Source organism: Pseudoalteromonas sp. SR44-5 (genome assembly GCF_014163675.1).
Classification (GTDB): Bacteria; Pseudomonadota; Gammaproteobacteria; order Enterobacterales; family Alteromonadaceae; genus Pseudoalteromonas; species Pseudoalteromonas rhizosphaerae.
Genome location: NZ_JACJDT010000039.1, coordinates 1 through 44,599, shown reverse-complemented (window position 1 = coordinate 44,599; position 44,599 = coordinate 1). Strand labels below are relative to the sequence as shown.

Below are 44,599 nucleotides of genomic sequence, written 5' to 3'. Positions count from 1 at the left end.
AAGCGGTAAGCGGTAAGCGGTAAGCGGTAAGCGGTAAGCGGTAAATAATCTCAATCATTTGCTTAGGTAGCAAATGATTGAGATAAAACATTAACCTTTAGTATTTGGTACAATTTGAACTTCCACGCGGCGGTTTTGCGCGCGGCCGTTGGCGCTGTCATTGCTGGCAATTGGGCGAGTTTCGCCGTAACCACGTGTACTAATACGCCCAGCTAGAATTTGCTGATTCACTAAGTAACCTTTCACACTCTGCGCACGCTGTTGCGATAACGTCATGTTGTAGCTATCTTTACCTGTGCTATCGGTATGGCCTTCAATACTTAAATAAGTTTTTTCGTACTTATTCATCACTTTAGCAATAGCATCAAGGGTGTTATGAAAGCCAGATGAAATATACGATTGATCGGTGGCAAAAGTTATATTAGCTGGCATCACTAAACGTAAGTTATCGCCTTCACGCACAACTTCAACACCGGAGCCGGCTAACTCATCACGAAAAGCCGCTTCTTGTTTATCCATATAGTCACCAACCGCAGCGCCGGCTAGCGCGCCAATAGCGGCACCAATGAAGATACGTTTATCATCATGATCTCCGGTTGCCTTACCAAGTACTGCGCCTGTAGCTGCACCAATACCAGCTCCCATTCCTGTGTTGGTAGTCTCACAACCCGTTAATAATAATCCAACAATAGTCGCTGTTAGTAATGGTTTGGTTAAAGTCATGGTATTTCCTTGGTTATTAATTCTTTCATTAACAGCTAGTATGCAAACATTGTAATGAACGAAATATGAAGAAGATGTTAAAAGCTCAGCGCTTGCTCGTTAAGAGGAGGAAGTTCATAGGGAGCAATTAATGTATTTAGCTGACCAGTGGCAGCCATTGTTTTCATTAGCGCATCAACCCGCTGCGCTAATGGGGTTACTGAAAACTGTTTACTTAAAGCGAGATAACCATAGATTATGTCATTAAAACGATACCGCATTTTAACTAGTTTATTGGCTGGCTGATTCAGCACACTCATAGCATGATCCGCGGTATCTTCAACGGCAATAACTAAATCTGCACGCCCTTTCAATAATAGGTTAATAGCTGTGCTTTCTGTTAAAACAGCTATTTTAGTCAGTTCATCGTCTTCATCAAAACGTTTAAAATGTACGGCACCTCGCATAATCGCAATTTTTTTACCATATAAATCGTCATAGTTGTTGATTTGTAATTGGCTATCTTCGCGTGCATAAAATACAAATGACGAGGTTAAAACCATATAAGGTGGGGTTACAAATTGCATTACTTGCTGACGCATAGGTGTGAGGATCAAACCTCCCATCGCATTAACTTCGTCTTGCTCTAACATTCTTACACAGCGTGAAAATGGGCAACCAACCAGCTCTAACTTAAAAGGAAGTTGCTTTTTCATCTCCCGAAAAATATCAACAATCGCGCCTGATACTTCACCATTTTGATTAATTTGGCTATACGGTGGTGCATGATCCACGGCTAACGATATTTTTTGCACAGCCGCATTAGGTTCATTTGCAGCATAGGCATAGTTTATAAAGGCAAAAATTATAAAAATATAAACAATAAATCGCATAACTACTTAACTTTAACAAAGCCTTTTTTACATTGTAGACAGGTACAAAGATTAAAAACCATAAAATTGTCACGAAATTTTGTCATACTAAGCTGTTACGGCAATAAGAAACGAGAGAATTCATGTTACTAGCTATTTTTAAGCAGTTTTTTTTACTTGGTTGCATGAGCTTTGGCGGGCCAGCTGCACATTTAGGTTATTTTAAACGTCATTTTGTTGATAACTTGCAATGGCTCAATGCTCAACGTTATGCACAACTAATCAGTCTTAGTCAGGCTCTGCCTGGACCTGGGTCTAGCCAAGTGGGTTTTGCCATTGGTGTGGAGCGAGCAGGCGTATTAGGCGGTATTGCTGCTTTTGTTGGCTTTACCTTACCTTCCTTTTTGATCATGGCTTTATTAGCGATTAGCGCCCACCAATTTGATGCTATTTACTTTGCAATAGTTGCCGGTTTAAAACTATTTGCCGTAGTAATTGTGGCCGATGCTACGCTGAGTATGGCAAAAAGCTTTTGTACTAGCTGGGTACTCAAAGCGCTTGCTATGTTAAGTACCTTAGTGCTGATCTTATTACCGAGCCTGAGCAGTCAAATATTGGTTCTATTAGCAGCCGCTGCTATTGGCGCAATATGGCCATTGCTTAATCTAGCTCAAAGTAATCAAACAGCAACTAAGCAGCGCACAGTTAACTGGCCTGCATTCATTCTATTTGCACTATTATTGCTAGTGAGCTTTGTCCCACTAGGTTCTCAATTTGCAGATTTTGCACCCTTTTATCAAGCTGGGGCTATGGTTTTTGGCGGCGGTCATGTGGTATTGCCGATACTTCAAGCTGGCTTACCAAGTTTAAACACTGAGCAATTTTTATCAGCTTACGCCAGCGCACAAGCGGTGCCTGGGCCAATGTTCACCATTGCTAGTTATTTAGGCGCAGAGCTTAATAGCGAGCAGCCGCTTGTTGGTGCGGTGATTGCAACCTTACTGATTTTTACTCCTGGTTTTTTATTAATGTTAGCATTTCAAAAAAGCTGGCTGCAATTATCCGAACGCCCCCGCTTTGCCAGCTGTATTGCCGCGCTTAATGCCGCTGTGGTGGGTTTTTTAGCGGCTGCATTGTATTCACCAATTTGGACATCCGCAGTTCACAACATTTGGCATATTGTGATTGTTGTTGCAGCTTTTGCATGGCTAAGGTTAGCAAAGCCACCTATTTGGTGGCTATTAATCGTATTTGTTAGCCTTGGCCTACTTCAGTATTATTTGCCACTTTAATGGTAGGTTTAATAGCGGTTGGGGTGATTGCTGCAGGACTAAATTGCCCCGAGACACTTTGATAAGCGCGTAGGTCAAAAATAGGTAATACCGCAAGTAGATGATCCATGATCTCTGCTTGCAGATGCTCGTACGATATCCAGCGCTTATCTTCACTAAAACAATAAAACTCTATCGGTAAGCCATGATTTAACGGTTGTAACTCCCGCACCATTAATGTCAGTGACGTGTTTATTTTACTGTGCTGCTTTAAATATCCTTCAGCATAACGACGAAATAACCCTAAATTTGATACCGGATCAGGTAAGGTATTCATCTTAATATATTCTTTTAACGCGATAGTTTGAGAAATCGTTTTAGTCAGCTCGTCATCAGCTAAACGAATGCTATTCATATCTATATTGAGTGAGCGCTTGATCCGACGACCTCCAGATTCTTGCATACCACGCCAGTTTTTAAATGAGCCGGCCACCAGCATATAAGTGGGGATAGTGGTGATAGTGTTATCCCAGTTTCGTACTTTTACGGTATTTAACCCAAGGTCAATTACTTCGCCGTCAGCACCATAGTTATCTACTTGGATCCAATCACCATAGGTTACTAAACGATTTGCTGCAATTTGAATGCTGGCTACAAAACCTAATATAGTGTCTTTGAATACTAACAAGGTCACCGCAGCAATTGCCCCGAAGCCTGAAAGAATATAGGTTGGCGATTTTTCCAGTACGATACTGACAATCAAAATCACACAAATCATAAAGGTAATAAGTTTTACTACTTGGATCAGCCCTTGAATCGGCACTTCGCGAGCAAACTCTAGTTGGTTATAAATGCCACCTGCAATACTTACTATGCTGCTGATGATAAAGCCAACATGAATAATTAATAAAGTTTGACCAATCGTCTTCAGCACTTCAGCAGCAAATTCAGTAACTGGATAAACACTATCAAATGTTGCTAAGAATAATACACAGCACAACATCCCGGCAAAACGACGGTTAAGTTTTGTCAGCATAGGCGCCAACAGCCCAATTCGCTCAGGAGAAAGTTTAGTCACCACCTTTTGAATACCTGGTAGCATTAAACGGCGGGTAAATAAATACACCACTAACAGCGAGAACACACCAATTGCAGTGGCTGTAAGAGAACTGAATAATACTGTGTCAGGCATACCCTGAAACCAAGGCTGCACAAATTGCTGTAAATGAGTTGGAGTCGTCATGATAATTCTAATTCCTTGCTGCGGGAGGCTCAATAACAGTCATTTTAGCTATATTGATTGTTGCTTAACACTGTAACAAACCCAAAACCAATACAAGCTTAACAGTACTGATTTGGGCCGTTACCTATTAGCATTTGCGACTATGACTTAAGTTTTTGCTCAAACTCGCTAAGCTGTTGTTCTTTCTCTTGCCATAAGCGATTTAATTCTGATTGAAAACGTACTCTAAATTCAGAATCTCCCGTGTAATCACCTATCAACTCTTGGCTTACCGGCATCACTTCTACATGAATATTAATTTGTTTTACTCGTCCACTGGCAAAATCCATAAAGGTAGGAATGCCCTCAGGATACTGAATAGTGACATTTACCACTTTAGAGATTTGCTCACCCATAGCTTGCATCACAAACGCCACCCCACCCGCTTTAGGTTTGAGTAAATGAGGAAACGGGCTATTTTGACGCGAATGTTTTTGCGCTGTAAAGCGAGTACCTTCAACGAAGTTAACCACACTCACCGGCATTTCTTTGAACTTTTCACAGGCTTTACGGGTTGTTTCTAAATCTTTACCACGTAATTTAGGATTCTTTTTTAATTGGCTTTTGCTGGTACGAGTCATAAAAGGGAAGTCAAGCGCCCACCAACATAGCCCCAAAACAGGAACGTATATCAATTCTTTTTTCAAAAAGAAGTTTAAAAATGGAATTTTACGATTAAACACACGCTGTAAAACTAAAATGTCCACCCAGCTCTGATGATTGGCAATCACTAAGTACCAGTCTTTTAGTTTGAGCTCTTCAAGGCCGGTAACACTTAGCTTGGTTGGTGTTAATAACTTTTGATTTAACGTATTAAACGTAACCCAAATAGAGGCGCACTGCTTAGCTGTCCAACTCATTAACTTTTGTAACGGTTTGATAGGGATAAGTTTAATTAGGCCACAAATAAAAATGGGAACAAACCAAATTAGTGTATTTATGGTGTAAAAGAAAATACTAAAAACACAACGGATCCAAGACATTACTACTTAATTCCTTTCATTAAAACTGTTCGGCAATTTAGAATGCAATACAAGAGTATCGCAATTAATCTTCAAAATATGTATACCCTTCAAGGCCCGCATTTAGCTCAGCTAAATACTGCTGCTTAATAGAGTCACTAATGTCGAGTTGCTGTACTGTGGTAGCAAAGTTATCCGAGAAAATATCGCTATCATAATCAACAAACTTTAATACATCCTTAACGCTATCACCCTTGATCGCATTGGTTAGTTGATAACCTTGTTCGGTGAGCTCTACATGGACTGAATCAGTATCACCAAATAAGTTATGTAGATCACCTAAAATCTCCTGGTAAGCTCCCACCATAAACATCGCAATGTGGTATTGTTGCCCAGGTACATATTGTGGAATAGGTAAGCTTGTTTCGATCCCTGCTCCCTCAACATATTCACGAATTTGCCCATCTGAGTCACAGGTAATATCTTGAATGATAGCGCGTTGCGTTAACGGCTTATCAAGGTTTTCAATCGGCATTACCGGGAATAATTGCTGGATCCCCCAGACATCAGGCAATGACTGAAACAATGAAAAATTCACAAATAATTTGTCGGCTAATTTTTCGTTTAAATCATCCAGTACTTCACGGTGAGCACGCGCATTGCTTAATGACGCTCGCACGCGATGCAAAATAGTAAAATACAGCTGCTCTATTTTCGCCCACTCCAACATACTTACTAAACCATGTACGTATTGGTCGTGCGCTTCACTAAATAAGTGCATTGCATCATGGTAAATTTCTAATGCCATACGCGGGTTTAAACGCTGTAAACATTGCCACATTTCATCTAACACTAACGCACTATTTGGCTCAGGTGCACTAGGGTTGCTGTGATTTGGTGCTTGCTCAACATCAATCACATCGGTGATCAACACTGCGTGGTGAGCAGTTAACGCACGGCCTGATTCAGTAATAATAGCCGGATGCGCTAAGTCATGCTGTTCGCACACTTCAGCAAACGCATTCACCACATTACGAGCATATTCCTCTACTGTGTAGTTCATTGAACAGGCACTGCGCGAGCCAGAACCTTCGTAATCAACGCCTAAACCACCACCTACATCAACGGTATTTAATGGCACACCTAACTGGCTTAATTCTGCAAAGTGGCGTGAACATTCACGTAAAGCACGATGAATATCGCGAATATTGGCAATTTGTGAGCCTATATGAAAATGCACCATTTGCATTAAATGCAACTTATTGTGTTTTTTGAGTACTTCAACGGCCGTTAATACTTGCCCAGCTGTTAAGCCAAATTTACCTTTTTCGCCACCGGTATTTTGCCACTTCCCTTTACCCACTGAGTTTAAACGGATGCGAATACCAATGGCAGGCTCGATGCCTAGCTCTTCAATCTCGGCTAATAACGTTGTTAACTCAGATAGCTTTTCAACTACGATTTTAACTTTATGGCCCATCGCTTGGCCAATACATGCTAAACGTAAAAACTCACTGTCTTTGTATCCATTACAAACAATAGTGATCGGTTGTTTTGCCACACCTAAAATCGCCATTAACTCAGGTTTTGAACCGGCTTCTAAACCGACTAAGCCGCTCGGGTGCGCCAATAACTTACTTACTACTGAACGCTGCTGATTTACTTTGATCGGATATACGCAAGTATATTGACCTTGGTAGGCACGGGCATTGCGCGCGCTACTAAATGCGCTGGTCATAGTATCTACACGATTTTGCAAGATATCGGTAAAGCGTACTAATACTGGTAACGTTAAACCCTGCTTTTTAAATTGTTCCGTTAACTCGGTTAATGAAATAGCGGCTTTCGTTTGATCGCCATCTGGGAAAGCAACCAGCTCACCTTGGCTATTAATATCAAAGTAACCATCGCTCCAATGAGCAACGTTATATGTAGAGCGTGCTGTATCTAAACCCCAAGTCATGGCAAATTCTTCTATAGTTAACAAGTTTCGCGGAATCACGCATTTTAGTACGTCATAACTCTCTACGCTAACAAAAAATGACCTTTAAGCCAAAGCTAAGATAAAATATATTCGCTATACTGATAAAATTTCATTGAGCAAAACGCCAAGCACTGGCAGAATTGCCCCTTTTTCATACTCAACTCAAAAGTGTAACTAGCGACATGGCAAATTTAGATCAAAGTAAATGGTTTACAGAAATCAGTGAACGTGACGGCAGTGCGTTTTCTATGCGCATCAACAAAAAGCTAGAAGAACAGCAATCGCCTTTTCAAAAAGTCGAAATGTACGAGACAACAGACTTCGGTAATCTAATGATTATTGACGGTTGTACTATGGTAACTAGCCGTGAAAACTTTTTTTACCATGAAATGATCAGCCACCCTGCACTACTTGCACACCCAAACCCAAAAAATGTAGTTATTATTGGTGGTGGTGACTGCGGCACTTTACGTGAGGTACTCAAGCACCCGGGCGTTGAGTCTGTTACACAAATCGATATCGATGAAGTAGTGACGCAAATGTCACTTAAATACTTCCCTGAGTTATGTGAAGCAAACCAAGATCCTCGCGCTACAGTAATGTTTGACGACGGTATTAAATACATGCGTGAAGCTGCAGCAGAATCAATCGATATCGTGATTGTTGATGGCACTGATCCAGTCGGTCCAGGTGAAGGTTTGTTTAACCATGCCTTTTACACGAGCTGTTTAAATGCACTACGCCCTGGCGGCATTATGGTACAACAAAGTGAATCACCGCTTATGCATATGCCATTACTGGTTGAAATGCGCGATGCGATGACTGATGTAGGCTTTAACGACTTACAAACACTGCCATTCCCACAACCTATTTACCCAAGTGGCTTATGGTCAGTAACACTTGCTCGTAAAGATGAAGCATTCGCTGGTTTTAGAGAAGACGCAGCAGCAGAGCTTGCGCAAACTACAGAGTATTACAATAATGGTATTCACCATGGCGCATTAGCAACACCAAACTTTATGAAGCGCGCTTTCGAAAAAAAGTAAACGTTATACCAATCGTTTTAAGTTACTGACCATTTATAGCGACAGAAAAATACAGTGGTAACAAGGCAGAGATTTTGACATGTAGTTGTTCTCGGCAATTGCTCCTGCATTGCTCTACCTCTAGCATCCATGCAGTCGTACATGAAAAATTACTAACGCAGTTAGCGCTTTATTTAGCGCGCTAGAATGGTTAAATATTTAAGTCGATTGGTATTAGATACTAACAACGCAAAAAAGGGTTCTATCGAACCCTTTTTTATTGCCTACAGCAAACAATTAAACTTTAAAGCGCTGCAATAGGCGGTTTAATTCATCGGTTAATTGATTCATTCTTACCGCGACTTCTTCGGTTGAACGTGCCAGCTCGCCACCTTGCATGGTTTGCTCGTTCAATGACGATAAATTATGACTTATTTCTTCCGCTACTGCGGTTTGCTCATCGGTAGCTTGGGCTGTTTGCATAGCCATATCATTCACTTTTACTGATGACTCTTGCATCGCATTAAGCACATCATTGGTTTGCGTAAACGAGGCTACGGCTTCATCTGCAAAGCGTTTGCCACCATTAATTGCCGTTAAAGACTGCTCGACACTATTGGCAAACTGCTCAACCATTTTTTGAATATCGTTGGTACTTTCTTGAGTGCGCGTTGCCAAGGTGCGTACTTCATCGGCAACCACCGCAAACCCCCGCCCTTGTTCGCCAGCTCGCGCCGCTTCGATAGCAGCATTAAGCGCAAGTAAATTAGTTTGCTCCGCAATCGCGCGGATCACCTCTAGCACTTTAGCTATATTATCAGAGCTTTGTTGCAGTTCGGTTGATTTGTTACTGGCATGTTCCATATTTTCAGATAGCGCGACTATTTTATCACTCGAATTAGCCACAGCCGTTAAACCTTGCTTAGCCAGGTGCTGTGAGTTATCGGCTTCTTTTGATGACTGCTGCGCCACATTAGCTACTTCGCGACTAGCAACACTCATTTGATGAACCGCACTGACAATTGATTCAGATGCTTGGCTGAGTTTTTGAGTGATCTGATTATTTTGATTTGCGAACTGGCTTAAATCAGTTCCTAAATGGTTAAGCTCATTAGATTGGCCTAAAATATCACGGATCAATTGCTGCAAATTATCTAAAAAGCGATTAAATGCCGTTGCCAGCTCGGCAAATTCATCTTGGCTTTTTACCACAATACGCTCTGTTAAATTACCATCACCAGAGGCAATATCATTAATTCTCGCAGTCACGTAATGCATTTGCTTCGTTAACTGACGTGGGATCATATAACTGAACCAAGCTGAAATGGCTAACAGCACCACCACCATAGTCAGTAAAAACAGTTTCGTTGTGGTTATCTTCTCTAGCAGCTTTTGTTTTTCTTGTTTAGACGTCAACTCAGCTTGTTCACCTGCTTTATCTAAAATATCGCGCAGCGCTGCAAACTCAGTATTGGCCTGCTGATTTTTTTGCTTGTTTTGTGGGTCATTGATATACGCGTTTGATGCTGATAACCATTTTTTAAAGGCACTATCAAAGCCAGTAAACTGCGCCGTTACTTGCGGGTAGGCTGATAAAAAATGTAAATATTGATTAAAACGATCGGTCACTTGCTGTGCGTTTTCTTGATGATCTTGCAACTCTTCGGCATTACCTATCTTATTGGTTACTAAGTGCAATTCAGCTACTTTGGCTTGATAGAGATCACGGTCACCATTAACCACTACTGAAATAGCATTTAGAAATCGCTCAGATTGCGCTTCTAATGCATCTTTTTGTAAGTTAATTAAGTGGGTATAGCCTGCTATCAGTACTATTATCGCAATCCCAAGTAACACAATTGGCAGCGAGCTCTTGATTCGAATACTCTGTAAGTTCATTTTTCACCTTTGCATAAAATACAACATCAGCCACAACTTAATATAGTTCAAACTATCTGAATTACCATTAAAAGCGCCACTGAACATTTAAGCTAATTTGTTGCTGTGATAGGTTTTTGGGATTATTCATCGCCATGCGATTATCTGCTTGGCTATGTAATGCTGAGCCCTCAATCCCTAGTTGCCACTGCGGCGTTAATTGATAGCGCCAGGTCGCGGTTATACCTTCACCTTCACTGGCATTAGGATCAAATTGCCAGTCGTCATGATCGGTTACCTCAAAATAATCATAACGCATTGAAATACGATGCTTGGCCATTTTATGACTTACTAATATAAAGTGACTATAGAAGCTATTATTTACACCGCGTTTAGCACCCATAGCGGTAGTGCCCGACATCATTTGCGCAATTAAGCGCGTATTCGCAGTAAATTTATATAGCCACGCGACGCTGCTAAAACGAGTATCCCATGCATATTGCCCAGTACTTCTATTTAGTGCTGCAGGGTCGCCATTATTATCGTAATAATAAAAACGAAATTGTGATTTTTTTAAATAATCCCAGTGAATTCCTGCATAATAACCAAAGCGCCCATCAACCTCCTCAAAGGGCAAGACCTGATTTGCCTGATACTGAAGTTCGGTGCTATTAAATGAAGCGATTGGCGCAAACGCAATACTTTCATTAAAGGTCGTTTGGCGGTCATGCACTGCAAAGCCACGCCAAGCTAATAATGTGCCTGCAGGATCATTACCTTTAAATGTAGCGCCAACCAATGCAAAGCTATGGGTACTGTTAAAGCTGCGCCCTGGCCGCTTGATAGTGGCCTCAACCCCAACGGTACGTACCTCTTCACCTATCCATGAATTTATTGCTGAGTTAGTGTAATTATATGGTGAAAGCCAGCCCATATCTGGATTTTCTAATGATAATAACGGGTAAAAACCACCTACCCGCAGATGCCATTTATAGTTACTCGCTGTTAGCGGCTTATATTGCAAATATGCTTGGCTAAAACCTAAAGTCGGCTGCGGATCTTGATAAGCATTAATAACCCCATGTGCTGACCAAGCGGTGGTTAAATCAGTCCTAAAATCAACGACTCCCTGAGAAAGCACAATGCCATCATTGTCACTATCGTATCGGTATAGCCCTACGCTACCTTGTTGCCAACTTACGTATTGATCACCCTGAACTGCACTTAGTTGCACTAAGCCCTTTACTTGTGCAAAAGCATTGCACGTTAATGTTAGCCCCACTACACCTAGGTAAAAGCAAGCTTTATTCATAGTCGTCAAATTCATCAACACCCACCGCAACACGAGAAATAATCGCCTGTTTTATTTGATAAACAACCGGCGCACTAGTTAGTGCAATGGCTTTGCTTTCAGTTTTGCTGATGTCACTAAATTCGGAGTGCCAAATATTTAGTGTAAAATCTCCGGCCTCAAGCGCCAGCTCAATTTGTCCTTTATCATTGGTCATTGCGTAATACGGACTATCAACCACCACAATATACCCCAACATCCAATCATGAATATTACAGCCTAATTCAACTACGCCCGTTTGCTCAAAACTGATCGGATCCTGTGGTTGCTCTCGGTATAGCTTTAGCTCAAACGATTTAGCTTTGGAAAACGAATACACGTGGTGCATGATTGAATCTGCATTTGGAAACTCAACTTGAGCATTTTGCGGTACCACCAACACATGGGGAATAAACTGCCGGTCTTTTTGAGTCATTATAAAGGGTGTAGTTGGCGCGGGGAATTCAACACTTTTATCCGCAGGCGTTAACCAGACGACGGCATTAGCGAGCGGTTTTTGCTGTTGATCATTAATGGTGATAATACCAGCGTAACTATTAAAAACCATTAAACACAATGAAAGAATGAAGGTCTGCTTTAACATTTTAATATCTTCTTATTTAACTTCATTCATTATAAACCAATTAGATTAATCTTTTGTTAATTATATTCTGTTAAAAATATCTCGTTAATTATTTTTCAATATTTAACCTAAGCTAACTAATGAGCTGAATACGTATGCAGTCATCTCGTAATCTAGGCCCTTGCGCTTTATGCTAAATGCTTCAATTAGGTTACACCTCAAGGAACAGCTATGCGATTACCTTTGCTACTTCTGCTTGGACTTTCAAGTGCTTGTTTTGCTAAAGACGCGACGATTCAATCCCCGAACGGAAATATAACAATAACCATTTCGGATCAGCAAGCTACACCAAGTTATAAAATCAGCTTTAACGGCAAAGATGTTATTGAAAATTCAGCTCTTGGCTTCGAATTTAAACAACAAGCCGCCTTTGCTGAAGGTTTTACAATCACCGACGTTAACAACTCCCAACATAACAGCCAATGGCAGCAACCTTGGGGTGAACGCCAAACTATTATAGATAAACATAATGAGCTCGCGGTTACGTTTAAAAAGCCAGCGCCACAAGGCGGCACTTACACGGTTCGTTTTCGAGCTTTTAATGATGGCGTCGGTTTTCGTTACGAAGTACCTAAACAAGCTGGATTTGAAAATATTGAAATCACTAAGGAGCTAACCGAATTTGCAATTAGTGGTGCGGATAAAGCCACCGCATGGTGGATCCCAGCTCGTGGTTGGAACCGTTATGAATATGTTTATAACACCACTCCACTGCAACAAGCTGCTCTTGCGCATACTCCATTTACCTTTAAAAACGCTGATGGCGTCCATGTGAGCATTCACGAAGCTGCATTAGTTGATTATGCAGGGATGGTGCTCAATCAACGTCGCCCAGGGACTTTACAAGCCGACTTAACGCCTTGGTCTGATGGTGTTGCGGTTAAAAAACATGGCGCATTTAATACTCCGTGGCGCACCATTCAAATTGGTGACAAAGCCGTTGATTTGATCAACTCAGATATTATTTTAAACCTCAACGAACCAAATAAACTCGGTGATGTATCGTGGGTTAAACCAGGTAAATATGTCGGTATTTGGTGGGGCATGCATATCAATGAGAACACTTGGGGCAGCGGTGAAAAGCACGGTGCGACCACCAAAGAAACCAAGCGCTACATGGATTTTGCAGCTAAATACGGTTTTGATGGGGTACTCGTCGAAGGCTGGAATATTGGCTGGGATGGCGACTGGTTCTTCAATGGTGATGTTTTTAGTTTTACCAAACCTTACCCTGACTTTGATATTGCAGAGCTAACTCGCTATGGCAAAGAAAAAGGCGTACAGCTGATTGGCCACCACGAAACGTCTGGCAACGTAACCAACTACCGCAACCAGATGGAAGACGCCTACGCACTGTACGAAAAATCTAACGTTAGCCAAGTAAAAACAGGTTACGTAGCAGATGGCGGCAACATCAAACGCATTGATGAAAACGGCATTGCTCGCCATGAGTGGCACGATGGCCAATTTATGGTTAATGAATACCTACACAGCGTGCAACTGGCTGCAAAACATAAAATCAGTATTAACACCCATGAACCGATAAAAGACACAGGTCTGCGCCGTACTTATCCGAACTGGATAGCCCGCGAAGGTGCTCGCGGCCAAGAGTTTAATGCATGGGGCACACCGCCAAATCCACCAGAGCATATTCCAATGCTCGCCTTTACCCGTATGTTAGCTGGGCCAATGGACTTTACACCCGGCATTTTTGATATGAGTTTTAATGGATTAGGTGGTGATACAAATCGTCCACAAACCACACTTGCGAAACAACTCGCGTTATATGTCGTAATGTATAGTCCAATCCAAATGGCCGCTGATCTTCCGCGTAACTATTTAGCCAAACCGGACGCATTTAAATTTATTCAAGACGTACCAACAGATTGGCAACAAAGTATCGCACTAGCGGGTGAGGTTGGCGATTACGTGGTGTTTGCTCGCAAAGAGCGTAAGCGTGATAACTACTCTGGTAACGACTGGTTTTTAGGAGCAGTAACCGATGAGCAAGCTCGCAGCATAGAGATAAAACTCGACTTCTTAGAGCAAGGTAAAAAGTTTGAGGCACAAATTTATCGTGATGGTAATAATGCGCAGTGGAAAAACAACCCATACGATTTAAAAATCGAAAAGCGCATAGTCACAGCTGCTGATAAGTTAACGCTTAAACTTGCCACCAGCGGCGGCACAGCAATTAGATTTAAAGCTTTATAATAGCGCGAAGTCGATAGTGAAAATAGGAGGCGCGAGTTTCTCTCGCGTCTTCTTTTTGATAAACAATCGGCAAATAAAGAACCTCCAATTCATAATGTTAACGTATGAGTTAGCCCTTAAAATAATTGTTCAATGCTACAGTTCATGACCTCATTAAACTGTTGGCATCATCATTACTGCAACCAAAAGCAACTATGCTTATATTGATGGCGCTGTTGTATCACCCCCTGAAAATACCTAACACATCCTATAAATAGCACGTGAAATACCGTGTAATAGTTTTATTTCCATTATTGCTCTACTTTTACAGATTAAAAAGTTAGTTAATTAGTAACAGTAGGAATACCAAGCATGGCTGTGAGGCATATATTTAATAATTTTGAAAAATTACGCAGCACTAATAAACAACTAAATGTGCAGTCAGCTCAATAATAGTGAACTTGCTTAAAAGGACTTTTAGAGCTAATACCTCTAGAGCCGCTTCAATACTATAAGGAATATAATAATGGCTAAGAAACCCAAAAATCGCAGTATTAAAACGCTAGCAACTGCTAATAATGTGCCGTGTTGGTCAAATGACAAAGATGTTGAATTAGCCTGCCAGCGGTTAACTGAAATGTTTGTTGGCCTTGGTCAAGTGCTGCGTATAGACAAAGGTCAACAGCCAGCACAACGAGCTGTATTTAGAAAGCAACATGGCATCGCTTACGGCCACTTTATTATCAATCCAGATATAGACCCACAATTTAAAATTGGCATTTTTGCAGGCAAAGAATACGAATGTGCAGTGCGCTTTTCAAGTGATACGTTAGCATCATCACCAGATTTACACAGCACATTAGGATTGGCAGTGAAGCTCTTTGGAGTAGATGGGCCAAAGCTGATTGGCGAAGGTGATACCGCAGATTTTATTTTTCAAAACATGGATCGATTTTTCACCAAAAATGCGCAACAGATGTGCCAATTCACCACTGCAGGCGTGATCGATAAAAACTATGATGCCTATTTAAATAATCCAAAACACATACAAACAGCCAATATTTTACAGGCTATGCAAAAAGTTGAAGCAAGCTGTTTAAGCGCTAATTATTGGGCAATATTACCGTTCAAATTAGGCGAACGACAGATTGTAAAATATCGCTTAGTGCCTGAAGGCAGTGAACTTGGCGCACCAAGTGTCGATAATAATTACCTCGCTTTAGATTTGCAGCGACGTTTACGTCAAGGCAGTGCAACATTTCGCTTTGAAGTACAATTAAGAACAAACCCAAAAACAATGCCACTTGATGATGCACAAGCCGTATGGAGCTGTGAAGAAAGCCCATACGTATGTATTGCGCGGCTGCATTTAGCACAACAAAATATTACCGCGATTGGTCAAGCTGAGCTTGGTAATAACTTAGCGTTTAATATTTGGCGTACTTTAGCCGCCCATGAGCCTCTAGGTAGCATTGCATTGGCTCGAAAGTCAGCCTATGCGGCCAGTGCTCATGCCCGACATACAGCCAACGGTCAGCAGCTACAAGAGCCTAAACAGTTAAGTGAATTTAAGCCACAGCAAGATCAAGATACTGACTCTGAGTGTATTGTTTATGCCGGTATTTATCCGCCTATTGGTGTAATGCGCGTGGGTAATAGTAAAAAAGGCTACTTTATTGGCCCGCAACAACCGCAGCCCATAGCTCATACTGATGAATACAGTTACCGAGATAAAACAGGTGCATTAAAGCGCCAAGCAGCTGAGTTTAGAATTTACGGTTTTAATGCCGCTGGTAAAGCGATAAAAGAACTAACCCTCGATAATGCAGACATTACTTGGCATGCTGAATTAGCAAATCAAAAAGCCTGCTGGTACGAATTTCAAATTGCTTTAGATATTCCAGAAGCCGCAGATGCGCCGCCATCGTTACTGCGTAATAACAATGTAGCCGATCGTAGCAAGCTGTTAATCAAAGGGGGCAAACACAGTATAAGCGGCAAAAACGTAAAATCTAAGCATGAGTTTATTGGCCAATTTATGGATCAGGATGTGTATTTAGGAGAAATGCGCAGTGATCAATACGGTCGCTTACTCATGCTCGGTGGTCATGGCGTGTCACGCAACGTAAACGGCGATATAGCCATTACCTTTGCAAATAATGAAGGCTGGTATGATGACACCTCAGATGGCCCAATTACAGCAGAGGTTGTATATCAGGGGATATCGCTAAGAGTAGAACCCGCTTGGGTTATTTGCGCGCCACCGGATTATGCACCGATGCAAAAATCAGTACGCACCATGTGGGATTTAATGCGCGATGTTGCTGTAGATGCTGGTATGCTGGCAAGACCACAGCGACCTTCCTTTAGTAACGACATTCAACCCATATTTGACCGAATGACGGATTTACAATGGGTTAATGACGGATTTGCTGGCGCATTTGGCTGGGGGGGTCAGTTTAATTACACCACCAATGAATGGCTAGAAAAGCTTAGCGATCCCTCTCCTGCCTATCAGGAATTACGCCGTACACTGTCTAATAACTTTCGTCGTTTTGATGTTCCCGGTGCGCAAGCTCCACAACTCTGGCCTTGGCTGTATGGCGACGCGATTAGCATTCCTCCCACGGGCTCAGTGCGCCAGCATGCAACGCTATCAAATTTGCAGTTGAGCTTTTTAGAGCAATGGGTGAAAGGTGATTTTATTAATGATTACACTCCTCAATCAGCTTGTCCGGCACATGCAAATGTAACCGCGTTAGATGATTATCCAATTGCTGAGCAGCCAGAACTACTTACTCGCGGCGCGATGGAGTTTTGCCTTGCTGATGCATTTCACCCGGGCTGTGAAATGACTTGGCCAATGCGAACTGCAGGCATGTATATGTCGGCATTTCGACTCAAACACGCCCAAGCGGACTTACAAAGCGACCGTTACTATTATGGTCCTGTGATGAATAGCGACGTTTATACTCTCGCGCAAGGACCTTTATTTGGTGGTCAAGTAGCAGGCGGGATAACACGCTGGATGGCTATTCCTTGGCAAACTGATACCGCGAGCTGTAGAGATGGCTACAGCTCTGAGTACGATCCATTTTTACCGACATTTTGGCCTGCTCGAGTGCCAAATCAAATAATGAATCAGTTCCGCTATCAACAAGTGCTTGATACCTCATTACCTGACAGTACTCGTCAACAGGCTTTTGCTTATCGTACTGATTGGCTTGATGATTTACCTCTGCACGGTAATCCTGCCACATATACAAACCAAATCAATAGTATGATAGACAACTTTGCTGAACTTGCGATTGTACAACCGCATATCGGCGTAATAGGCGATGCACAATTTCCTAGCGCAATGCAGGTTGGTATATTGCCCAACAATCCACAAGATGAGGCACAAGTTAACTTAGCGAGTAAAGCGATACAGCATACAAAAGCGACTCTCTCGGCTGAGCATGCTTCACATCGTAGTCAAACCAACTTAGGTGTTACTGAAAAAGCGAGCCGCTTTCATCGCAACAAAGGACGCTAAAGCAATGCTGCAAGAGACCGAATTACAAACGGATGTTGTGATCATTGGTGCAGGTGTGGCAGGCTGTATCGCCGCACTTGCTTTATGTGATTCATATCAAGTTACTTTGATTGATAAGTCTGAGATGCCCGAAGAGCGAATTGGTGAATGCTTAGCACCTGCCGCACGGCGTATTTTACAACAGTTAGATTTGTTAACTGAATTTGAAAACCAACTGGTGGCCAACGTACTTACCCCACAGCATTTACACAATGCAGGATTGCAAATAAGTTGGGGCCAATCAACACCCTATGTTACTGATAATCTCAGTAACCCGGATGGTTTAGGTTGGCGCTTGGATCGTCAAGTATTTGAGAGTTTTTTACGCGAAAAAGCGCTGCAACGGGGTGTCCGCTGTATTTGGCCTGCCAAATTAGCACACAGCGAATACCAAGGGCAACGCTGGCAAATAACACTAACACAGTTACAACAAGAGCAAACAATCAACATTGCGAGTCAATTCGTAATTGATGCCACTGGCCGAGAGGCTCATTTTGCAAAAAAATACACCGCTCGCAAACAACATGACCGTCTAATATCTTGCTGGGCAACCGTTGCTAATACTATTGAAAATCAACTAGGCAGCATTTGTGCCACGCAAAACGGCTGGTGGTACAGTGCACCATTACCAAACCAACGTCGTGTTTTAGCATTTCAAACGGATCCGGATTTGCTGACCAAAGGCTTACAACGTGATACAAAGTTATTTACTCAACATGCGCAATGTTATGCCAATCAAGCGAAGATTCTCGATGTATGCCAACAGCCAATAACACTGCACGGTATCGTCAGCGCGAACTCCACTCGCTTAGAGTGTTTTGCAGGCCAACAATGGGCCGCTTTAGGTGATGCAGCACTGAGCTTTGACCCAATCTCATCGCAAGGAATTTTTAATGCGATGGCAAGTGCGATGCAACTTGCCGATCTGATGAAAAAACTCGAGATAGCCAATAAAATAGAACACGATAGCCAGCTACAATTTAAAAAACTATACCAGCAACAAATAGAACAGATTTGGCATCGTTATTTAGATCACAAACGCTATTTTTACGCTCAAGAGCAACGCTGGTCAAACAGTCCTTTTTGGCAGCGCAGACAGCAGCCGAGTAGTATAAAAGTATATAATAGTATATACAGCTAACTCACTTTGACTGGTAAATAAACCTCAGCATTTAAACCGCCTTCAGGGCGATTAACCAGTTTTACTTTACCACCATGCATATCAACTATGCGCTTAATGATCGCAAGCCCTAACCCACTACCTTCACTGCCTCGCGCAGCATCGCCTTGTTTAAAAGGTTCAAATACCGTTTCAAGTTCACTTTCAGGAATACCTGGGCCATGATCTTTTACAATCACCATAGCGTATTTTTTATCACGACTTAGCGCAGTTTCAACATCAATATCACCATCCGAATAACGAATCGCATTTTCAATCATGTTGGTAATAACTCGCTTGATTGCCACCATACTTAAAGGAATGTTACTAATACTAGGATTTTCGCTAAAAGTGATAGTGCGTTGATGTTTTTGTTCTGAATGCACCACTTCTGACACTATCGCGTTGAGATCTTCAAGCGCTAACTCCTCACGTTTGTGATGACGCAAATACTCAATAAACTGATCAATAATGGCATTCATGTCTTCAATATCGTAGATGATCCCTTCACGCAGATAATCTTCTTCATCCGACATCATTTCGGTAGCAAGGCGAATGCGCGTCAGCGGCGTACGTAAATCATGAGACACCCCAGCCATAAGTAGACGGCGATCGTTCTCAAGCGCTGCTATACCACGTGACATTTGATTAAATGCGCGGGTTACTTCGATGACTTCAGTTGAGCCGTGTTCCTCTAATTTTGTAGAAAAATCTCCAACCCCTACTTTTACCGCCGCTTGTTGCAGCGCTTTTAAAGGTCGATTCAAATGACGTGCGAACAGCCAACCACCGAGTACACTTAAAAAGCCGATACTAGATAAATAAAAGGTTAGAAATTCGAGATTATTTTCTTTAAAACCAGTTAGCGGTACTTTAACCCAGTAACCCGGTGCTTGCGGCGCTTCTACCCAATAAACAAGCGGATCTGTTTGGCTAATACGCACTCGGGCTGAACCATGCAGTTGCTCAGACATACTACGCGACAACATCGAATATTCACGAGTTTGCGCCAAACCTTCGCTCATCGCTTGGCGCTGGGTCATAACTTCGATACCGGTTATTTCAAAAAACTTTTCAGACACCTCATCACTTATTTCAACGCCATCTTCCCAGTCTATAAACACAGTTTTGATTTGTTTTGCGAGAATAAGGTTAACTTGCTCAATAGTAGGCTTAACTACGTAAAGGCTAACCGTGATGTAAGACACTACTTGGTTGATCAACAATAGTGCCGCCACTAAAAACACCGTTTGTCCAAATGCACTTTTGGGAAACATACTCATTATGGCTATTTTTCACCATCTGGAACAAATACGTAACCTAAGCCCCATACAGTTTGAATATAACGTGGATTAGCGGCATCGACTTCGATCATGCGACGCAAACGTGAGACTTGTACATCGATACTACGCTCTAATGCACTGTAATCTCGACCACGCGCTAAGTTCATTAACTTATCACGACTAAGCGGCTCTCGTGGATGTGTAACAAGCGCTTTCAATACCGCAAACTCACCACTGGTCAACGACATGGTTTTGTCGCCTTGGCTCATTTCACGGGTGGCTAAATTAAGCGAAAACTCACCAAACGAAATATGATTTTCTTCTGCTGAGGGTGCACCTGGCACTTCTTTTGAACGACGACGCAAAATAGCTTTAATACGCGCTAATAATTCACGCGGGTTAAATGGTTTCGGGATGTAATCATCAGCACCAAGCTCTAAACCGATAATACGATCAACCTCATCACCTTTGGCAGTTAACATGACAATTGGAATTTCATTTTCTTTTTGGCGTAACCGCTGACAGATAGATAAGCCATCTTCACCGGGTAACATTAAATCAAGTACCATCAAGTGAAAGTTTTCACGCTCTAACAGCCGATCCATTTGTTCTGAATTAGCAGCTGTACGCACAATAAATCCTTGTTCTACCAAGTAGCGCTCTAACAAGCTGCGTAAGCGCATATCATCATCAACGACTAATACTTTTGTGGTTTCATGTCCCATCACTTTCATTCTTATTTTTCTGTACTGTTATGATTAATATAAATGAAAAACATGATAATAAAAAACTAATTAGGTCACTAGATTGTTACTGAACATTTCAAGCCCACAAAAATGCTAGCGAGAACAAAAATCAGCTCGACAAGCCAACAAGATTTTTATACCTTGCCTAGGTGTTTCTCAAGGTAATAATTTAAACGTGAAAACTAATTTAATCACCCGCGAAGGGTATTTACAGCTGCAACAAGAACACGACCACTTATGGAATGTTAAACGCCCTGAAGTCACAAAAATAGTGAGCTGGGCTGCTAGCCTTGGTGACCGTTCAGAAAATGCTGATTACCAGTACAATAAACGTTTGTTAAGACAAATAGATCGTCGCGTGCGGTATTTACGCAAACGCATGCCAGATCTAAAAATAATTGATTACTCGCCGCAGCAAGCTGGTAAAGTGTTTTTTGGTGCATGGGTCGAAATAGAAAATGAACAAGGTGAAGTGCTGAAGTTTCGCATTGTTGGCCCTGATGAGATTTATGACCGCAAAGATTATATCTCGATTGATTCGCCGATGGCGCGCGCATTATTGAAAAAACAAGTGGATGATGAGTTTTATGTTACAACTCCGCAGGGCAAAAAAGAGTGGTACGTTAACAGTATCAGTTACTCTGGGGCTTCATAAATCCTCAGTAAAACGATAGATCCTCGCTTCTCATTATTCAGATAAGGTTAATTATTGATTGTCTAAAGTGAATTTGTAGACTATAAATAAAAGTACTCAAGTAAAGCATTTCGCGCTTGAGTTGAATATTAGAAGGTAGTAGTTATGTCAAACGTAATACATCGCATAGTAAGTAATGCCGTGTTATTTACACTCTTAATGAGTGTGAGTTTGACTGTAATTGCTCAAGGTTTTGACGACCACGACCATTTATCCCCAACCGCAAACTATGTTGCTTGTGACATTCCTGACCAAGCTAATCTTGACGTTGACTTAGACACACACGTTGACGGGATCTCTATCAGGGTGCTTCAACCACTCCCTGAAAACATTTTATCACTTTATGTGAGTACCACTTTCGTACAACCTTTTAGCTATGCGTATCAGCGTGGACCACCGGCTTATTTTATTTAATTTATCGCTTAAAAACTTGATTAAATTTAATAATATAATTGGTGATTACTATGGCTAACTTTAAAGAACTTCGTACTCAAGACATTTCTAAAGGCGTTTTATCTCACACTTACCGTGACACTCAGCCGTTAATTGATTTAACGTCTCCGGCTTTGAAAATGGTCAATAATTTTACTCAAAAAGACCCGCTACGTGCTCATTTTGAAACCAGCATTGTTGATGCATTAAAACAGATCACTAGCCAACATACAGACTTTATTTTAGTAGTAGATGACAAAGAAAAATTACTTGGTATAGCATCTAGTGCGGATCTACAAAGCTCAAAAATTATGATTTTAGCACAGCGCTTAAATGTACCTCGCAACGAAGTTAACTTACTTCATGTAATGACACCACTTAGCCACTTAACTGGCGTAAGTATGCAAAGCTTAAGCTATGCTTGTATTGGTGATGCACTACAAACAATGGAACAAAACGGTATTATGTTTTTACTGGTTACTACCGCACATAATGAAATTTGTGGTTTAATTTCAGCTCGAGAAATTGCTAAAACATTACAAATTCCGTTACATATCACCCCTATCGCGCACAGTTTTAGTGAAGTAATGCAACATATTGAACACCCTCATTAAGCACTGATACATGTTTAATTGAACCACCTCTTTAAAAGGCCTTAAAGTATATAAATAGCATACTTTAAGGCCTTTTTATTAAGCCCTGCTGTGATATTATTCAAGCAATTAATTACGCCAAAACTATCGTTCTGGTCTTCAAATTGTTTAATAAGGTTTTTGCATGAGCAATATCTCTGCACGTTTAGCCACTGAGCTGAATGCTCAAGAGCAACAAGTTATAGCTGCTACAAAATTACTCGATGAAGGTTCAACAGTGCCTTTTATTGCCCGCTATCGTAAAGAAGTAACGGGTGGTTTAGACGATACCCAATTACGATTGTTAGAGCAGCGTTTATCGTATTTAAGAGAGCTGGAAGAACGTAGAGCCTTCATTCTTTCGACGATTAAAGCGCAAGATAAACTCACCACCAGCTTAGCTGCCGATATTAATAATGCGGACAGCAAGACTGAACTTGAAGATTTATATTTACCTTACAAAGCTAAGCGCCGCACTAAGGGACAAATTGCTATTGAAGCTGGTCTTGAGCCGTTAGCGAATGCTTTATTTAATGATGCTTCTTTAGATCCTGAGCAACAAGCCGCTGGCTACCTAAATGCAGAAGCCGGCTTTGCTGATGAAAAAGCAGTTCTGGATGGCGCTAAATTTATTTTAATGGAACGCTTTGCTGAAGATGCCAAGCTGCTCGCCAAATTTCGTAGTCACATCAGTCAGCACGGTCAAATCGAAGCAAGCTTAATCAAAGGCCAAGAACAAGCTGGCGCTAAATACCGCGATTATTTTGAGCATCAAGAAGCGCTTAAAAAAGTGCCTTCGCACCGCGCTTTAGCTATGTTGCGCGCGCGCAACGAGGGTATTCTACAGTTAACAATCAACCCTGAGCCAAGTTCAGAAAACCCGGCCCATATGTGTGCCGTGATGATTGCCGATCATTACCGCCTTGATATTAACAACCAAGTAGCCAGCCCTTGGTTACTCACTGTCGTGCAGTGGGCCTGGAAAATTAAGCTAGGCTTACATTTAGAAAACGAATTTTTAGCAGCCATGCGTGAAAAAGCCGAAACAGGCGCTATCGATGTGTTCGCTAAAAACTTAAAAGACTTACTTATGGCTGCCCCTGCTGGGCCTCGCATAACATTGGGCCTAGATCCTGGTCTGCGCACTGGCTGTAAAATTGCCGTTGTTGATAGCACTGGTAAGTTATTAGCCACACAAACTATCTTCCCACATGCACCACAAAACCATTGGGATAAATCAGTACGAACGCTAGAGCAGTTATGCCGCCAACATAAAGTCGAACTAATCGCTATTGGTAACGGCACCGCTTCACGCGAATCAGACAAACTGGTTGCTGAATTAATCAAAGCAAATAGCGAGCTAAAACTCAATAAAATTATGGTCAGTGAAGCTGGCGCATCGGTGTATTCAGCATCAGAATTTGCTGCTAATGAGTTTCCTGATTTAGATGTGTCGTTACGTGGTGCGGTTTCAATTGCGCGTCGCTTACAAGATCCACTGGCTGAACTTGTGAAAGTGGAGCCTAAGTCAATTGGTGTAGGTCAATATCAGCACGATGTATCACAAAGCCAACTAGGGCAAACTCTGACTTCTGTTGTTGAAGATTGTGTGAACTCGGTAGGTGTAGATTTAAATATGGCCTCAGTGCCATTGCTTGCGCGTGTTTCAGGGTTAAATAAAACCTTAGCGCAAAATATTGTTAATTATCGCGATGCTAACGGTTCATTCACTAAACGCTCAGAGCTAAAGAAAGTAGAGCGTTTAGGGCCAAAAGCATTTGAACAAGCCGCCGGTTTCTTAAAAATTAGTAATGGCAGCGACCCACTTGATAAATCATCAGTTCACCCGGAAGCTTACCCTATCGTTAAACGCATTTGTGAACAAAATAGTCTCGATGTAAATAACCTAATTGGTAACTCAGAGCTGCTGAATAAGTTAGTTGCCAATGACTACATTGATGATAAATTTGGCTTACCAACGGTTACCGACATCATCAGTGAACTTGATAAACCTGGACGCGACCCTCGTCCTGATTTTAAAACAGCAGAGTTTAAAGCAGGTGTTGAAAAAATCAGTGACTTAAAGCCAGGGATGATTTTAGAAGGCGTGGTTTCAAACGTAGCTAACTTTGGTGCTTTTGTTGATGTGGGTGTGCACCAAGATGGTTTAGTACATATTTCAGCGATCACTAATAAGTTTATCTCTGATCCGCGTGAAGTAGTTAAAGCAGGTGATATTGTAAAAGTAAAAGTAGTGGAAGTTGACGCTGCCCGTAAACGTATTAGTTTTACCATGCGTTTAGACGATGACATTGATACCAGCAATAAACCTGCTCCATCAGTCAGTCAAAAGCCGCAAGCCAATAATCGTAACAATGCTCAGCAACCTCGCGCTGCAAAACCAACACGCGATACCGGTAATGCAATGATGGGTAATGCATTTGCAGACGCCTTCGCAAATGCAAAAGTGAAAAAATAACGCTTAAGCAAAAACGCCACAAACTCAGTTTGTGGCGTTTGCAATTCTGCTATTTAAATCCGATTTAAAAATAATAACGAAATGCTGCTGCTGCGATGTCAGCGTATTCATCGGTGTAACTGTAGGAAGCAGCAAACGTTATTTTTTCAGTGACTGCGTAATTTATACCCGCTTTTAACAGGAGGTTATTTTCACTTTCAGCATCATGTAAACGTACATAACCAGCACCTACGCCATGTAAACGTTCATAACCAACGCCTGCATTTACTTCAAATTGTTCGCTCAATAAATGTCGAATTTGTGCAGTTACTTCAAAGGAGTCAGCTGTTTCTGAACCTTCATAGTATGTTTTTGAAACATCAAAAACATTACCATCAGATTCAAGTCTATGTACAAATGTTTCCTCAGTCTTAACCTTACTTTTCCCATACTTCAGGGCATAGTCAACAGAAGTTTCTCTTGAAAAATGTTGAATGTATCCAAAGCCAACATTATAACGAGTTAAACTCATATCCGTTGTTTCATAGTAAGAATCTGTCATATTAGATGTATAAGTGCCATCTGGTAGAGGAGCAAATGATGTAAATGTAGTAGTGCTAGAATAGTCAACACGACTTTGAGAATACGAGCCTGTCACGAACCAACTTTCAAAAATTTTTTTGCTAAGATTAATAACGTACCCATCGTAGCCAGAATACATTGGGCTGTCAGGGTCCGTTTTATCATTGCTTTTAATGTCAGTTTTTGTATAGCCAACTTCAACATAATCGTAGCTTAAAAGTGATGCTTGGTTTGCTGCGGCGGTGATTGAGAAAAGTGATAAAGCCCCAGCTAATACTGCATATTTCATTTAATTGTCTTCCATACTAAAATCGCCACAAAATCTATTTGCGGCGATTTTAATTTTTTATTTCAAGATTAAAAGTAAAAGCGTAACGTCACTGCAATGTCTGCGTACTCATCAACGTAACGGTATGAAGCACCTAAAATTGCTTTTTCAGTCAAGGTATAATTAAAACCCGCTTTTAAAACAACGTTATTGTCACTTTCTTCATCATGTAAACGCTCGTAGCCAAGTCCCGCGTTGACTTCAAATTTATCCGTGACTAAATGCCTAACTTGCACATTAGCAGAGAGGATATCAGCACTATCTGAGTCCGAGTAACCTGATTCTGACGATGAGAATACTTGGCCATTAAACCTTTCTTCGACGAGGTTTATGAAGTCAGTGCTGTACTTCAGTCTACCTAGATTGATACTGTAATCTAAATTGGTAACTGCAGATAAACGTTGAATATAACCCGCACTGAGCTCTAATCTAGTAAATTCAGCGTCTAGCTTTCCTTCAGTGTATAACTGTGACGTTCCGACATACTCACCGTTTTGAAAGATATCACGATAATCCTCAGAGACACTATTTGACAGATCATCTGATGTGCTTGCATATAAACCGGTTAGATACCAATTACTACTTACTTGCTTGCTAAGCTTAACTGCATAGCCATCAAAGCTAAGTTCATCCAAGCCATCTACGTCCATTTTTGCATAGCCAACTTCGACATAGTCATAACTTAAGCCAGCCGTTTCATTCGCCACCGCTGTTATTGAAAAAAGTGATAAAGCACCTGCGATTACTGCATATTTCATTTAATTGTCTTCCATAATAAAAATCGTAGGGAAAATAGCAGTTACAGTAATGTTTCACAATTAAGTGCATACATCTTTAGGTAAATAAATGTGAATAACCACACTTAAAAAATGATTTATTTGGATTTAAATTGAGGAAACACATATTACGAGGGAGCAACTATATGGTTGCAGAAAAGCCAGACTGTCCATAAGGCGAGGTGGCGGCTTGATAAAACTGCGCAATACGACCTGCACGCTGCTCAACTTCAATATCGCGCTTAGCCGTTGCGGTTTCTGATTCAGCAGTAGCTGCAGCTTTCTCATCCTTTGTTAATTCGTTATCTACTTTGAACGATGCTGATTGCGTACTGCTTTCATCATCACTGTCTATATTACTAAGCTCTGCTTGCGCTGCAGCGAGCTTTTGAGTGGCATCAGCAGCAATCGAACGATCAGCACCAGAAGGCTCTGCCGGCGCTAAAGCTGCAGCACGTACCGTTTGCATTTTCTCTATTGTAGCTCGCGGGTCACCTGCTATTTCAGCAACGTCAATTTGTACTTCGCCACCAACAGCGTAATTGGTACCATCAGGTCCGCGTTGGTACTCATAACTTGGCGAACCTGCGTGTTGACCACCAACTGATGAGTGAGCTTGCTCATGAATACGTACTTCAATATCACGCGCTTTTAACTCTTTAATTTGCTCAGCGTCTTGTTGCTCTTGCTGAGCTACTTGCTCTTTTTGCTTTGCTTCTTTCTCTGTATCTTGTTGTTGCTGTTCATTTTGCTCTGGGTTTTGCTCTGCATCTCCCTGCTGACGCTCTTGAATTACTTTTTCGTCGGCAAGTTTACCCTTGGCATCATAAGTGCCGGTATCAGTTGTACCGGGTTGTTTAGTTTTTTCATTATCACCAAGCGCTTTGTTTTCAGCATTAGTCGGTTTTGTAGCTGCAGGTGGCGGGATAACTTCCCGAAGTTGGTTGTCACGCCGAGCGGTTTCCGTATAAACATTTGCGGTGTTTATATTAATATTTGGAAATGGCGTGACAATGTTCATGGCAAATTAAACACGAATATCAATCAAAGTCCCCAGCACTTCGTCTGCGGTTTGAATTGATTGCGTATTGGCTTTGGCATTAAACTCTTCGACCTTTAAATTGACCAAGGCTTCATCAATACGTGGTGGTTGTGACACAGGAGCGGTTACCGCTTCTTCCGGACGAGCAGCTTGCAGCTGGCGCTGTTGGGCAAGCTGGGCGTCGTCTTGTTGCTCAATGCTGGCGCGATTTATTTCTGCGCTGGCTTTCTCTATACCCTGACTGGCACGATTAAAACCTTCAACACCGTTATTAAACACAGATCCGATTGACATATAACACCTCCACCAATGATATATTGGTTAATTATCGCTCATAAAACAGTCAAAATAAAGCTTTACTGCAGAGTTTTTCAAACCACCGTAAAGTTACTTTTCAAAGCATTGATTTGACGGCAGATAAAAACTCTTTTTTATGGGATATAAAAGGTGCGTGTGACGCCTTATCGATCACTTCATACTCAAAATCGTGTTTTAAAACTTTCATTTTGGTTACTGCGCGATACGGTACCAATGCATCTAAACGGCCAAATACAGCACGGATCGGCACTGGACAACAGGCAAAAGCATCGCGTAAATCATCTTGCTGTAAAATATCCAAACCAGCAGTTAATGCACACTCTTGTGGAGCCGGAAATTCATTGAGTAACTGTTTAAGTTGTTTAATATCATCTCGGGCATTTTCACTGCCCATCGCCTGTATTGCCAAAAAGCGATCGATGGTTTTCTCACGATGAGTGACTAACTGCTCTTTAAATGCAGCTAATACATTTGCTTTAATTCCTGGCCAATCATCGCCTTCAGCAAACAATGGAGTTGCAGCAACTAATATCACTTTCGCGACTTTTTCAGGCCAGTGCTTTGCAATATAAAGAGCAAATAAACCACCTAAAGACCAGCCCATTAAGGTAGTGTTTGGCTGTAATTGATTGCTTAATTGTAATGCAGCGGCATGCAAAGTATACGGCTTTGGCGATGCTTGATTATTACCGTAACCGGGTAAATCAACACTGCGTACTGTATCGTTATGCATAAATTGAAGCTCCGGCAAGATCAACTGCCATACGCCTTGATTCATCCCCCAACCATGTAATAACACCAGCTCATTTTGCATTTTTTATAACCTTGCTCCAAACTTAGCGCTCATAATAGCGTTTGAGGGAATGAATGCAATGACTGCTTTTCATCAATGTTTTCAACAGCTGGGCGATTGGTTTTTTCCTTCTTTTTGTGTGCAATGCCAAAGTATTATCCGTACCAAACATAGTTTATGCGAACATTGTTTAGCTGATTTGCCGCTATTAGATATAACCACACATGCTAATTTACTGTATCGCCCAGATGTGGTTGAGTTATTTCCTGATTGCCAATTCGATTACCTGTTCGCTTGCGCGTGGTATCGTCCCCCTTTCGATGGTTGGCTCACGCAACTTAAATTTAGTAACCAAATTCATTATAAAAACGCATTGTCGTTAATTATTAGCCAGCAACTGACTGTTAGTAAAAAAAATAGCGAAATATGGCCAGATTTATTTATTATTTTACCTTTACATCAGCAGCGTTTTTTAAAGCGAGGCTTTAACCAAGTATCACAATGCTGGTTGCCATGTTTAGTAAATGAAAATATTGATTCTCAGAGTTTACAGCGTACAAAGAAAACCCAAGCACAGTCATCACTTAGCAAAGCTAAACGAGTAAAAAACTTACATGGCGCATTTATATGTAATACCGATATGAGCGGAAAAACAATTGCTATCATTGATGATGTGATGACCACAGGAGCAACTCTTAATGCTGCTACCGTCGCCCTTAAAAAGGCTGGTGCTAAGCAAGTTTGGGCATTTGTAACCTGCTTAACACCATTAGGTCATTAATACTTAAGCTAATTAATTAATCGGCATTCGCTCTAAATGTGTGACCAAAAAACAATGCATTGCTCAATAAACGACTGGTGCCGTACCAATAGCCCCTAAATACCGGATCATCTGTCATACCAATCACACTGCCACGACCATACGAATGTGCCACTAAACCAGCCGCTCCCGCTACTTGCTCAACATTCACATCATCGGTAAAGCCAGCTAGTAATGGCTTTTGCGTATACTGCAACACATTTACAAATGGTGCAGCTGACATTTCAAGTAACCAAGTACTATTTTTAAATACTGGTAAGGTGTCACGCTGTAATGAAAAAGTAAGTGGGTGCGTTAAATCGGCTTTAGTATTAAATATCGCTCCAGCAATACGTTGACGCCCAGCTAGATGATCTTTATCACCATAGTTTAAGCCATCCGTTTTGAAGGCGCTGGCAACATCTCGGCGTGATAAATAACTGGTTTTTAATAGTTGTTGATCGACTAAAAACTTAGCCCCACCTTTGTGGCCCCAAATAACTCCACCTTTACGTACCCAAGTTTTAATTGCTATTTTGTCAGCATCTGAAAGCTTATTGTAATTTCCATGAGCCAAAACAATGTGGCTGTAATCACTAAGTTCAAGATCACCAAAACGTTCAATTTCCACAATGGTAGATGCCACACCAACAAAGCGATCTAAGTAATACCACACTTCACCTACTTCATATTGACTAGTCCCTTGGCCACCAACGAGTAATACTTTCGGCGCTTTAACTACCGCTAACGTCCGCGAGCCTAAATCGACACCCTTTGCCGTTAAGCCAGAAGTAATAGGCGTAATCGCAATACCAAACTCATTTTGTGCACTATTTAATAACGACACCCATTGCGGATTTTTTTGAATCCCAGCAGGAATAATAATACTACCCGCAGCAAATTCCTGTGTACTTGCAAGCGATTTAGCTGATAACGGGCTGAGCGCCACACGAGCTTGCACACCTTGCTGTAATAATTTATTAAGCATTTTCGGAGCTAAATAATTATCCCATTTAAAGCCAAACGCATACTGTGCATCTAACTCAGCAAATTGTGGTTTTTCAGGCTGTTGCCATGCATTTTTACTAACGTCTAAGCCCCAGCCACTTTTGATTGCTGCAAACTCCAAGTTAAAAGCGTGGGCTAACGTCCAACCGGATACATCATAAAAAGTGTTATCAACAAAACGCTTTTGCTCACTAAAAATGGCTTTAACTAAGCGATATTGTGGCTGGGCTAATGGCACAAAATAACTTTTCGCAGAAAAATTCTTACCATCCGCTTTTACTGCTTTATTAAGTGGATAAGCTTTGATCTGATGCTGTTTCAATAAATCTAAAAAAAGTGCGCTACGTGTTGTATCTGCACCGCCTTGCACTACATAACCTTTATAATCTTCATCATTAGCAAGCTCTATAGCATTATTGTAAAAACTAGCTTGGTAATCGAGTAATGCTTGGCGATTATCTATCGCAGCCTGAAATGTAGATAGGCTCGTAAGCAGCTGGTTTTTAATCGTAAATGCAAAACTCAGCGGTCCATTTATGGTTTCTTGCAGATGACCACGAGAACTTGCTTGCTCAAATAAAATACCCACACCACCATTCACATCTGGATAAGTTGAACCTTTGCCATAGTAAAAATCATCAAAGCTTTCTTCGGTAAAATATAACGCGTTGTGTTCATCCAATGTTTTGGCATGATAGTTACCTATTGCCTTCGTGAGACTGACATTTTCATCAGGGGTGATCGGATGCTTACGTGATGGAATACCTGGCTGAAAGAAAAACGTGCTATTGGGACCCATTTCATGGAAATCAGTAAGAATATTGGGTTTCCAGTAATGAAACTTAGCAATACGAGCACGTGATTCAGGGTGTTGTAGCAGCAACCAATCACGATTTAAATCAAACCAGTAATGGTTAGTACGGCTACTTGGCCAGCTTTCAATATGCTCCCGAGTTTGTGGATCAGACGATAAGTTCATACCGCGATTACTATTCGCCCAATTCGCAAAGCGTGCTAAACCATCTGGGTTTAATGAAGGATCGAGTAAAATAACCGTGTTATTTAATAGCGTATCAATTTCTTTACCTTGCGCCGCAGCTAAATAATAAGCCACTAGCAAGGCTGAATTACTACCAGAAGATTCATTGCCATGAACGCTATAACCCATCCAAACGACCGCTGGCTGATCGGTTTCTTTGGCTTTTTCTGGATCGGCTAAACGAGCCAAGTGCGCCTTACGTGTTTGCTCCACATTCGCCAACTTATCAGCTGCGGTGATAGTTAGCATAACGAGCGGGCGCTGCTCATGGGTACGACCAATGACTTCAAAATTAATACGGTCACTTTTTTGTGCCAATATTTCCATATAACGAACGAGTTGATCATGACGTACGTGCCACTGCCCGACTTCATAGCCTAAAACCTGCTCTGGAGTGGGAATAGTTGGATCAAATTTCACATCATCATTGAAATAATATGAAAGCGGTTGTGCTAAACAAGAAAAGCTTAGCAATAGTGTAAAGATTGTTATTATCAAACGCATAGAAAACACTCAGTAAATGATCAATGTTTGCACGCTACCATTGCTTAAAATAGATGCCAAATTTTTACGCTCAACACTGGCGACAACGCGATGAGCGGAGTATGATAACCAGTATCCGAGTAATTTAGTCAAGTATAGTTGTTTTATGATTTCTATTTCCGAAACCGCACAATCGCATTTTGCAAAATTATTAGCTGACCAAGCTGAAAAAACAAATATTCGCGTATTTGTTGTTAACCCTGGCACATCACAAGCGGAATGTGGTGTATCTTACTGCCCTGAAGATGCAGTAGAAGCCACCGATATTCGTCTTCCTTTTAACGGCTTTGATGCTGTAGTTGACACAGAAAGCGCGCCATTTTTAGAAGAAGCTGAAATCGATTTCGTTACCGATAAAATGGGCACCCAGTTAACACTTAAAGCCCCCAATGCTAAAGCCCGTAAAATCGGTGATGATGCAGGACTTAACGAACGTATTCAACACATGTTAGAAACAGAGGTTAACCCTCAGCTTGCTAACCATGGCGGCCAAGTAAGCCTTGTAGAAGTAACTGCTGAAGGTATTGCTGTTCTTCAATTTGGCGGTGGCTGTAATGGTTGTTCTATGATCGATGTCACACTAAAAGAAGGCATTGAAAAAGAAATGATTGCTAAGTTCGATGAAATCACCGGTGTTGCTGATATTACTGATCACAAAGCTGGCGATCATTCTTACTATTAATAGTAGGCAGTCATGCTAAAGCCGCTGATATATCGCTTAGGTTCAGAGCCTAAGCTCAGTTTAAAGCGCTTTTTACGCGGCTTAGCACTGTTTGTGCTAGCCGTGATATTAATCACCCTCGGCTATTATAGCCACTACAGCTTACAAATCATCGGCTTAGTAATTTTAGCCATCGCACTATTCTTCGCCGCTTGGGGCTACTTAGGTATCTTTGCTAATCGCTTTTCGCAGGTATTAGACAGAAAAGATTCCCGTCCAGAAGAAGATCCTGATCTTTGGAAATAGCCAAAGCTCTAGGTTCTATCAAAATACTGCCATGAAAAAGCACTCATCAACAATACCTATTTAATTTGTCGTACTTTATTTCAGTTGTTGCGGGAGCCTGAGTTTATGAAGAACGAACCGACGACCTTCGGGTTATGAGTAGCCCAATTTTCGCACTCACTGAATTTTAGACATAAAAAAACACTCATTTTAAGAGTGTCGATTCATTATTACTTGATTTCAGTGGTTGCGGGAGCCGGATTTAAATAGATGGCCTTTGCTGGCTAATGTAGAGCTGAGACCGACGAGCTATTTATTTCACTGAGTTTCAGGCATAAAAAAACACGCTTTAGGCGTGTCTGTTTAATATTCTAAATTGTAATTGTAATTGTAATTGTAATTTCAGTTGGTTGCGGGAGCCGGATTTGAACCGACGACCTTCGGGTTATGAGCCCGACGAGCTACCAGGCTGCTCCATCCCGCGCCTGAAATATTAAGTGTTATTTTACTTCTTACTTAATTAAAGAAGTCAGCCAACTCACTAAAGAATTGGTTGCGGGAGCCGGATTTGAACCGACGACCTTCGGGTTATGAGCCCGACGAGCTACCAGGCTGCTCCATCCCGCGCCTGTATATTTTAAGTCTATCGACTAGTGATTTTTAACTCTCACCAAGAGTTTACAGTAACCGCTTCTTTAAAAGAATTGGTTGCGGGAGCTGTGAAAGGTGAAGAGTGAACCGACGACCTTTTAAAACTTCCAATGCACCAAATCATTTAAGAAAATTGGTTGCGGGAGCCGGATTTGAACCGACGACCTTCGGGTTATGAGCCCGACGAGCTACCAGGCTGCTCCATCCCGCGCCTGTAATTTCTTTTTCAACGGTTTCGCGTTATTTGCGAGCCTGTTTCGAAGAGAGCGCTATAGTATAGGAATCATATTATAATGCAACAGTTAAACTGCTTAAAGCTGTTCAACCGAACAAAAAGCAAACAAACAGAGTAATTAAAGCGCTCTTTGGTGTGGACTGATCATTTTTTGCCACTCCCAATCAGGGTGACCCATCACTATAAAGTCAGGGTTCTCTGTACTCTCACGCTGATTGTAGGTTAATGGATTAAATTCAGCATCAGTAATACAGCCACCTGCTTCTTCAACAATTATTTGCGATGCTCCCGTATCCCACTCACCTGTTGGCCCTATCCGTAAAAAACAGTCAGCTTTACCCTCAGCAACAATACATGCTTTTAAAGAGCATGAACCTACAGCAACTGTTGTAAACTGCGCGTTCAAGTATTGACTAACAGCTTCAATTTTTTGACGACGACTAACAGCCAAAGTTAAGTTATCTGGAGTGGCAACATTGATCTGCTGCTCTACGCCATCAACACGCTTAAATGCACCATTTTGATAACTGGCAAAATAAGTTGTCTCTTTCGCTGGCCAATAAATCACCCCAAGCACTGGGCGATTGTTTTCAATCAAAGCGATATTTACCGCAAAGTCGCCGCTTTCTAAAATAAACTCACCGGTACCGTCCATTGGATCGAGTAACCAATAGCGCTGCCAATCTTGCCTATCTGCTAAAGCAGGGATTGGTGTTTCTTCTGACATAATAGGAATATCTGGCGCTAGTGCTTTTAATCCAGCAACTAACACATCGTTAGCGGCTAAATCGGCTTTAGTGACAGGTGTGTGATCTGACTTTTCTTGCTGGCCAATATCATCTTTCTTGTAAATAGCCATAATCGCAGCACCAGCGCTTTGCGCAAGCTCAATACATGGCTCAAGTAATTCAATCATTCGCAGCTCCTGATTCTAAATGCTTAGTTAATAATAGCAAAGCTGCAACGCTTCGTGCTTCGGTGAAGTCTGATTGTTGTAATAATGACTGCCAATCGGTTAATGGCCACTTAACAACCACTAATGGTTCTGGCTCGTCCCCAACTAAAGTTTGCGGATAAAGTTGTTGCGCAAACAATATGTGCATAGTCGCATTAAAGTAACTGGGTGCCATTGAAACCACTTTAAGTGGCTGAAGTTGCTCAGCACCAAAGCCAACTTCTTCTTTTAATTCTCGGTTTGCTGCTTGTTCTGGTGTTTCACCAGGATCAATTAAGCCTTTTGGGAAGCCTAGTTGATAATCATTAGTGCCAGCACAATATTCTCGTACTAACAGTAATTCATTATCAGCTGTTAATGGCACTATCATTACAGCCCCTCGGCCACCGCCGCGGATCCGTTCGTATTGACGCTGTTCGTCATTTGAAAATTTTAATTCAAGTGATTCCACCGTAAATAATCGGCTTTTAGCAACAACTTCGGTGCGAAGAATTTGTGGTGGTGTTGGGTGCTTTTTCTGTGTCATTGGCATTAATTTGCTATCATGGCAGTTAGTTCAATAATAAACCCTATAAGATGAAATTCCTATGTTAAATTGGTCAAAAATCGATACTGTGCTGCTAGATATGGATGGCACTTTGCTCGATCTCCATTTTGATAATCACTTTTGGCTGACAGTGATCCCTGAGCAACTCGCTATCGCAAAGAATATTAGTTTGGCACAAGCCCAAGCGGATATATTAAAACGCTATCAAGCCGTTAGCGGTCAAATCCAATGGTATTGCTTAGATTACTGGGAACAACAACTTAATTTACCTATTATGGAGCTAAAATATCAGCATCAGCACCTCATTAAAATGCGTGAGGATGTACCAGCATTTTTAACATCGTTGCGAAAAGCGGGTAAAGAGTTGATTTTACTTACCAACGCACACCCGGAAAGTGTCATGCTCAAGTTTGAAAAAACCAATATTGATAACTATTTAGATGGTGTGGTGTCGACTCATCAATATGGTGTGAGTAAAGAGCAGCAAAGCTTATGGCAGCAAGTACAACTCGATTTAGGTTTTGATAAGCAGCGTACGCTGTTCGTTGACGACAGTTTAGCGGTACTAAACGCCGCAAAAGAATATGGTATTGGCCATTTATTGGCGGTTGCAAACCCAGATAGTAAACAACCGCACAATGAAATCAGTGACTATTTGAGCGTCACTGATTTTCGTGACATGCTGCCTTAATTTTTAGGGTAGCGAGCCTCTAAGCCTTGATATACAAGCTTTGCAAAATCAGCATGTTCCGTATTCAGGCTTTTAACGACCTCAACTAAATGCTCGTTATCTTCTTTGCCATGCCATTCTTTAATGTAGCTACCATCTTTATAACCATGATCTTGGCGGAAAAAATTAAGCGTATTTTTACCTACATAGCCTCGATATAAATCATCAATATCCATACCTATTTGCGCCATACATCCAGCGAAGGCTGCGGCGTTAAAGGTTTTCTCAGCGACGGCTGACGCGGCGAGAATTTCTAACGTTTGTTTGAAATCATCAGCTTGTTGCGGTGCACTTAACTGTTGTTCCAACTGCTTAGCAAGCTCTAAATAACTGGTCTCACCATCAATGCGTAACGATAAACCGAAGTGAAAAATATCAACCAATTCTAAAATAACTTGCTCGGTATCTGGAGTTTGCTTTTTCCACCATTTCCAACCGTAATGATCAAGCATTTCAGCGCATTCAACCCAAATAGCGCGATACCATTCAAAGCCTTGGCTAAACCATTGATCATGAACTTTGGTGTTCATGGCATTTTGCATTTCTAGCATCACCACTAGTTTGTTTAAATTGGCAGACATATCTCTTCCAGTTACTATTTTAATTGCCGTAATAATACAGATAAATACTCTTCGATGAAATCGATTCTACGTACTGATTGTGGTTAATACGCAGAGGTCGCTAACACAAATATTGCCAATATAGCTAAGGGCATTTCATTACGCGGCACCCGAGGATATTTTGCTAACTGAAAACTGACGGCTACCTGCCTGTAGTAAATTCTTGCCATGAATTAATCAGGTCTACAAAATCTTCAAAACCACAGCCGCTACTTAAACCATTTTCTTCAAGCATCAGTTCATCGTCTTGATAAGCAAATAAATCTTCAGAGTCTTGATGCAAGGCATGGGCTTCAAAAATGGCTTCATCTTTATTTAAAATCAAATCAATTTCTTGACCTTGCAGTGTCAGCGGCTCGAAACTTCTAGCAACTGAGGCGATTAAAGCCTGCACCATGGCGATTTTATCTTTACCGATTTCTTCATTAAGCCAACGGCCAATAACAGCATGTTCACTGCTAATTTTGATACGTAAGCCACTGATTGGATCACGTATAAACTGGTATTCCATAAGGTTCCCTAAATACAACTAATGATCGGGATTATACCCTAGTCAGCTATGAATAAATAAAGCCAGATACAAAAATAGCGCTAAAAAGCGCTATTCTTTGAAGTGATACAGCTACCGATAAGATCTAAACCGCGCGGCATCAATGATTGCCCAAATATAGACGATCGGCAGTAATATAAAACCAATCGCAACATAAATAAGCGCGCCACTAATAACCCACGCTAGGAAGAAACCAATTGCCGCCATGATCCGGCCTTGAACTAACTGCCCTAAACCTGGGAAAAATATATTACAAATCGCTGCGATAACATTACCGCCTGAACCTTGCTCTGCCATGTTAACCTCAATTATTAATTTAATTTTATTCTTATCTACTTACATTCTTCATGCCAATTATTTAGTTATTAAAAATCAATATGTTAAAATCAACGGTAATACGAAGAACTAGCTAAAATCGTGATTTTTACTAAATATAAGTCAAATTGGCGATATCACTTCACACCATTGATCTAGCTTAGCTAAAAAATGACTATAAATGAATCATTAAGTTTTTAAAGCCTTTAGACTATGTATTAAATTAACTGGTTATAAAAACAGTATTTTATTTAGCCTAACAAAAACACCTGTTATACTGCTTTTAATATTGATTGAAAAGGCGTGATGATGGACGTTTCAGAATTACTCGACGGTTTAAATGATAAACAACGGGATGCAGTTGCAGCCCCACTCCAAAATATGCTGGTGCTTGCTGGCGCAGGCTCTGGGAAAACTCGAGTACTCGTTCATCGTATCGCATGGTTAATGCAGGTTGAGCAAGCCTCCGCTTATAGTATTTTTGCAGTAACCTTTACCAATAAAGCAGCTAAAGAAATGCGCACGCGCGTTGAACAGGCCCTTCAGGCACCAGTAGGTGGTATGTGGATTGGTACTTTCCATGGCTTATCACACCGTATATTGCGTGCCCACCATCGCGAAGCAAACTTACCAGAAGCGTTTCAAATTTTAGACTCTGATGATCAACTTAGAATGATCAAACGCTTATTAAAAGCCATGAATATTGATGACAAAAAATGGCCTGCAAAACAGTTTGGCTGGTATATCAGCGCCAAGAAAGATGAAGGTCTGCGCCCCAAAGATATCCAAGCTTACGACATCAACGAACAAATGATGCTTAAAGTTTACACCGCTTATCAAGAAGCATGTGATCGAGCCGGATTAGTTGATTTTGCCGAAATCTTATTACGTAGTTTTGAAGTACTAAAAAATAATCCAACCTTACTACGTCACTACCAGCAACGTTTTGCCCATATGCTAGTAGACGAGTTTCAAGATACCAACACCATTCAATATGCATGGCTTAAATTATTAGCCGGCGATACCAACAGCATCATGATCGTAGGTGATGATGACCAAAGTATTTACGGTTGGCGTGGTGCTAAAATTGAAAACATTAAGCGCTTTTTGACCGATTTTAAAGCCGAAACTATTCGCCTTGAACAAAACTATCGCTCTACTGCCACTATTCTAAAAGCGTCTAATGCACTTATTCAAAATAACTCAGACCGAATGGGTAAAAGCCTCTGGACTGATGGCAATGATGGTGAACCTATTTCTGTTTATGCCGCTTTTAACGAATTAGACGAAGCGCGCTTTGTAAGCAGCAAATTACGCAGCTGGTTAAACGCTGGTAATGCCCTACAAGATGCGGCGATTTTATATCGTAGTAACGCGCAATCGCGGGTACTTGAAGAAGCCATGTTACAAGAAGGCTTGAAGTACCGCATTTACGGCGGTATGCGCTTCTTTGAACGTCAGGAAATTAAAGATGCGCTGGCATATTTACGGCTCGTAGGTAATCGTCAGGATGATGCTGCATTTGAGCGAGTGATTAACACTCCTGCTCGTGGCATTGGCGATAAAACCTTAAGCCATATTCGCGATTGTGCGCGTAGCGAATCATTGCCATTATGGTACGCCGCCAAAGCCATCGTAGAACAACAACATTTATCAGGACGTGCGGCGACGGTTGTTACTAAGTTTGTTGAACTGGTAGAACATATTGAAGATAAAATTGGTGATCTCACTTTAGAAGAGCAAGCGAAATACGCTATTCAAACATCTGGTTTAATGGCGATGTACCAAGCAGAAAAAGGCGAAAAGGGCCGCGCCCGGGTAGAAAACTTAGAAGAGCTGATCAGCGCCTGTGGCCAATACGAACTCCCGGAAGATGAAGAGTTTAGCTCACCACTGCAAGGATTCTTGGCTTATACCTCACTGGAATCCGGTGATGGTCAAGCTGAAGAACATGAAGATGCAGTGCAAATGATGACGTTGCACTCAGCGAAAGGCTTAGAGTTTCCACTCGTATTTATGGTTGGTGTTGAAGAAGGCATGTTCCCATCTCAACAAAGTAATGAAGAATCAGGTCGGTTAGAAGAAGAGCGTCGTCTTTGTTATGTCGGCATGACTCGCGCCATGGAAAAACTCTATATTAGCCATGCCGAGAGCCGCCGTCTTTATGGTCAAGAAAAGTACCACAGTCCATCACGCTTTTTACGTGAAATGCCTGAAGATTGTATTGAAGAAATTCGTATTAAAACTCAAGTATCGCGACCACCCGCAGCAGGACGATTTAGCTCATCAGTAAGTCATGCCGTATTTGAAGAAAGTGGCTTTAGCTTAGGACAACACGTATTACATGCAAAATTTGGTATGGGAACGGTTATTAATTACGAAGGCAGTGGCGCTCAATCTCGCGTACAAGTGAATTTTGATGACTTTGGTAGTAAGTGGTTAGTAACTGTTTATGCACGACTACAAGCCATTTAACTCGTTAATAAGTAATATCCTACCGCAAATTGCCTATGCTAAACATAGGCAATTGCTACTCATTACTGGCGAACAAAACTGGTGTTATCAACAGGCTAATGAGTTACTCAAGCAACTTTGCCATCCGCTTGTTAAGGTATTATCAACTAGTGGCGAACTCACTGACAGTAGCTGGCCTGAACATACTCATCAAATTCTTGGCCAAGAATTTCAGCATGTTATTTATGACGGTTTTAGTGGCTTAGTGCCAGACAAATTTGCTGCTCTTAGTGGCACTGTTCAGGCTGGCGGTTTATTTATTGTATTGTTGCCAGAACTTGATGATTTACACTATTGGTGTGACCCAGCACTGACCGCCTTTCAATCATTTGCTCAACAACAACAGCAGAGTTATTTTAACCAACGCTTTGCACGCTTACTCCAGAGTAATTTGTATCTGCACCTCAGCCAACAATCAGGCTGGCAAACGTTACCAGAAACAAGCCAGCTAACAGGTAAAATAAACCTAACTGAACAGCAATTTTGCATCGAGCAAATCATTAGAACTGCCAACGGTAGAGCCAACCGCCCTTTATTGATCAGCGCAGATCGTGGCCGCGGAAAATCGGCGGCTTTAGGGCTTGCTGCTGCAACACTTAACGATAAAAAAATACTCATTTGTGCACAGCAGTTTAACGCCCTACACAGCTGTTTTAAACACTTTGCCGCAGCACGAGGATTAAGCTATCAAACTCGGGATAAACAACTCGCCAACTTGCATTATATTGCACCCGATCAATTACTAAATGAACTACCTGACTGTGATGTATTGTTGGTTGATGAAGCTGCTGCGATCCCAGTACCATTATTAATTAAAATGCTCACGCATTATCCCCGCATTATATTTGCCAGCACTATGGTAGGTTATGAAGGGAATGGCCGCGGGTATACTTTAAAATTCAAACGTTACCTAGAGCAACATTATAAAAATATGCATAGTGTTACTCTAGAGCAACCAATTCGCTTCGCAGCGAATGATCCGCTAGAACAGCATATTTGTAATTTGTTAGCACTTGACGCCGATTATCAAGATATTACGCTAGACACCAGCGCTCTGCTCTATTCTGAACTGACTCCCCAACACCTTGCTGAAAATGAAGCACTACTGCGTCAAGTCATTGGGCTATTAGCATTAGCGCATTATCAAACTAGCGTGAATGACTTGCGCCACTTACTCGACGCGACAGAGCAACGCATCTTTGTATGTCAGCAACAAGGCGTTATTATTGCAGTATGCCTAATTGCGATTGAAGGCGGTTTAACCGCAGACTTGAGTCAACAGGTTGTTAGTGGTCAACGTCGCCCACAGGGGCATTTGATGGCGCAAACATTAGCACAGTTAAGTGCTAATGCTGACGTACTAACAAGGTTGTGTGCTCGTGTTGTGCGCATTGCTGTAGCTCCATCACAGCATAGTAAATGTATTGGTTCACAACTTATTGCTCATTGTGAACAGCAACTAGCATCAAGCTGTGACTGGTTTGGAGCCAGTTTTGGCGCTAATGCGAGCCTACTCAAGTTTTGGCAAATGGCGGGGTTTAGTTTAGTTAAACTAGGCTTTATGCAAGATAAAGCGACTGCAGAACATGCAGCTCTTGTGGCTAAAAGTTTAACTGATCGCAGCTCGCTAATTAAAAATCTGAAAACTGATTTTCAATCAGACTTTGCATTGCAACTACTTGATCATTTCAATCAGTTAGATCAACAATTAGTCGAACAAGTACTGCGTGACTGTGCTCAACATAACGCTGATAACATCCAAGATACACGTCTAGCTGCATTACTAACAACAGATTACCAAATTTTTACCATCAAACCTTTATTGTGGCGGACACTTTGGTGCACACCAAGCAGCTTATCTAATTGCGATGAAAATACCAAATGTCTTTTTATTAGACTAATATTACAAAACTGGTCATCACAAAAGGCACAAATAGTTTTACAGATCCGTGGTAAAAAATCACTCGATAAACTATTCAAACAGGCTGTTACTAATTGGTATGAACAATACTTACTTAAAAAATTACCTTAGCGTTCTTTTCTTCTTTTCATTTTCACATAGCAATTTCGCCTATGCCGAGAACAAGCCAGCGATAAAATTAGGCATGTCTACCGCGTTAACAGGACCTGCCAAACAAATTGGTGAACAACTTTACCTAGGTAGTAATATCTATTTTAACAAGCTAAATAAAAACGGAGGTATCAACGGAGCACACGTAGAATTAATAGTCGCCGACGATGGTTATGAACCAAAACGCGCAGTAAGTAATACTCGTCGCTTTATTTATCAAGACAAAGTAGATGCGCTATTCGGTGCAATGGGAACTCCAACAAGCTTTGCTGTTTTACCAATCCTTGAACAACTGCAAATTCCATATTTAATGCCTTACAGCGGCGCTAAATTTTTGCATTATCAGCCAACAATTAATGTATTCAACATAAGAGCTAGCTACGATGATGAAGCTGACGAGCAAATAAAATACCTAGTCGAAGAAAACAATCACACACGTATTGGGTTTTTAATTCAAGCAGATGAATTTGGTCTTGTAGTAGAATCTGGATTGCGAGAATCGCTCGCCAAACACAATCTAAAGCCAGTTAAAGTCGCTCGCTATCAACGAAATAGTAATGATATTAAGGATGCTCTCAAAGCACTAAAAGCCAGCGGTGCTACTGCCATTTGCTTAGTCGGCACATACAAACCATTATCTGAATTTATAAATAGCGCATATGAACAACAGTTTATGCCTGACTACACCAGTATATCTTTTGCCTCAAGCAATGACTTATTTGCTCGCCTAAAATACTCCAGTAAACTTATGGCGACCGAAGTAGTCCCTAACCCTAATAAATGTGACGCCTATTGGTGCACTGAATTCTTAAAAGATATGGCTGCAGCGCAAATTAACACACCTAATCGTCTGCACTTTGAAGGCTATCTCAATGCAATGGTGTTTAGCGCCGCAGCACAACGCTGCCCGCAACCACTGCAACATAATTGTTTAATGCAGCGCCTAAATATTATTTTTAGTGAAGATAAACAAATAAACGCGTTATTCGTCAATAAAACTGATAAGAATAAGCATACTGTCTATCGCTCTGTGTTTTAACAAAATAGCTGCGCTTTCTAAATAATGTTCTATTATTAAGCTATATATTTAGGAGGTGAGGACACTATGGACTTAATTAATTTTAGAGTAGGCCAGAAAACAATTTCATTAAAAATTCTCGACATACTTTTAACTGAACGCTTTGAAGATAATTTAACCTCATTACCTAACGACAATAAAAGTTTTATTGGTGTTAAAGACTATATGGAAACCCCCACTCCAATATTTGATCTAGGTATTATTCTCAACAAACAATCAACACAAGAAACCAATCAATCATTAGTCGAATTATTTAGCGAGTGGCAACAAAAGCAACAAGAATGGTTTACTGCACTAGAGATTAGTATCAAACATAATCAGCCGTTTAATCATAATACCGACGTTCAGCAGTCAAATTTTGCAAAATGGTACAGTCATTTCAAAACTGAAAATGAAGATCTCAAAGCAATTATAGAACGCTTTAAAACCCCTCATAGTCGGCTATATACAAAAGCGAATAAATTAATCGAGTTGGTAAAACAAAACAACGAAAAACAAGCGCTAGTTGAACTGAGCATAGAGCGTAACAGCAACTACATGCAACTCATCAGATTGTTTGAATCTGCCAAAGAACAGATCTTGCTCGATCATAAACCCATTATCATCTTCACCACAAAAGATGGCAGAACCCCTCACATAGGTTTACTCGTTGATAAAGTCGAAGATAATATCAGCTACAAAAAAGAAAATATCAAACCGTTAGATAAGCTCACAGATGTCGGTTTTGATATTGATTCGCAAACTAAGAATATGATGCGTGGCCTTATTAAGCTGGAAAATAAACACAGCGTACTCATAGATCCGAGTGCTATTTTCAGACCACAGCACTTAATGCACCAACAGGCAGAAGAAACCGAAGAGTATGGATTGTTTTAATGAGATAAAACGTAAAAAAGCCCGGCTCTTTCGAGTCGGGCTTTCTCAATTTGGAGCCTGGCAATGTCCTACTTTCACATAGCAAATGCTACACTATCATCGGCGCTGTTTCGTTTCACTACTGAGTTCGGCATGGGGTCAGGTGGGTCCAAAACGCTATTGT

38 protein-coding genes, 3 tRNA genes and 1 rRNA gene are annotated in these 44,599 nt (G+C 41.3%); 17 read left to right on the top strand and 25 right to left on the bottom strand.

Features of this window, described 5'->3' with window-relative positions; all coding sequences use genetic code 11:
* Positions 1-90: 90 nt before the first annotated feature.
* Entirely contained in the window at positions 91-723 is a 633-nt protein-coding gene (locus H5154_RS17385; protein ID WP_149983073.1) for an OmpA family protein, read from the bottom strand.
* 77 nt (positions 724-800) lie between these two features.
* Positions 801-1,595 carry an ABC transporter substrate-binding protein gene (locus H5154_RS17380; RefSeq protein WP_182719105.1) on the bottom strand — a complete coding sequence of 265 codons (795 nt, stop codon included), beginning with the start codon at positions 1,593-1,595 and terminating at the stop codon, positions 801-803.
* A 122-nt stretch (positions 1,596-1,717) separates the two neighbouring features.
* On the opposite strand from H5154_RS17380, the gene chrA reads away from it, so the two are divergent.
* The gene (chrA, locus tag H5154_RS17375; protein ID WP_182719104.1) at positions 1,718-2,866 is read left to right on the top strand and encodes a chromate efflux transporter; all 1,149 of its coding nucleotides are present in this window, start codon (positions 1,718-1,720) and stop codon (positions 2,864-2,866) included.
* Here chrA and H5154_RS17370 read toward each other — a convergent pair.
* The 3 genes from H5154_RS17370 to speA all read right to left on the bottom strand — a co-directional run bounded on the left by H5154_RS17370 (position 2,829) and on the right by speA (position 7,052).
* Complete coding sequence (locus tag H5154_RS17370) at positions 2,829-4,088, bottom strand: mechanosensitive ion channel family protein (RefSeq protein WP_145241985.1); 1,260 nt, start codon at positions 4,086-4,088, stop codon at positions 2,829-2,831. The two genes, chrA and H5154_RS17370, sit on opposite strands and share 38 nt — an antisense overlap.
* A 140-nt stretch (positions 4,089-4,228) precedes the next feature.
* Positions 4,229-5,110: an acyltransferase gene (locus tag H5154_RS17365; RefSeq protein ID WP_182719103.1), complete on the bottom strand. Its 882-nt coding sequence runs from the start codon at positions 5,108-5,110 to the stop codon at positions 4,229-4,231.
* A 64-nt stretch (positions 5,111-5,174) separates the two neighbouring features.
* Positions 5,175-7,052 (bottom strand): biosynthetic arginine decarboxylase, encoded by a 1,878-nt coding sequence (speA, locus tag H5154_RS17360; RefSeq protein WP_182719102.1) that lies wholly within the window; start codon positions 7,050-7,052, stop codon positions 5,175-5,177.
* A gap of 203 nt (positions 7,053-7,255) precedes the next feature.
* On the opposite strand from speA, the gene speE reads away from it, so the two are divergent.
* Complete coding sequence (gene speE / locus H5154_RS17355) at positions 7,256-8,119, top strand: polyamine aminopropyltransferase (protein WP_145241990.1); 864 nt, start codon at positions 7,256-7,258, stop codon at positions 8,117-8,119.
* Between the two features lie 276 nt (positions 8,120-8,395).
* Here speE and H5154_RS17350 read toward each other — a convergent pair whose 3' ends face one another.
* The 3 genes from H5154_RS17350 to H5154_RS17340 all read right to left on the bottom strand — a co-directional run bounded on the left by H5154_RS17350 (position 8,396) and on the right by H5154_RS17340 (position 11,910).
* Positions 8,396-9,997 (bottom strand): methyl-accepting chemotaxis protein, encoded by a 1,602-nt coding sequence (locus H5154_RS17350; RefSeq protein WP_182719101.1) that lies wholly within the window; start codon positions 9,995-9,997, stop codon positions 8,396-8,398.
* Between the two features lie 67 nt (positions 9,998-10,064).
* Positions 10,065-11,288, bottom strand: coding sequence for a hypothetical protein (locus tag H5154_RS17345; protein WP_182719107.1), 1,224 nt, complete (start codon positions 11,286-11,288; stop codon positions 10,065-10,067).
* Complete coding sequence (locus H5154_RS17340; RefSeq protein ID WP_182719100.1) at positions 11,281-11,910, bottom strand: methylamine utilization protein; 630 nt, start codon at positions 11,908-11,910, stop codon at positions 11,281-11,283. Before H5154_RS17340 ends, H5154_RS17345 begins: the two co-directional genes overlap by 8 nt.
* 210 nt (positions 11,911-12,120) lie before the next feature.
* On the opposite strand from H5154_RS17340, the gene H5154_RS17335 reads away from it, so the two are divergent.
* The 3 genes from H5154_RS17335 (at position 12,121) to H5154_RS17325 (ending at position 18,857) form a co-directional block, all read left to right on the top strand.
* Positions 12,121-14,163 (top strand): glycoside hydrolase family 97 protein, encoded by a 2,043-nt coding sequence (locus tag H5154_RS17335; protein ID WP_182719099.1) that lies wholly within the window; start codon positions 12,121-12,123, stop codon positions 14,161-14,163.
* 505 nt (positions 14,164-14,668) lie between these two features.
* Positions 14,669-17,677 (top strand): LodA/GoxA family CTQ-dependent oxidase, encoded by a 3,009-nt coding sequence (locus H5154_RS17330; protein ID WP_182719098.1) that lies wholly within the window; start codon positions 14,669-14,671, stop codon positions 17,675-17,677.
* 4 nt (positions 17,678-17,681) lie between these two features.
* Positions 17,682-18,857 (top strand): tryptophan 7-halogenase, encoded by a 1,176-nt coding sequence (locus H5154_RS17325; protein ID WP_182719097.1) that lies wholly within the window; start codon positions 17,682-17,684, stop codon positions 18,855-18,857.
* Here H5154_RS17325 and envZ read toward each other — a convergent pair.
* On the bottom strand, positions 18,854-20,158 hold the full coding sequence (gene envZ, locus H5154_RS17320; protein ID WP_145242002.1) for a two-component system sensor histidine kinase EnvZ: 1,305 nt from the start codon (positions 20,156-20,158) through the stop codon (positions 18,854-18,856). The genes H5154_RS17325 and envZ overlap by 4 nt on opposite strands.
* A gap of 5 nt (positions 20,159-20,163) precedes the next feature.
* Entirely contained in the window at positions 20,164-20,883 is a 720-nt protein-coding gene (ompR, locus tag H5154_RS17315) for a two-component system response regulator OmpR (RefSeq protein ID WP_145242004.1), read from the bottom strand.
* Between the two features lie 196 nt (positions 20,884-21,079).
* Between ompR and greB the strand changes: the two genes are divergently transcribed.
* The 4 genes from greB to H5154_RS17295 all read left to right on the top strand — a co-directional run bounded on the left by greB (position 21,080) and on the right by H5154_RS17295 (position 25,141).
* Entirely contained in the window at positions 21,080-21,559 is a 480-nt protein-coding gene (gene greB / locus H5154_RS17310; RefSeq protein WP_182719096.1) for a transcription elongation factor GreB, read from the top strand.
* A gap of 144 nt (positions 21,560-21,703) precedes the next feature.
* Positions 21,704-22,012, top strand: a complete 309-nt coding sequence (locus H5154_RS17305; protein ID WP_145242531.1) for a hypothetical protein — start codon at positions 21,704-21,706, stop codon at positions 22,010-22,012.
* 50 nt (positions 22,013-22,062) lie between these two features.
* Entirely contained in the window at positions 22,063-22,644 is a 582-nt protein-coding gene (locus tag H5154_RS17300) for a CBS domain-containing protein (RefSeq protein WP_145242533.1), read from the top strand.
* A 163-nt stretch (positions 22,645-22,807) separates the two neighbouring features.
* Positions 22,808-25,141, top strand: coding sequence for a Tex family protein (locus H5154_RS17295; protein ID WP_145242535.1), 2,334 nt, complete (start codon positions 22,808-22,810; stop codon positions 25,139-25,141).
* A gap of 64 nt (positions 25,142-25,205) precedes the next feature.
* Here H5154_RS17295 and H5154_RS17290 read toward each other — a convergent pair whose 3' ends face one another.
* The 5 genes from H5154_RS17290 to bioH form a co-directional block, all read right to left on the bottom strand.
* Positions 25,206-25,991 (bottom strand): outer membrane beta-barrel protein, encoded by a 786-nt coding sequence (locus tag H5154_RS17290; protein WP_182719095.1) that lies wholly within the window; start codon positions 25,989-25,991, stop codon positions 25,206-25,208.
* Positions 25,992-26,059: 68 nt separating this feature from the next.
* Positions 26,060-26,788, bottom strand: coding sequence for a hypothetical protein (locus H5154_RS17285; protein ID WP_182719094.1), 729 nt, complete (start codon positions 26,786-26,788; stop codon positions 26,060-26,062).
* 160 nt (positions 26,789-26,948) lie between these two features.
* Complete coding sequence (locus H5154_RS17280) at positions 26,949-27,827, bottom strand: putative metalloprotease CJM1_0395 family protein (protein WP_182719093.1); 879 nt, start codon at positions 27,825-27,827, stop codon at positions 26,949-26,951.
* 6 nt (positions 27,828-27,833) lie between these two features.
* Positions 27,834-28,142 (bottom strand): hypothetical protein, encoded by a 309-nt coding sequence (locus tag H5154_RS17275; RefSeq protein ID WP_182719092.1) that lies wholly within the window; start codon positions 28,140-28,142, stop codon positions 27,834-27,836.
* Positions 28,143-28,242: 100 nt separating this feature from the next.
* Positions 28,243-28,980: a pimeloyl-ACP methyl ester esterase BioH gene (bioH, locus tag H5154_RS17270; protein WP_182719091.1), complete on the bottom strand. Its 738-nt coding sequence runs from the start codon at positions 28,978-28,980 to the stop codon at positions 28,243-28,245.
* 58 nt (positions 28,981-29,038) lie between these two features.
* Here bioH and H5154_RS17265 point away from each other — a divergent pair, with 58 nt between their 5' ends.
* On the top strand, positions 29,039-29,740 hold the full coding sequence (locus tag H5154_RS17265; RefSeq protein WP_182719106.1) for a ComF family protein: 702 nt from the start codon (positions 29,039-29,041) through the stop codon (positions 29,738-29,740).
* Positions 29,741-29,756: 16 nt separating this feature from the next.
* Here H5154_RS17265 and H5154_RS17260 read toward each other — a convergent pair whose 3' ends face one another.
* Positions 29,757-32,309, bottom strand: coding sequence for a M14 metallopeptidase family protein (locus H5154_RS17260; RefSeq protein WP_182719090.1), 2,553 nt, complete (start codon positions 32,307-32,309; stop codon positions 29,757-29,759).
* Positions 32,310-32,454: 145 nt separating this feature from the next.
* Here H5154_RS17260 and nfuA point away from each other — a divergent pair, with 145 nt between their 5' ends.
* Both nfuA and H5154_RS17250 read left to right on the top strand, forming a co-directional pair.
* Positions 32,455-33,030: a Fe-S biogenesis protein NfuA gene (gene nfuA, locus H5154_RS17255; RefSeq protein ID WP_145242549.1), complete on the top strand. Its 576-nt coding sequence runs from the start codon at positions 32,455-32,457 to the stop codon at positions 33,028-33,030.
* A gap of 12 nt (positions 33,031-33,042) precedes the next feature.
* Entirely contained in the window at positions 33,043-33,315 is a 273-nt protein-coding gene (locus tag H5154_RS17250; protein WP_145242551.1) for a hypothetical protein, read from the top strand.
* Positions 33,316-33,701: 386 nt separating this feature from the next.
* On the opposite strand, the gene H5154_RS17245 is transcribed toward H5154_RS17250, so the two are convergent.
* The 5 genes from H5154_RS17245 to nudE all read right to left on the bottom strand — a co-directional run bounded on the left by H5154_RS17245 (position 33,702) and on the right by nudE (position 35,661).
* Positions 33,702-33,778: transfer RNA gene (locus tag H5154_RS17245), tRNA-Met, on the bottom strand.
* A gap of 66 nt (positions 33,779-33,844) precedes the next feature.
* Positions 33,845-33,921, bottom strand: a tRNA-Met gene (locus H5154_RS17240).
* A gap of 158 nt (positions 33,922-34,079) precedes the next feature.
* A tRNA-Met gene (locus tag H5154_RS17235) sits at positions 34,080-34,156 on the bottom strand.
* Between the two features lie 142 nt (positions 34,157-34,298).
* Positions 34,299-35,096: a 3'(2'),5'-bisphosphate nucleotidase CysQ gene (cysQ, locus tag H5154_RS17230; protein ID WP_145242561.1), complete on the bottom strand. Its 798-nt coding sequence runs from the start codon at positions 35,094-35,096 to the stop codon at positions 34,299-34,301.
* Entirely contained in the window at positions 35,089-35,661 is a 573-nt protein-coding gene (gene nudE, locus H5154_RS17225; RefSeq protein WP_179959231.1) for an ADP compounds hydrolase NudE, read from the bottom strand. The genes cysQ and nudE overlap by 8 nt, the downstream gene beginning before the upstream one ends.
* A gap of 61 nt (positions 35,662-35,722) precedes the next feature.
* On the opposite strand from nudE, the gene yrfG reads away from it, so the two are divergent.
* Positions 35,723-36,373, top strand: a complete 651-nt coding sequence (gene yrfG / locus H5154_RS17220) for a GMP/IMP nucleotidase (protein WP_145242565.1) — start codon at positions 35,723-35,725, stop codon at positions 36,371-36,373.
* Here yrfG and H5154_RS17215 read toward each other — a convergent pair.
* The 3 genes from H5154_RS17215 to H5154_RS17205 form a co-directional block, all read right to left on the bottom strand.
* Positions 36,370-36,993 carry a dUTP diphosphatase gene (locus tag H5154_RS17215; protein WP_149983053.1) on the bottom strand — a complete coding sequence of 208 codons (624 nt, stop codon included), beginning with the start codon at positions 36,991-36,993 and terminating at the stop codon, positions 36,370-36,372. The two genes, yrfG and H5154_RS17215, sit on opposite strands and share 4 nt — an antisense overlap.
* 181 nt (positions 36,994-37,174) lie before the next feature.
* Complete coding sequence (locus H5154_RS17210) at positions 37,175-37,543, bottom strand: YacL family protein (RefSeq protein WP_182719089.1); 369 nt, start codon at positions 37,541-37,543, stop codon at positions 37,175-37,177.
* A 111-nt stretch (positions 37,544-37,654) separates the two neighbouring features.
* Positions 37,655-37,879, bottom strand: a complete 225-nt coding sequence (locus H5154_RS17205) for a hypothetical protein (protein WP_145242571.1) — start codon at positions 37,877-37,879, stop codon at positions 37,655-37,657.
* 327 nt (positions 37,880-38,206) lie between these two features.
* Here H5154_RS17205 and uvrD point away from each other — a divergent pair, with 327 nt between their 5' ends.
* The 4 genes from uvrD to H5154_RS17185 all read left to right on the top strand — a co-directional run bounded on the left by uvrD (position 38,207) and on the right by H5154_RS17185 (position 44,436).
* Positions 38,207-40,372, top strand: a complete 2,166-nt coding sequence (gene uvrD / locus H5154_RS17200) for a DNA helicase II (RefSeq protein WP_145242582.1) — start codon at positions 38,207-38,209, stop codon at positions 40,370-40,372.
* The gene (locus tag H5154_RS17195) at positions 40,350-42,443 is read left to right on the top strand and encodes a GNAT family N-acetyltransferase (protein ID WP_145242573.1); all 2,094 of its coding nucleotides are present in this window, start codon (positions 40,350-40,352) and stop codon (positions 42,441-42,443) included. Before uvrD ends, H5154_RS17195 begins: the two co-directional genes overlap by 23 nt.
* Before the next feature lie 73 nt (positions 42,444-42,516).
* Positions 42,517-43,521 (top strand): ABC transporter substrate-binding protein, encoded by a 1,005-nt coding sequence (locus H5154_RS17190; protein WP_259398546.1) that lies wholly within the window; start codon positions 42,517-42,519, stop codon positions 43,519-43,521.
* A 66-nt stretch (positions 43,522-43,587) separates the two neighbouring features.
* On the top strand, positions 43,588-44,436 hold the full coding sequence (locus H5154_RS17185) for a chemotaxis protein (RefSeq protein WP_182719087.1): 849 nt from the start codon (positions 43,588-43,590) through the stop codon (positions 44,434-44,436).
* A 55-nt stretch (positions 44,437-44,491) separates the two neighbouring features.
* On the opposite strand, the gene rrf is transcribed toward H5154_RS17185, so the two are convergent.
* Positions 44,492-44,599: ribosomal RNA gene (gene rrf, locus H5154_RS17180) — 5S ribosomal RNA — on the bottom strand; the annotation flags it as partial.

Excerpts from the sequence above, each read along its gene's own strand:
- H5154_RS17385 (WP_149983073.1), bottom strand. The coding sequence starts at position 723 with ATGACTTTAACCAAACCATTACTAACAGCGACTATTGTTGGATTATTA.
- H5154_RS17380 (WP_182719105.1), bottom strand. The coding sequence starts at position 1,595 with ATGCGATTTATTGTTTATATTTTTATAATTTTTGCCTTTATAAACTAT.
- chrA (WP_182719104.1), top strand. The coding sequence starts at position 1,718 with ATGTTACTAGCTATTTTTAAGCAGTTTTTTTTACTTGGTTGCATGAGC.
- H5154_RS17370 (WP_145241985.1), bottom strand. The coding sequence starts at position 4,088 with ATGACGACTCCAACTCATTTACAGCAATTTGTGCAGCCTTGGTTTCAG.
- H5154_RS17365 (WP_182719103.1), bottom strand. The coding sequence starts at position 5,110 with ATGTCTTGGATCCGTTGTGTTTTTAGTATTTTCTTTTACACCATAAAT.
- speA (WP_182719102.1), bottom strand. The coding sequence starts at position 7,052 with ATGACTTGGGGTTTAGATACAGCACGCTCTACATATAACGTTGCTCAT.
- speE (WP_145241990.1), top strand. The coding sequence starts at position 7,256 with ATGGCAAATTTAGATCAAAGTAAATGGTTTACAGAAATCAGTGAACGT.
- H5154_RS17350 (WP_182719101.1), bottom strand. The coding sequence starts at position 9,997 with ATGAACTTACAGAGTATTCGAATCAAGAGCTCGCTGCCAATTGTGTTA.
- H5154_RS17345 (WP_182719107.1), bottom strand. The coding sequence starts at position 11,288 with ATGAATAAAGCTTGCTTTTACCTAGGTGTAGTGGGGCTAACATTAACG.
- H5154_RS17340 (WP_182719100.1), bottom strand. The coding sequence starts at position 11,910 with ATGTTAAAGCAGACCTTCATTCTTTCATTGTGTTTAATGGTTTTTAAT.
- H5154_RS17335 (WP_182719099.1), top strand. The coding sequence starts at position 12,121 with ATGCGATTACCTTTGCTACTTCTGCTTGGACTTTCAAGTGCTTGTTTT.
- H5154_RS17330 (WP_182719098.1), top strand. The coding sequence starts at position 14,669 with ATGGCTAAGAAACCCAAAAATCGCAGTATTAAAACGCTAGCAACTGCT.
- H5154_RS17325 (WP_182719097.1), top strand. The coding sequence starts at position 17,682 with ATGCTGCAAGAGACCGAATTACAAACGGATGTTGTGATCATTGGTGCA.
- envZ (WP_145242002.1), bottom strand. The coding sequence starts at position 20,158 with ATGAGTATGTTTCCCAAAAGTGCATTTGGACAAACGGTGTTTTTAGTG.
- ompR (WP_145242004.1), bottom strand. The coding sequence starts at position 20,883 with ATGGGACATGAAACCACAAAAGTATTAGTCGTTGATGATGATATGCGC.
- H5154_RS17305 (WP_145242531.1), top strand. The coding sequence starts at position 21,704 with ATGTCAAACGTAATACATCGCATAGTAAGTAATGCCGTGTTATTTACA.
- H5154_RS17300 (WP_145242533.1), top strand. The coding sequence starts at position 22,063 with ATGGCTAACTTTAAAGAACTTCGTACTCAAGACATTTCTAAAGGCGTT.
- H5154_RS17295 (WP_145242535.1), top strand. The coding sequence starts at position 22,808 with ATGAGCAATATCTCTGCACGTTTAGCCACTGAGCTGAATGCTCAAGAG.
- H5154_RS17290 (WP_182719095.1), bottom strand. The coding sequence starts at position 25,991 with ATGAAATATGCAGTATTAGCTGGGGCTTTATCACTTTTCTCAATCACC.
- H5154_RS17285 (WP_182719094.1), bottom strand. The coding sequence starts at position 26,788 with ATGAAATATGCAGTAATCGCAGGTGCTTTATCACTTTTTTCAATAACA.
- H5154_RS17280 (WP_182719093.1), bottom strand. The coding sequence starts at position 27,827 with ATGAACATTGTCACGCCATTTCCAAATATTAATATAAACACCGCAAAT.
- H5154_RS17275 (WP_182719092.1), bottom strand. The coding sequence starts at position 28,142 with ATGTCAATCGGATCTGTGTTTAATAACGGTGTTGAAGGTTTTAATCGT.
- bioH (WP_182719091.1), bottom strand. The coding sequence starts at position 28,980 with ATGCAAAATGAGCTGGTGTTATTACATGGTTGGGGGATGAATCAAGGC.
- H5154_RS17265 (WP_182719106.1), top strand. The coding sequence starts at position 29,039 with ATGACTGCTTTTCATCAATGTTTTCAACAGCTGGGCGATTGGTTTTTT.
- H5154_RS17260 (WP_182719090.1), bottom strand. The coding sequence starts at position 32,309 with ATGCGTTTGATAATAACAATCTTTACACTATTGCTAAGCTTTTCTTGT.
- nfuA (WP_145242549.1), top strand. The coding sequence starts at position 32,455 with ATGATTTCTATTTCCGAAACCGCACAATCGCATTTTGCAAAATTATTA.
- H5154_RS17250 (WP_145242551.1), top strand. The coding sequence starts at position 33,043 with ATGCTAAAGCCGCTGATATATCGCTTAGGTTCAGAGCCTAAGCTCAGT.
- cysQ (WP_145242561.1), bottom strand. The coding sequence starts at position 35,096 with ATGATTGAATTACTTGAGCCATGTATTGAGCTTGCGCAAAGCGCTGGT.
- nudE (WP_179959231.1), bottom strand. The coding sequence starts at position 35,661 with ATGACACAGAAAAAGCACCCAACACCACCACAAATTCTTCGCACCGAA.
- yrfG (WP_145242565.1), top strand. The coding sequence starts at position 35,723 with ATGTTAAATTGGTCAAAAATCGATACTGTGCTGCTAGATATGGATGGC.
- H5154_RS17215 (WP_149983053.1), bottom strand. The coding sequence starts at position 36,993 with ATGTCTGCCAATTTAAACAAACTAGTGGTGATGCTAGAAATGCAAAAT.
- H5154_RS17210 (WP_182719089.1), bottom strand. The coding sequence starts at position 37,543 with ATGGAATACCAGTTTATACGTGATCCAATCAGTGGCTTACGTATCAAA.
- H5154_RS17205 (WP_145242571.1), bottom strand. The coding sequence starts at position 37,879 with ATGGCAGAGCAAGGTTCAGGCGGTAATGTTATCGCAGCGATTTGTAAT.
- uvrD (WP_145242582.1), top strand. The coding sequence starts at position 38,207 with ATGGACGTTTCAGAATTACTCGACGGTTTAAATGATAAACAACGGGAT.
- H5154_RS17195 (WP_145242573.1), top strand. The coding sequence starts at position 40,350 with ATGCACGACTACAAGCCATTTAACTCGTTAATAAGTAATATCCTACCG.
- H5154_RS17190 (WP_259398546.1), top strand. The coding sequence starts at position 42,517 with ATGTCTACCGCGTTAACAGGACCTGCCAAACAAATTGGTGAACAACTT.
- H5154_RS17185 (WP_182719087.1), top strand. The coding sequence starts at position 43,588 with ATGGACTTAATTAATTTTAGAGTAGGCCAGAAAACAATTTCATTAAAA.